Genomic DNA, 47313 nt, shown 5'->3' on the forward strand with positions numbered 1-47313 from the left:
TGTATTTTCTAGTTTATACAAGTTTATCTTATTTCTATTTTCTCATATTATATAACGAGACCAATTTTCTCATCATAAAAAAGGTAATTACCTTTATTAAAATACTTGTCTTAATTCAAATACCAGCAATACTTATAAAATATGTATTAATTGGACAAACGGAACATGGTGGAATAGGTACTTTATCAATTAACGCAGGCAGTGTTTCAACTATATTTCCTTTGTTTGTTATCACGATATTATTCTGCCTGTATTTATTTAAAAATAAGAGCAAATACCTGATTTACATCTTCCTTTTTAGTCTTATGGGAATTGTAGGAAACAAAAGAGCTATTCTCTTTTTTGTTCCTATAATCTTGTTACTAATCACTATTTTGTTTGTGAAGCTTGAAAAAGCCAGACAGATTTCGAATTTTTGGAGTAAGATTAGTTTAGCTTGTACAATTGGAATAGCAGTTTTTTATATTACTGCCAGAACCAATAAAACTCTAAATCCAGAGCATAGTAACTGGGGAAGTTTCGATCTAAATTATATTATCACTTACGTGGATAATTATACCAGCTCCAAATCAAATGACAAATACCAAATGAGAAGAAAAGATGGATTGGTTTATTTTATCAATTACACTTTAGAATCTCAACCACAACAAATGTTATTGGGTGATGGTGCAGGTAAATTAATTGAATCAAAATATAATATGCGTATTGGATCCATAAAGAATGAGTATGGTGTTAGATATGGAGGAAGAATGGGCTTTGTGTGGTTGCTGCTGCAAATAGGATTGTTGGGTACCATCGTTTATCTGCTTTTTTATATACGATTGTTCACTATGGTTTTAAACAAATACAGAAGTAATCCAATTTACCTGGCTTTTCTAGCACTTACAATTGTCTTTTTTATGGATACCATTATTTATTCAAACGTATTTTTAAGATATGAGTACCTAAAAGGCTTGTACTTTATTATTCTTGCTTTGATACTGCTCGATCAGAAATACAAAACAAACTACTTTTCGAAAATGATAAATTTTTGATGAGTGAAAAACCAATGGTAAAATAATCATCCCAATGAAAGTGTTAATAATAAGTTCTTTACCTCTTGATTTGAATTCGGTTAAAGGAGGTGTTGATGCTGTGATTATTAATTTAATAAGAGGATTTAAACAATTTCCTGAGGTCAATTTTTTAATTCTATCAGTGGGAAAAACAGAAAGTAGAAAAAGTGTAAAACTAGAAGATCATATTACCATTGAATACATACCCAAAAAGCAGTTTATTGGAGGAGATTTGTACTATTATTTGTTTCATGTGCAAAAAAGTGTTCGTGAAGTAATCGAAAATTATAATCCCGACATTATACATCTACATGGAAGTTCGCCAATACTATTTTGTTTGAGAGGATTAAACAAAAAGAATGTGATTATTACTCAGCATGGTATTATGGCTGAGGAATTGAATTATCAGAATACAATTGCAAGAAAGATTAAGTTTTGGATCAAAAAAGTGATCGAACACTATTATTTTCCAAAATTTATGAATTATATATTCATTTCAAATTATAACCAGAAGTTTTTGCTTGGTTTAAAAAAGAATAATTATACTGGTAAATTAATTTACAATCCTGTTAATCCAATTTTTTTTGACTTGGAACCTCGTAAAGATTTTGGAAAAAGAATCATGTACGTTGGAGTTATCAATTATCGTAAAAATCTCATCTGTTTGTTGAAAGCACTTGCTAAAGTGAAAAATGAAATTGCTGGAGTTCATCTCGATGTAGTTGGTGATTTTGTAAACGAGGATTATAAAAATATTATAATGCAGTTTGTTGAGGAGAACAATCTATTAATGAATGTTGATTTCTTAGGTTGGAAAAGTCAGAATGAAATACTTGAATTGTACAAAACAGCTGACCTTATGGTTTTGCCTTCCCTTCAGGAATCTTTACCAGTAAGTATTGCGGAAGCCATGGCGGCAGGTAGGCCCGTTATTGCAACAAATGTTGGTGGAATTGCAGAAATGATAAGTGATAAATCTGGGTTTATATTTCAACCAAATGATGTGGAGCAACTCGAAAAGTATTTAATATGCTTTTGTAATGGAGATGTATCGTATTCTGATTTTTCTCAAAAAGCCAAAGAAGAGGCAATTAAAAAGTTTCATCCTACAGTTGTTGCTGCACAAACAATAGATTTTTATAAAAAAACAGCTAAGCTGGTTACATGATTTGATTATTGCCTATGAAAGAAGTGACCAAACCTAAAATCGGGGTGATTGGCTTAAAAGGTCTTCCGGCATACGGAGGAGCTGCTGCCGTTGGAGAAAATATAATCAATCATCTTTCGGATGAGTTTGATTTTACAATTTACTCCGTTAGTTCACATACCAATTTAAAATCCGGATACTGGAAAAGTTGTTTTCAAATTGTATTTAAGAAATTACCCTTTAAGAAAATAAATGCAGTTATATATTATCTCCGATCAGCATTGAATGCATTACTATTTAAGAAATTTGATTTGATTCATTTGCATCATCGGGATGCCACTTTTGTAATTCCATTACTAAAATTACGATATCCAATCGTTGTTACAACTCACGGAATGGTTCTTACCTCTAAATGGATACGTTATAAGTTCTTTTTTGAATTTGAGGACCGATATTTTTTGAAACACGCCAATTTTATTACTACAGTTTCTTTAAAAGATAAACGTTTGGTGAAAGAACTCATATCCGAGGAAAAAATAATGTATATCCCAAATGGAGTTGATGCTGATATAAAAATAGAATCGAAAAAAGAAAATTATATATCCTTTGCTGCTGGACGAATGCTACCTGATAAAGGCTGCCACACATTTCTTGAAGCACTTTTTTTACTTAAAGTAAAAGAAAAGGCCATTATAATGGGAGATTTAAAGCAGAATCTGGATTATAAGAAAGAGTTGTTGCAATGGCAGGAAAAAATTGGAGGGATAAAATTTACTGGATTAATTAAAGATAAAAAAAGGCTCTTTGAATTAATTGCAGGTAGTAAATTTTTTGTCTTTCCTTCCGAAAATGAATCTATGTCGATGATGTTATTGGAAGTTGCAGTTTTAAAGGTCCCCATTATTTGTTCTGATATTCCTGAAAACAGAGATGTTTTCAATGATAAAGAGGTTCTTTTCTTTAAGGTAAAAGATGCAAAAGATCTTTCTGAAAAAATTGAATTTGCTTCAAAAAATCCTGATAAAATGAAGGAATATGCGATGAATGCATATGACTGCTTAAATAAAAAATACTTGTGGTCGCAAATAGCTCGAGAGTATAAAAATGTATTTAATAGGTTTATATAAATGGCAATTAATACCACGATACATAAAAGCCTTACAAGTAGTCCCAAGCTTAAAGTAATTAATGATGCAAGCTTGGTAAACCATAAATTCTGGAGTGAATTTGTTCGTAATCATCCTCAGGGAAATGTTTTTCAAACGCCGCAAATGTACGCTGTGTTTGAAGAAACTGAAGGTTTTGTGCCAATTCTAATAGTGGTAATGGATGATGAGTTAATAAAGGGAATACAACTGGCGGTTATTCAGCAAGAAACCAAAAGAAATTTGGGCATATTTTCGAGACGTGCTGTTATAAGAGGAGGTCCACTTATAGACGAAAATGATAAGGAGGTCTTGAAATTAATTTTGGATGAATATAATGACATAATTAAAGATAAGGTACTCTATACTCAAATTCGGAATTGGTTGATACTTCACCCAATAAATCAGTTTTTCTTAAATGTAATTACAAGTATTTGGACCATCTTAATATTTTGCTGGATTTGAATCAGGACGAGGAAGAAATTTGGTCAAATATAAAGAATAGTAAAAGACATAGCATTCGAAAAGCAATACGCGAAGGGGTGGCTGTTAAAATGGAAACATCGGAAAGTAATCTGGGAAACACTTATGAGATATTATTGCAAGTATATAATCGGATAAAATTACCTTGTCCGAATATGGATTTCTTTAAAAATTGTAAAGCTCATTTTCAGAATGATCCCCGCTTTCTTGTTTTTACGGCCAATTGGGAAGACAAAACCATTGCTTTTCGCTATGTCTTAGCTTATAAGAAAGTGTTATATATTACTTATGCAGGAGGTCTAGAGGAATATTATTCTAAAAATGCAAATGATCTCTTAAACTGGGAATTGTTTTTATGGGGAAAAGAAAATGGTTATACAGTTTATGATTTGCAGGGGCAGGAAGTCCAAATGCAGATTATGGAGTTAGGACCAATAAATTACGATTTGGAGGAAAGTTGTACAATCCAGGTAGATATCAAAAAATACATCAACCTCTGCTTTTTTACTTTGTTAAAGTAGCATTTTTTTTAAGGCGAAAGCTTCTACTTAAAAAAACATGATTGTATTTAGGATTAATAACTATCATTTTGTTCTTAAAATTAGAGCTTTTTAATTGTAAATGATTATTTGCTTTGCAATTCGACTTTACTATAGATACATATCTGAAACTACTTGCGAAATTTGAGGAAAAAGGTTATCAGTTTCAATCATTCTCTGATTATTTAAAAAGTCCTCAACAAAAAGTAGTAATTCTGCGGAATGATGTAGATAAATTGCCTGAAAATTCATTGAGATTTGCTCGAATTCAATCTAACCTGGGAATAAAAGGGAGCTATTATTTTAGATCGGTTAGGGAGAGTTGGGATGAAGGAATAATAAAGGAAATTTCGAATCTAGGACACGAAATAGGTTATCATTATGAGAACCTGGCCATTGCTGCTAAACTTGCTCTATCGCATAATCATAAAAATAATTCGAGCGATATTCTGGATCTTGCATTATTAGATTTTAAAAATCAGTTGAACAGGTTAAGAGGTATTGTTCCTGTAGAAACAATATGTATGCATGGAAGTCCAACCTCAATATACGACAGTAAAGACTTGTGGAAAAAATTTAATTATTCTGCTTTTGGAATTATAGGAGAACCATATTTTGATATTGACTTTAGTAGAGTATTTTATCTAACGGATACCGGTAGGTGTTGGAATGGATTCAATGTAAGTGTTAGAGATAAAATAAAAAAATATCAGAAAATATGGAATGCGAATGGAATGGTTTATAAATCCTCTTTTAGTATCATTAAAGCACTCGATAATAACGAATTGCCAAATCAAATCATGATGACTTTCCACCCCCCAAAGATGGAATGACTTAAACTATGCTTGGTGCAAGGAACTCATTTTTCAAACTCTTAAAAATCCTTTAAAGAAAGGGTTGCTTCGTTTTCGAAAAATCTAAGATGTCCTTTTACAATAACAAACATATTACACTGATTAAATACTGTTTGTTTAATACTGAAATGGTGACTTTACCGTAAGTTTCAATTTCTAATTGACTCTAAATCCCGATTGTTATGAATGAAGAGTATAAAGTAGTTGACAAGTTTATAAAGGTTGAAAGATATATACAATCGAATAGAACTTCTCACAAGTTCACAATCTATCGTAATAACTATAGTGATCTTGCTAAGGAAATTGGAGACAATGGATTCAATTTTATTAGTAAATATTTTAATCGCTATAACTCAAGGCACATTATAATAAGTTCGAGGAATTTTGAAGATATAAGTAAGTTAACCGGGAAAAATTATAAATTATTGGCCAGCATAGAGCCAATTAATAACATGATAAGTATCAATGAGTTTTTTGGATCTATAAATTCTAAGCTAGAAGATGGAGGTATCTTTATTTGCCGTTTTAAGGATCAAGAGAAAGTAGAAGAAAAGATATTAAACTCATCTCCATTTCCTGTTAATCTGATTAGATATACTATCTATTTTATTTATAGAAGGGTTTTTCCAAAATTATCCATTACTCGCAAACTATTTTTCTTTCTAACAAAAGGGAAAAACAGGTCGCTGCGTAGGTTAGAGGTGATTGGACGCTTATATGCCTGTGGATATGAGCTGGAATCGGAATATAAATGTGATGATTACACCTACTTACTTGTAAAAAAGCGTAAGATACCTGTTTTCGATAAATATTCTTCCTATGGTCTGTTGTTTAAAATGAGGCGTATAGGAAAAGGGGGAAAGGAAATATTTGTATACAAACTAAGAACAATGGTACCTTTTTCAGAGTATTTACAGGATTATTTTATCAAAAAAAACAGCCTGGCCAAGGGAGGGAAGATTTGTAATGATATCCGAGTTACTCCTCTTGGTAAAATTCTTCGAAAATTCTGGATTGATGAAATTCCTAACTTCATAAACCTTTTAAAAGGTGAAATGAAATTAGTAGGAGTTCGGCCTATTAGCAAGCAGTATTTATCTTTATACGATGAGGAACTTAGGAACCTTAGAAAATTAGTCCGCCCAGGAATTATTCCTCCTTTTTATGCAGATATGCCGGAAACACTTGATGAGATCCAACAATCCGAAAAGAAGTACATTAAAGAATATCTAAAGAAACCTTTATCTACCGACTTAAGATATCTGTATATGGCAATAAAGAATATTACAACCAAAAGAGTACTCAGTAAATAAAATAGGGATATTTTAAATAAAACTCCGTAAATTAAATAGTTAGATTGATATACCTCCTGTTATAAATAGAATATTACTAATAATAAAAATCATGTCGGACTCAGATAATTTTATAGAAAAAATGGTATTTGAGGAAAAGAATCGAATAATGGCATTTCGAAATGAACTTTTGTCAAAGTGGTATTGGTTTGCAATCTTTGTTATTCTAGGTGTGGTTATAGCTTATACTTATAGTTATTATTCGCCATCTAAGTTTGAAGCCCAGAGCACCATATTGGTACAAAATGAATCAAATAACCTGCATGGAAAAGATTTTTTTAATAGTGAAAGAAACTTCACTCTCAATAATATTCAGGATCATATTGGAGTCTTGAAATCAAAATTGTTAACTAATAGGGTAATACAAAATTTAAATTGGAGAAGTTCCTGGTCTCAAAAAATGTTGTTTTATGAAGTTGACCTTTATGGTAACGAGCCATTTACAGTAACTGAAAGATTAAACTCACTTAATCCCAAAGGTATTCCTATTTGTATTACAATGCTTTCCGAAGAAGAATTTCTCATTAGGATAGATGAGAGTGAAACAAAAGATGCTATTCTGCAAAAGGGTAGGTTCGGAGAACCATTCGAAAATGAATATTTTGCGTTTACTCTTGACCTAAAGCCAAATTTGATTGTACCCGAAGGTGGAGTATTGTCTTGTTTTTAATGACTTAGAAAGCCTTAGCTTGAAGCTGTTATCTTCTCTGGATGTATCACTACAAGATTTATCAGGTAATCTTATTGCAATAAAAATGAGGGGAGTCCATCCTGCAAGAGTCGTTGATTTTGTAAATGAATTAAGTAAAGTATATATCGAATATGAATTGACTGAAAAAAATAGAATCTCAAGCAACACAATGAGGTTTATTGATACACAATTACAAGATGTAACTGATTCATTAAACCAAACCGGACATCAGTTTAGTGATTTTCAATCGCAAAATAAGAGCCTGAATTTGGAACAGGAGTCTAAATTAATTAGTTCCGACTTGAAGAAGCTTGAGAATGAATATTCAATTGCAGAGAGGAAATTAAATTATTATAAAAGCTTAAATAAATATTTAAATAATAGTTCTCATTTTGAGAAAGTGGAACGCAACTTGCAAAATGAATTTGAAGGTGACAATGGAATTAAAACAATGATAGTGCCCTCGGTAGTTGATATAACCGATCCGATTTTAAATAATCTTGTCTTGAAATTAGCGGATTTAACTAGCAAAAGAGAAGTGCTATCTTATAGTGCAAAAGAAAATGAACCAAATATGCTGGTTTTGGAAAAGGAAATTAGGCATACGAAGCAAAGTTTGAAAGAAAACCTGACAAATCTATTGATTAACTCTGAAAGAGATTTAAAAAGTATTGAAAAGCGCTTAAGTGATCAAAAAAAGCTAATTGCTGGTTTACCCAAGATCGAAAAAAAGTTTATAAATATTAAAAGAAGGTATGATTTAAATAACGATTTATATAATTTTTTACTTAAAGCAAGAGCAGAAGCGGAGTTAACTATTGCATCTAACGTTTCTAATTCTCAAATTATAGATCAGGCTTCTTTACTATCAGTAAAAAAGTAGGGCCAAACACACTTTTAAATATGTTGATTGGCTTGGTTCTTGGTGTATCATTACCATTCTTATTTTTCAAAACATCCTATTTTTTTAATAATACTATAAGTAGTATTTATGAACTTGAAAAAGTAACAAAACTACCGGTTTTAGGCTTTATAACCCACAACAAACACAAAAAAGAGGTTTTGGTTGCAAAACGCCCTCTTGCCGAGATAACCGAATCATTTAGAAGCCTAAGAACAGATATGGAAAATTTATTAGCTGATCATACACAAAAGATAATCTCAGTTCAATCTGTAATCTCAGGAGAAGGTAAGTCGTTTGTTAGTGTAAATCTTGCAGCAATCCTGGCTATGAATCACCGCAATGTAATACTTGTTGAAACGGATATGCGTAAACCTAAATTGAGCAAAATTTTTGGTGTTTGTGGTTCATCTGGAATGAGTAGTTATCTAGAAGATATGGAGAACTTTAAAGATATTATATACCCAACTCAAATTGATAATCTAAGTTTTATTCCTGCTGGTCCATTGCCAATTAATCCAGCCGAACTTATGACTAATGGTAGGTTTAGTAAATTTATAGAAACACTTAAAAGTCGTTACAATTACATTGTCCTTGATAATGCGCCGGTATCGGCCGTAACCGATGGATTACTTTCTGGTAAATATGCGGATATTAACCTATTTGTTTTAAGACATAGATACAGTAGAAAAGATCAGGTAGAATTTATAGATAAGCTGGTAGAAAAAGGCACTGTTAATAATGCAAAACTGCTGTTAAATGATTTTAAGTATACCAAATTTTCATTTGGTAGAAAACCATATGGCAAAGGTTATTATAGTGATGATATTCATATGCTTAAAAGGGTGATGTGATTGTGAGAAAATGAAAAATTAGGGGAATATTATTGAATGCAGGTTTATAAAATCATATTTGGTTGATCGAAGTTATTGTAGTGGATACTTCAGTTTCGTCACCTTTCTTTATTGGGAAAGGTGTTTTTTTTTGTATTCCTTAGTGGTATTGATTTAATTTTCTGTTCAAATAATTAATTTTACTCAACGAATAACTACTAACCAATTTTTAATGTCAGAAAATAAAATAATACCTCCCAAATATTTTATTTGGGAAACTCATGGGATTCATGCAGGTACGGGAAACGATCATGTGAAACATGGTGTGGACGAGTTGGAGAAAATTACCGAAATGGCAATTGAGAAGGCTCACCCCAACATTTCATTTATTATTCATACCCCAAGGTTAACACGCTTTCGATATGCAGCAGAGGAGCGTTTGGGCGTAAAATTTATACGAGGAGATAATGCTTATTTTCATTATCCTGAGAAAATAGACGCGCTTAAAGAAAAATATGGCAATCAAATTTCAATTCGGTATGGGATCGAATTGGAATGGTTGGGACCAAATTTAGGGATGCAGTGGAATCGATCCAAAATTTTTCAAGCACAGAATGCTGATTTTGTAATTGGCTCATTACATTTTTCCAAAGAAGGGATACCTTATGACGGATCACAGGAAGAGACAGATAAGCTCATAGAGATAAGAGGAGGAGTTGAGAATTATTGGTTAGGATATATTGAGGAGTTGATTGAGATGATTGATACAAGTTGGGAGATGATTCAAATCGTAGGTCATCTTGATTTGCCTAAGCTGTATGCGCCTATTCCAGAACCATTATTGGAGTTGGAAACTTCCGATCATATTCTCGCAAGAAGAATGCGTTTCCTTTTGGAGATGATTAGTGAATACAATTTGACTCTTGATGTGAATCTGGCTGGTATCAATAAAGGTTGTGGAATTTATCCTGATATGTCCATTCTAAAAAGGGCTAAACAATTGGATATTCCAATTGCATTGGGTACCGATACCCATACTACCCAAAATTTGGGTAATCACTATAAAACTGGAATAGAATATGCATACGAGGCAGGGTACAAACATTACGTAAGTTTTTCCAAATCGATACCAGAGAAAAGACCATTGAGAAATTCAGGTTTTAAAGAGGAAAAATACAAGGTAATGAACTTGGGAATTGAGATGCTAAATTTAAGATTTGAAGATCGCAAACAAAGACGAATTCCTAAATTCTCTTTCGGTGGAGAATACCGAACTTTTCTCGAACATCATAAGAATGCCACCTCTTTGGGAGAGTTTGATGCCATTCGCATAAGAAAAGGTGAAAAATCGATTACAATTAGCAATTCCAGACCCGAAAATGGAAAGCAGAAAATAAAAGGATTGTTTTCTCATCATAAGGATAAGCCTGGAGTTCTCTCGATGATTTTTAATGCTTTGGCTTCTGAAGAAATCAATGTTGAAACTGCTTATCTAAATTCGAATAATGATGGAACTGCTACAGCGTTTTTAACTTTATCGGGAAAAGAGAAATCCATTACTGAAGCAGTAGAATTTGTAAAAGGAACAGGAGGAGATAACTTTTTCGAAATTCATGTATGCGATAAATTTGATATTCCAGAGCTTCAAAAAGGAAAGAACTACCTGCTCGAAGTGGATGGAGTTAATTTGCCAATTGCTATCAGTAAACATATGATCTTATCGATTCATAACAATTCTTCCGGTATTTTATTGATTCTATTATCTGCATTAGCATCTCGAAGTATAAATGTAAAAGATTTAAAATTAGGACAAAGAGGCAATAAGGGATATGCAATTTTGGGGATTGATGGAAATTCTCAATTGGTCTCTGATGTGCTGAAGAAATTAGGCCCTCAGTTTTTTGAAACTACACATTTGCAATTAACAAGCGAAGGAATTTAATTATTATGTTTTGGAAACGATAAGCGAGAAAAGAAATCAAATCTTACAAGAAATTATAGAATTCTATAAAATTCAACCAGGAATAACTAATGAACTTCTTGAGAAACTTGAAGAGTATTTACTTTTAATGAACTCAATAACTATTGAGGCCTTAAATGATTTGAAAGAATTGTCCTGTTACCAGGTAAATCTCACAGATGCAATTGATGTTTTAAATACCTTCATAAATTCTGTTGTAGAGGAAAGCGATAAAATATTTCCCAATGAAGATTTAGAAATATTACCATTGGATTATGCTGATGAGATTTCGCTTAATGAATTACAGATTCTGGAGTATCTTAACAATTTGAATCAATCAGATTTGAATCGGTTCAAATTACAGAATGCTTTGCAAGAGGTGGATGATAAGTTGTATGAAGATGAGTTCCCAGAAATGATTATGAATATTATCGAAAAACTTATTCTGGCAATTAACTCAGATAGGATTGTTAAGGTAGAAGATTTAATGTAATTGTTTGATGTATTTAGATAAAGCTTGTTTGTTAAGTAGCTTAATGGTAAGTGGTTCATTTACTTCAAGCTCTTTGATCATTTCAAAGGATTGAGATTCGAGAAATTCAGTCACGTCATTCATGCTTCTCCACTCCGATAGAACTATTAATTCATTTTTCTTTCGTGACGTTTGATAAATCTTGCAAGACAATTCTCCACCGATTTTCCGATACTCCAAAAAACGATCGAAGGATTCTCTCCAGGAGTTAATATCTTTTGTTGGTTGTTTTAGTAGCAGATATACCATTACTTTTGTGACTAATTGCCTTAAAATTAGTTAAAATAATAAAGTACCTAATAATAAATTGATTATAGTCATAAAAAATAGGATAATCTTATCTTTTTTTAGTTTGAAAGTAAAATTCAATTAAACTTTTAAGCTATTGATTGACTCTTGGTATTTAAATGAATACTCTAACTGTTTAAGTTTATCTCAATTAATAATTCTAGAATTTTATTAATCTGTCAGGTATGCAATCTACAGTGTTACTCCGAGTTTGGAGGAATGGACACAATAAATCAACATTAAAAAATACGTTACCAAAATTAGAATTGATTTAGGGGGGTAACTCAAAATAGGATTCATAAATATCTCTTTTCTATAATAATTTTAATTTTTCAAATGGTAGGAGTGGACTCTTTAATATGTTTTCCATTTTTCATGAAATTTTCAGTCAGAAGCAAAGTCAATCATTCGTATCCTAATTGCTTTATCTGTATTTTGGAACGTTTTATTCATGTAAAATGATCTAAAAATATCGTTGCTTTTAATTAAATTTATTTTGAATGATTAAATATATTGGCAATGGTAAGATTATGAAAGAAACTTGAATTATTTTAGTATTAAAGATATTAAAATCCTTTTAGAGGTTTTATTATTTTCATAATAATTAAAGTGGTCAATATCTATTCTATGTACTTACTGAAATTAGGAGGTTTTTTGAATAATTACCTTTATATTTGAATCGGCTTGTTACTTCTGCTTTGAAGGGGTTGTAACAAATTAGCAAACAAATTCCGTTTTTATGTCATTACAAATTCGAGAAAATCTACAAAAATTATTTGTTCTAGGAATTAGCTATAGAAAAACGGCTCTGGATGTTAGGGGGATGTTTTCTTTATCTTCAGAAGATCAGGAAAACTTGTTGAAAGAGGCGAAAGAGCAACAAATTGAAGGTATGGTAATCATATCTACTTGTAATCGTACCGAAATTTATGCGCACTCTTCAGAGGTCCAAATCATCACAGATCTGTTTTTAAAATACTGCAAAGGGAATAGAAATGATTTAAATTACAACGGATACACTCTATATGGAAATGAATGTATTCGTCATTTATATAAGGTAACAGCGGGTTTAGATTCGCAAATTATAGGCGATTTTCAGATTGTTGGACAGGTTAAAAATGCCTATCAGCAGTCAGAGCAAATGGGAATGGTGAATTCATTTATGAATCGATTGTTTTCATTTGTATTTCAGGCAAGCAAGAAAATTAAGAACGAAACAGATATTAGCAAAGGTGCAGCTTCTGTTTCTCATGCAGCAGTTCAGTATATTAAAGATAAAGTTTCGACACTTGAAACTTGTAATTTCCTTCTTTACGGAACTGGTGATATTGGAAAAGATACTTGTGGGAACCTGTTGAAGCATATGAACAATCGTTCACTAACTTTGGTAAACAGAACCATTGAAAAAGCAGAGGCATTAGCTAATAGATATGATATTCAACATCAACCAATCGATAAATTAACTCAGGAAGTTGAAAAAGCAGAAGTCATAATTGTTGCAACTGGTGCTACAAAGCCAACTTTAACACTTGATCATTTTAAAGGGATAGAATCATGTAAGTTGGTTCTGGATCTTTCAGTGCCACGTAATGTTGATACAGCAATTGATAATTTGGAAAATGTTTTGGTTATAACTGTTGATGAGTTATCAAAACATATTTCAGAAGCCATTGATCAGCGTAAAGCATGCATTCCTGATGCAGAGAAAATCATTCAAGCTTCAATAGGCGAATTTTATGGTTGGTTAGAGGTAAAGTACCTTTCTCCGGTAATTGTGGCTTTAAAAGAAAATCTGCAAAATGTACAAAGAAAGGAGCTCGATTACCACAAAAATAAACTATCTGAAGATGAGTTGAAAAAGGTAGAACACATTACCAATAACATTGTGAATAAGATTGCCAGAGCATGTATCAATCACTTGAAAGATCATCACAAAAAGCAATCGAGTCCAATGGAAACACTAAATATGATTTTTAAAGATATGGATTCGTAAAGCTTTTATGAGCTTTCGATAAAAAGCTGTATAAACAAGTTTTATATGGCTTTTTTATTTCCAAATAACCTAGAAATACAATCCTAAATGTCAGCTAAGAAGAAAATAAGAGTTGCAACTCGCCCAAGTTTGCTTGCTTATACTCAAACAATGCAAACTGTTGAATTGTTGCAGAAAGCCAATCCTGATGTTGAATTTGAAGTGATTAAATTTAGCACACAAGGCGATAGAGTTTTGAATCGATCATTAACAGAATTTGGAAGTACAGGTCTGTTTGTAAAAGAATTAGAACATGCACTTCTTGAAGGTGAGGCTGATATTGCCGTGCATAGTTTAAAGGATGTGCCAAGCTTCCATCCTGAGGGATTAAAATTGGTTGCTTTTCCTGAACGTGAAGATGTTCGAGATGTATTCATAAGTCGCGATGGAAGTACAATTGACCAGATGCCTGAAGGATTTGTTTTGGGAACGGGAAGTCCTCGCAGAAGAGTTCAATTGGCAGATTTAAGACCTGATACCAACTTTAAAGAAATCAGAGGGAATATTGATACCAGAGTGCAAAAGTTAATGGATGGTGAGTATGACGCCATTATTCTTGCTGCTGCAGGTATGAATCGATTGGGTAAGGAATTCCAGGAGAAATTACTTTTAGATGTTGATCAGTGCATTCCAGCAATTGGCCAAGGTGCAATTGCCATTGAATGTAGAGACAATGATGAGGAAACCATTGCTTTAGTGAAGAAGGTAAATCATGAACCTACCATGCATGCAGTTCTGGCTGAACGTGCTTTTATGGCAGAAATTGAAGGAGGTTGTAAATTCCCATTGGCAGCGCATGCAGTGGTGAGCGATGAAAACTTGACCATGATTGCGATTGTAGGTGATTTAAAGACCAATCAATTCATTGTTGAGCAAATAGAAGTTACAATAGAAAATTCTGTTGAGGAGTCGACAAAATTGGCACAACAAATGAAAGATACCTGTAAGACAAAAGGAATAAATTTTTATCTTTAGGAATCCTACGGTTAAATAAAAAATAATTTCAATAAATAAAAAATTACAAAATACACACACTATGAGTTTACGTCCACTTTTTCCTGATACACGAATGAGAAGATTGCGTTACAGCAAAGTTGTTCGTGATATGGTTGCAGAAACTTCACTTTCTGTTGATGATTTAGTCATGCCTCTTTTTGTTTGTCCGGGAGAGAAGGTTAAGAATCCAATAAAAAGTATGCCAGGTAATGACCAGTTGTCAGTTGATTTATTGGTTGAAAAATGTGGAGAATTATTGGAATCAGGTGTTAAATCAGTATTGTTGTTTGGTATTCCTGAAACGAAAGATGAGGATGGAACAGTAGCAACTCACGATCATGGTATTGTACAGCAAGCCACTCGAGCAATTAAAGCAAAATACCCTGAAATGTACATCATTGCGGATATCTGTAATTGTGAATACACAACACATGGTCACTGTGGAACCATTATAGATGGTGATGTAGATAATGATCAGACTCTGGTTACTCTGGCAGCTCAAGCTGTATCATTGGCCGAAGCTGGTGTTGATATGGTAGCGCCTAGTGATATGATGGATGGTCGCATAGGATACATGAGAAAAGCTTTGGATGAGAATTGCTTCGAGAAAATTCCAATTATGGCTTACTCTGCAAAATATGCTTCAGGATTTTATGGCCCATTTAGAGATGCTGCAGAAAGTGCTCCTCAATTTGGTGATCGTTCAACTTACCAAATGGATCCTAGAAACAGTGATGAAGCAATCCGCGAAGTTGAAATGGACATTGCAGAGGGAGCCGATATTGTAATGGTAAAACCAGCCTTAAGTTATTTGGACGTGATTTATCGTACAAAGCATGAATTTAATGTGCCAGTTGCAGCTTACAATGTAAGTGGAGAGTTTTCGATGGTAAAAGCAGCAGAAGCTAACGATTGGATTGATGGAAAACGTGTAATGATGGAAATCATGATGTCAATCAAAAGAGCTGGTGCAGATATTATTATTACTTATCACGCTCAGGATGTAGCGGAAATCCTTAAATCAATGAATAATTAACAATGAACAATTAATAATAATTAGATGGCCTAGTGGTTATTTGATTTCAGTTGTGTTTGTTGCTAATTATTAATTACTAATTACTAATTGTTAATTATACATGAGCCAATCTATATTTTTAGATACTATTAACGGAGTTAAAAGAGAAAGACCACCAATGTGGTTTATGCGTCAGGCGGGAAGAGTATTGCCATCGTACATGAAACTAAGAGAAACCTATGGTTTTAAAGAGATGATGGAAACTCCGAATTTGGCTGCTGATGTTACCATGTTGCCAATTCATGATTTAGGAGTTGATGCTGCAATTTTGTTTTCAGATATTCTTGTAATTCCTGAGGCTTTAGGGATGGAGTTAAGTTTTGAAGGGAAAGGTCCAAGTTTTGCAAAGGCCTTAAAAGATGTTGCTGATCCTTTGAATTTCTTAACTGAAAAACCAGAAAAGCTTGATCATATTTATGCCGCAATTGACAGAATTCTTGAAATTAAACCTAAGGATATTCCATTGATTGGTTTTTGTGGTGGTCCTTTAACTACACTTTGTTACATGTATCAGGGGTTTAGTAGAAATCAAAATTTCCCTGATTTTGTTCCAGCAATATATCGCGATAAGGAATTAATGAAGAAAGTGGTGGCAAAAATCACTGAAATGAGTATTCATTATGCATTAAAACAGGTTGAGCATGGTGTTCAGGCATTTCAATTGTTCGAAACTCACGCAGGTTTAATTCCTGTTGAGTTATACAAAGAAGTATTCTTGCCATCGGTTAAAGCGATTCTGGGAGCAGTTCGTGAAAAAGGAGTGAAGACCATTTACTTGCCAAAAGGCTTGGGAACTGGTATTAATATGGTGAATTACGACTTGTGTGATTGTGTTAGCGTTGATTGGCAAATGCCATTGCACGAAGTAAGAAGCATTGTGGGAGAGGAGATGATTCTACAAGGAAATTTCGATCCTAGAATTCTGGAATCAACACCAGAAGCTATCGATCGTGAATTTGAGTATTACTTGAACTATGGAAGAAAAGATCACAAGTGGATTTTCAACCTTGGCCATGGTTTACTTCCATCAATTCCTGTTGAAAATGTGGAGTACTTGGTTAAGAAAGTAAAAGAATCTGATTGGGGGAGATAAGCCAATTGAATTGAGGTGGTATTTATACTGCCCTACAAAGATAAGCAAAGGAGAAAGTTAGTAAGCTTTCTCCTTTTTGTATATCTTACTGGTTAGGCAAGGTAAAATAAAAGTTTGGAACCTTTACCTACTTTCGATTTTAGCCATATTTTCCCACCAAGCAGTTCAACAAATGCCTTTGATATAGAAAGGCCTAAGCCTATACCACCATACAATTCGCTAATGGTTTCGTTGGTTTGTGTAAATCGATTAAAGATCTCATCTTGCATGTCTTCCGATATTCCAATTCCACTATCTTTTACGTAGAATTCATACACATCATTTTTAAGATTAACTCCAAATTCTATCGATCCTTTTTCGGTGAATTTGTATGCATTATTTAGCAGGTTTGTAATAATTTGATTCAGCTTGGTTTTATCTGTATAAATTTTGTGTTCACGAAGATTTTCTGGGATATGCTTGATTAAATTAATAGCATTGTCTTGGTACCTCTGTTTGTAGATATCCTCAAGACTTGTAGGATAGTATCAAGGCAGGTGTATTCAATTTTAATTTGATGTTGTTCTGTTTCTATCTCTGAAACAGTTAAGATATCTGACACTATTGATAGCAATTGATCTGAATTTTTTAGAATAACCGAAGAAAAATAATCTCTTTTCTCTTTCGTTAAATCAGGCATTGATAATAGTTCTGAAAAGCCAACAACTGCATTCAAGGGAGTTCTAATTTCATGAGAAATATTTTGCAGGAAAGCCGATTTTAAACGATTGCCTTCCTCAGCCTTTTCTTTGGCTTTTTGCAAAGCGATATTTTGCTTTTTTAGTTGATCTTGTTGTTCTTTTATGGTTTGAATCATTTCTGAGGATTTTATCTCAAATGAAGTTACCATAGCCAAGTCTAGTTCAATTACATCTTTAAATTGCTTTAGAGTTTTTTCATGAGCAGAAGAAAAATAGTTTTCCTTGTTATCCAGAATACAAATTGTGCCAAAAGGTGATTTATCGGGATATAAAATCGGGTAACCAAGGTATGCAATCATTCCCAATTCAATATCTGGATTCTGATCCCAGTCTTTATCTTTTAATGCATTTGCAACCAATAATTTTTCATTCGACTTGATTACTGTTTCACAATACAAGCCATGCCAGTCTTCTTTATCACCAGCTTTGTATGGATTGTTCTTGGAACAACTGGTAATAAACACTTCCATTTGCTGATTTTCAGCTTTCATGATTAAAGCAGCAGGTATAGAGAGAATTTCTGCCAACAAGTCGGCGATTCCTTGCCATTTGTCAAGCATCCATTTAGGCATTTCTTCTAACGCTTTCATCTTACTTTACTTTTATTTTATGCTCAATAAATTTAAGGAAATAATCTGTATGGTAAAAAGATTGTAAGAATCAATGTAAAACTTTTTCACATTGCATGTGTTTCTCAAATATCTATTGGTAGATTCCTATAAACAGTGTGTATAAGTTTTGTGATCATTCCATTGTTATTGATTTCTCCCACAACAGCATGTAAGTTGTTTTGATCTGAACCAACATTAATAGAAATCGTGTTGCCTATTTTTTCATACCACTTTCCTGTTATACTTGGAGATTCGTGAACATGGCCGTGCAGACTTAAGTCAGGCTTTAGTTCTTGTATTTTGTTTCGTATGGCCTTGCTCCCAATATGTTTGTTTGCATAGCACAAATCCAGGTATTCACTAAAAGGAGGTGAATGTGTAATCAAAATCTTACATTGGGGATTTATGTTTTGCAATTCTTCTTCGATACTCTGGTTTTTATCGAAATGGTCTTTTTGAATATATGTTTTGTCACCTTTTCGATTGGTTATATAAGAATCAGGAATTGGCTTGTAAGTGTCGTTTTTCAAATCTCTTAACTCATAATCTTTTCTGTGTAAAGGACCAGGGATAACAAAGGAATATCCAGCAATGGTAATATTTTCATCAATTGTAATTCCATGAGAATCAAGCTTATTGATATCATACTCATCAGGCAGTTTATTGATGGTATGAATGGCGCCTGGCCAATCGATATTACCGGGAATAAAAAGGGTTTTAATGGATATCTCTTTCAGAAAATCTTTTAGGTAAGAGTCAATAAAATTGATCTGATCCTTGAGCTGTCCCGTATGCGCAAACAGATCCCCACCAAGAATCAGGTAGTCGATATCTCCACTCTTATCAATTAACATTTTAAGTTCTTGATAAAGTGATATATTTCCATGCAGGTCAGATGTAAAAATAAACTTCATGATTTCTTGCTTTACGATTTAAAGGTATTGTATTTTGATCTTGAAGTCAATAATCACATGAAGGGAGCTTTTCCACTATGCGGGTGATGTTCTCCCATACAGTATGCAGAGCAAGCACACAGCTTGGGGTGTCTTCCAAACTATCAGGGAGGTCTTCCCAACCAATCTTTGCTGTCATCTCATCATAGAGATTTTCTTGAAAATCACTAAAAAGCTAGTTCAAATTAGTGTAGAGGATATACATATTAGTAAAAAGACTATACAATTCATGATTGAATATACAAAGATCAGTATAGAGATAGTAAAGATCAAAAATGAAATTATAAAGATCGGATCTTGATTTATATTTTAGCGATCTTCATATAATATTTAGTGATTCGCATCATCACATTACTGATCTCCATAATCTTATTACTGATTTGCAAGGATATATTTATGATCTTTACTACCATTATACTGATTCGTACGGTAAAGTTCATGTCTGGGAAACAGTTCACTACAATTTGGAAGTTGTGAATCCTGTCTTGGAAACAATCCCTCGAAGTTGGGAGAGAGTTACGCTCGTCTGGGAGATGCTACTCATGGGTTTGAACAGTCTTCCTTCTGGCATGTAGATTCTTTTTGCTTAAATAATCGCTTTTATAGCCTTTTAGGCGTTCAGGATCATTTCGAAAAGTATATTTGCCACCTTCCTTTAACTGGTTCATCAAGAGTTTAAGATAGGTATAGGCCTGGTCGCGAAAGTGCTTGGTTTCCTTTCCATCTATCTTAAAGTTATTCAATTGAGCTAATATGTCCGCTGACTCCTCACTGAGCTGTTGTGCTTGTTTCAGCTTGTTCATATCAAAACCAATTGCCTGCAGTAGATTTGAATTGAATTCTCCCAACATGGCCAATTTTCCAGTATCCATAACCAAATCGACTTGCTTTTTCTGCCTAGCCATTTTTTTTACTTTACTCAGCAGTTCAGGATGATTTCGAAAAGCAAATCGATAGGATGCGATCAGATCTTGTTTTAGACCTTCCGCTGCCTTTGCAATTTTGTTCCACTGATCCTGAATGGCAGGCATCGATTTTTTGTCTTCAATCCAAGAGGTTTGAGCCTCGCGCAAAGCCGATGTTCTTTGCTGTAGGTCATCCAAATGAGCTTGTGTAATCCCAATCTTAACCAGTTTTTCCAAATCTTTCACCATCCAGCGCGCCAAATCTTCAGCTTCCTGCAAATACACATCTACGGGAATGGAAATGTGCAGAATCTCTTCTTTCTTGATATTGGAGATTTGTTCAGATATATTCGGCTGGGAGGTAATTGTATTCATGACATCTGGTATTTTTAAATTAATAGGCTAGTATGTAATTGTCTTGTAAATTGATTGCTCCCAGAAACTGTTTACCCTTTGAATATCCATAGAAAGGACCTATTCTGTATTTGTGATATTCATCCTGATGCTGATAGCTCATCCATATAAAATGATCTTTAAAATCCTGCAGAAAATCTTGATTGTAGGCTCCTAACTGAACGGTGTATTTGTAAGGGTAGATTTGAGATTGAAGTTTGTTTTTTGTTCTTTTAGTTGTTTCGCGAACAATTGTGGTAGTAGGCAAGTCCATTTTGCCTATTATTTCACAAAACTTCAAAGCTTTTTCCTTTGATTTAAATTGTGCCAAGGGATGATTGTTTTCGTTTAGAAAAAACACTGTGAAATATAGACTTGATGTTGCTACTTTTGGCTCCTTCTTTTTTACTGTGATTTTTGTAGCAGCCTGAACAGTTTGCTGTTTATTCAGCGAAAACTGTTTCTGTTCTTCATCCTGAAATCGAATATTGTAGTAAAATATTGAAAAGCCAATAAGTCCGGTAGCAAGAGCAATTCGATAAAAGTTAATAATTCTACTCTTAACTTTAAGATGTTTTGTTAATCGTGTAAACTCTTTATCTATTGCATCTTTCCTGAGGATTTCTTTCTCTTCTTCTGTAATGAAATCATTGTTGCTTAACTTCATTTGCTTATAGCGTATTGGTTGTAAAGATAGAATTGCAAGTTAAATGTTTTTATTGATAGACAAAATATAGGAGATGTTTTTTAAGTTAATCTTGTACAACTGACAGAATAAACAAGTCCTTATCTTAATGTCGTTAATAATTTTTTGGCCCTCGAGCAAAATCCTGCTGTTCCTTGTTCCATTTGTTCTTCCAAAATAAGGGCAAGTTCGTTTTTAATATCAGGTTCCCTGCTAGAGAAGTTGTAAAGAATCTGCATGGCATGAACTTTAACCGCAACTGCAGTTGTAGCATTAATTAGTAGATCGAAACATCGGTTGATGAATTCACCTGAAATATCCCGAGGAAGCGGTTCGCAACTAATTAATTTTAGGTATTGTCTCTGTTTACTTTCATCTTCCAGTTTAGGAATCAAAGAAATCATTTTGGGAATGTATGGACGAACCAAGTTGGGATCAATACCATAAACCTTATCCATTAACCAGGTGGCACGCCAGGAATGCTTTTCATTACTGATGCACCATTCCCATAATTGCCGAACATGTTTTGGATCTTCCGCAATACTTTGTGCCGCCAACTCAGCCTCCTTTTTTATGGGAAAAGGATCTAGCAATTTCTTTAGGTCCATGAACAATGATTCTAGAATGGTAATTTATCGAGCTGAACATTTCCACCCGAAATGATGATGCCGATTTTCTGATTTTGGTACTTTTCTTTCTCTTTGATGAGCGCAGCAAGAGCGACGGCGCTTGATGGTTCTACAACAATCTTCATTCGCTCCCAAATCAATCGCATGGCGGAAACAATTTCCTTTTCTTCCACTCTGATAATGTCTTCAACATGCTCTTTGATGATAGGAAAAGTTTTGTCGCCAAGAGAAGTCAACAAACCATCTGCAACAGTATTGGGATTGGTTTGAGGAACAATTTCTCCTTTTTGAAAAGATTGCCAGGCATCATCGGCACCCATAGGCTCACCAGCAATTACTTTTGTACTTGGCGAGAAATGATGCGCAGCCAAAGCCGTTCCTGCCAATAAACCACCACCTCCAACAGGAGCAAAAATACTATCCAAATCAGGGTAATCTTCAATTAGCTCCATTGCTGCAGTTCCTTGCCCTTGAATTACATGATAATCATTGTAAGGATGAAGAAAAATGGCTCCAGTTTTGTTTACCACATCGTTTAAAGTACTTTCTCTGGCTTGTAAATTGGCTTCACATTCTATGATTTCACCACCATAACCTTTTACAGCTGCTTTTTTAATTTCCGGCGCGTTTGATGGCATTACAATATATGCTTTAATGCCTTGTAATTTGGCTGCCAGTGCCAAGGCTTGCGCGAAATTACCTGATGAGTGGGTAGCTACACCAAATTCTTTCTCGGTTTTTGATAGTTGGAGAATGGCATTGCTGGCACCGCGCATTTTAAAAGCACCCATCTTCTGAAAGTTTTCACACTTAAAGAAAAGTTCAGCTCCTACCATTTCGTTTATTAGTTGTGAGCTTAGAATAGGGGTTCGGTGTATGTAATCTTTTATTCTCTGGTGCGTGTCGAGGAGGTTCTGTTTGGTGATCATCATTTTGCCGGGGTGTTTGGTTAGTGAGTTTCTTCTTTGGATACTTTGTCTAGATTGAGATATCCATAAAGAATATGATTTATTGAGAGTCTCACTCCTTGTGAGGCTCTCAAATTGTTTTTATTTCATGGCTTCTAAAGACTCTTTAGCCGCCTGAATTGTTTTGTCTAACATTTCGTAAGTAAGAGAGTTAGATAAGAAATAACTCTCGAATGATGAAGGAGGAAGGTAAATGCCTCTTTTCAACATTTCGTGGAAGAACTTAGGGAATTTCTCATTGTTAGCGGTTGCTGCCGTATCGAAATCAACTACCTCAACATCCGTAAAGAATACGCTAATCATCGATCCGCAACGGTTAATCTTGTAATCGAATCCCGATTCTGCAAATACTTTTTCCAAGCCTTTGTGCAGGTATTCAGTTTTTTCTTCCAGCTCAGTAAAATATTGTGGATTCTCATTCAATTCTTTAAGAAGAGTGTAACCAGCAATCATGGCAATTGGATTACCTGATAGAGTTCCGGCTTGGTATACAGGTCCAAGAGGAGAAACAACTTTCATGATTTCATCAGGACCAGCATAAGCACCAACAGGCATACCACCACCAATTACTTTACCGAAAGTAACCAAGTCAGCTTTAATACCTAGATACTCTTGAGCACCACCTTTTGCCAAACGGAAACCATTCATTACCTCGTCGAAGATCAATAGAATTCCTTCCTGATCACAAAGCTCACGCAAATCTTCCAAGAATCCTTTTTTAGGAAGAACACAACCCATGTTACCTGCAATTGGTTCAATAATAATAGCTGCAATTTCATCTTTATTTTCAGCAACCAACTGTTTTACATTATCGATATCGTTGTACTTTGCCGTTAGGGTATCATTAGCAGTTCCCGGAGTAACCCCTGGAGAGTTTGGTACACCAAATGTACTTGCACCACTACCTGCTTTAATCAGAAAAGAATCGGCATGACCGTGATAACATCCTTCGAACTTGATGAATTTGTTACGACCAGTATATCCTCTGGCAACACGAATGGCACTCATACATGCCTCAGTTCCCGAGTTTACCATTCTAACTTTATCGATGTTTGGAACCATTTCCACAATTAGTTTGGCAATATCAATTTCCAATTCAGTTGGAGCACCAAATGAGGTTGAATCCTCAACTTTCGCTTTAATTGCTTCAATCACCTTTGGGTAGGCATGACCTAAGATCATTGGTCCCCATGATGAGATATAATCGATATACTCATTTCCATCAGCATCAGTTAAAATGCTGCCTTTTGCCTTTTCGATAAAAACAGGAGTTCCTCCAACCGATTTAAAAGCCCTCACCGGAGAATTTACACCTCCAGGAATGTATTTGTTCGCTTCATCGAATAGTTCGGAACTTCTTTTGTATTGATACATAGTGTATGGTTTTAAGAATTTAAATATTCATTACAAATTTCAAGCATTGAATAGATGTTAGTTTTTTCCGACATGGCTACATTTTCGGTGTAATCTAACAGTTTAACAGCAGTTGTATTTCCAATGGCAATACATGGGATGTCTTCACTGAGTTGATATTTTGAGAAGAAACTCACAGCTGCACTTGGACTGCAAAAACAAACCGCATCAAACTGATCAAGTTTTAATTCCGGTTGAATCAAATGCGTAATATAACATTCAATTTCCTGATACTTGATTTCATTTTCATTAAAAAAGTTGGTGATGGTTTTTCTGCGCATATTTCCAGAGAAATAGAAATATGAGATCCCCGAAGGTTCTTGCGCTAGTCTGTCTACCAAAGAAAGCGCATTGTGATGTTCCGGAACAATTACTTCAAAATTGTGTTCTAGGAGTTCTTCGGCAGTTTTTTCACCGACAGCGAAACATTTTCGATTTGAATAATTCGAAATATCAGGAATAGATTTTAGCAAACTCTTTACGGAATTCTTACTGGTAAATATCCAGGATGCATTCTCGTGTGTTTTTAGGTTTTCGATTGTTTCACTAGTTAAATTGCTTAACTCAATGTCAATGAAAGGATGATCTTCTAATGATAATCCCAGTTTTTTTCCGAACTCATAATGATTATCGGTAAGTTTTCGAGTGAAGAGTATGTGCTTTAATTTACCAGTGTCCATTAGCTGTTTATTCATATGCTGAGCTAACAAATTTAAGAAATCCGAGCAGTTTTTTATACTCAATGGGCAAGAAATTAACAACGAATTGATAATGAGTTGAGACCTGCCATTTCATTATTTTTTCGTAAATTCTTTAAGCATTTAAATACGTTAAAAAGTATTAATCTTCTTGTCTGTTTTTAATAGCTTTTATACTTTTATTGAGCTTTAAAAAAGCGATAGAAATAAAAATTTCATAAAATTATAGAAGCAGGACTTAAAAACATTTTTCGTTACGTGCCGATATGTGAAAATCTCTTGATTAAGTGAGACAATTATGACAGAATTAAATAGGGAAGAAGAAGAAAGAAGGCAAATATTATTAAGATACAAACGCTTACTTAAGACCTGTAAAAACATCGTTACCAGAGCGGATATCAAGCTGGTAAGAAAAGCATTTGATTTAAGTTTACAAGATCACGAAGGTGAGAGAAGAAGTAATGGCGATCCGGCTATATACCGATCATTGTCAGTAGCCCAAATAGTAGTTGAAGAGCTTGGGCTTGGACGTACATCTGTTATCTGTGCATTGCTATATGATCTTGTTCAAAAAGAACAAGTTGATATTGATGAGATAAAAGAGCTATTTGGAGAAAAGGTAACTCATATTATTACAGGACTGGTTAAGGTGACAAATATCTACAGTCAAAACCTGACTCAACATACCGAGAATTTTAGAAAACTGTTGCTTAGCTTTGCTGATGATGTTCGAGTAGTTCTAATCATTTTGGCGGATCGATTGTTCCATTTGCGAAATATGGAGCACAAATCAAAGGAAGAACAAACTTCCCTGGCAAAAGAGATTGAATTCTTATACATTCCATTGGCTCACCGTTTAGGCATGTACAATGTGAAATCGGATATGGAAGATTTGGCTTTGCGTTATCTTCAGCCTGATATTTATTTCGAAATTGTTCAAAAACTAAAGGATTCGGAAGAGGAACGAGAAAAGTTTATTAACGATTTTGTGGATCCGATAAAAAAAGAACTTGATCAGTTAGGTGTAAAATATAAGGTAAAAGCCAGAACCAAGACCATTGCTTCCATTCTGCATAAGATGAAAAAGAAGCAGGTGGAGTTCGAAGAAGTATATGATATTTTTGCCATTCGTATTATTCTAAAAGCTTCTCCTAAGAAAGAAAAATCGGAATGTTGGAAAGTGTACTCGGCGGTTAGTGATTTGTACAGACCAAATCCTGAGCGTTTGCGAGATTGGATTACCATTCCAAAATCGAATGGTTATGAATCTTTACATACCACTGTATTAGGTCCTGATAAACGTTGGGTTGAAGTTCAGATTCGTACCAAACGAATGAATAAAATTGCTGAGCAAGGTTTCGCTGCTCACTGGAAATACAAAGGAGATAAAGGCGATGGTGGATTAGACAATTGGTTGCAGGATATTCGTGAGGTTTTGGAGAGTCAAGAAAGTGATTCAATTGACTTAATTGACAAATTTAAAGCCGACTTATACAACAAGGAGATATATGTATTTACGCCGAAAGGGGATTTAAAGCAATTGCCACTTGGAGCCACATTATTGGATTTTGCTTATTCCATTCACTCTGATTTAGGTGGAAAATGTATTGGGGGAACCGTAAACCAAAAAAATGTTTCCATTCGTCATGAGTTGAAAAATGGAGATCAGGTTGCCATTACAACTTCTAATACACAGAAACCAAAGTCTGATTGGTTGAATTTTGTTATTACCACAAAGGCAAAGAACAAGATTCGCCAGTCGATGAAAGAGGAAATGCTCAAGGAGTCGGATCTGGGCAAGGAAACCTTGAAGCGTAGGATGAAGAATTGGAAGATTGAGTTCTGTGATGAAAATATCCGCAAATTGATGACAAAATATAAATATAAGCTTGCTGTAGATTTGTATTATGGTATTGCTACCGAGCTACATGATTTGTCAGAAATCAAAGATATCCTAACCAGAGAGGAAATTGTGCAGGAAAAGACCCCGGAAGAATTACCGGATTACAAATCCAGAACCACTCAAACTTCAGGAGAGGATATTCTAATTGTAGATCAGAATATTGCCAATGTAGATTATACGCTTTCAAAATGTTGTAATCCAATTTTTGGGGATGATATTTTTGGCTTCATTACTATTGGAAAAGGCATTCGCATTCATAGGGTTGGCTGCTCTAATGCCAAAGAGATGATGAGCAGGTATCCTTATCGTGTGGTTAAAGCCAATTGGACAGAAAAAGGTGCGGCTTCATATCAGGCAGTTCTTCATATTACTGGTGATGATGAATTGGGTATGGTAACCAATATTTCAGAGGTGATTACGAAAGATTTGCGAGTTCAGATGCGATCCATTTCGGTTGAAACCAATGCAGGAAGCTTCGAAGGCAACCTTACTGTTGTTGTATCGAATATTGAACATTTGAATACTCTAATGGTAAAACTTCGTAGAATTAAAGGCGTACATCGAGTTTCGCGTTATGATACGGTGGCATAAGTAGAGAATATGCTTAAGATTAAAGAAAAAAAATCTATAAAGACTTCTAGTTTTAGAAGTCTTTTTTATTGAAGATAGAATCTAATTTATTGTGTTATCGAGGATAACAAAAAGTTCCCCCAAAAAGCTTTAAAAATCTTCTTCAATAAGTGATGTTTTATTGATATTGATTCTGTATATTTGAAATTCGAAAAAGAAAATCGACCATTTATTGGTCTTATTATATATATGGAAAATTTTATTGTTTCAGCTCGAAAATATCGTCCTTCAACCTTCTCAACTGTTGTAGGTCAGGAGTCTATTACCGTTACCTTAAAAAATGCGATCAAAAACAATCATTTGGCACATGCCTATTTGTTTTGCGGTCCAAGAGGTGTAGGTAAAACTTCTTGCGCACGTATTTTTGCTAAAACCATAAACTGTTCCAATATTTCTTCTGATTTTGAAGCTTGTAACGAGTGTGAATCTTGTAAGGCATTTAATGAGAACCGTTCATACAATATTCATGAATTGGATGCAGCTTCGAATAACTCAGTGGATGATATTCGTACCTTAATAGACCAGGTGAGAATACCTCCGCAAATCGGAAGTTATAGCATATATATAATTGATGAGGTCCACATGTTGTCGGCATCTGCATTTAATGCTTTCTTGAAAACATTGGAAGAACCACCGGCTCATGCAATTTTTGTATTGGCAACCACCGAAAAGCATAAGATTTTACCAACCATTTTATCGCGTTGTCAGATTTTCGATTTTAATCGCATTAAAGTGGAAGATGCAGTGAAGCATCTTAAGAATATTGCAGAAAAAGAATCTGTTAGTATTGACGAAGAAGCTTTAAATGTAATTGGTCAGAAAGCTGATGGAGCAATGCGTGACGCTCTTTCTATTTTCGATCAGATTGTAAGTTTTTCTGGCAAAGAAATCACTTTCGAAAATGTGATTCAGAATTTAAATGTACTGGATTACGATTATTACTTCCGTATTGTTGATGCAGCATTGGAAGGAAAGGTTACCGATGTTTTGGTAATGCTTAATGAGATTTTTGAGAAAGGTTTCGATGGACATCATTTCATTGGAGGATTAAGCGCTCACATTCGTGATGTGTTGGTTGGAAAAGATGAAGCTACCATACAATTATTAGAAGTGAGTGAGAGTGTGAAGCAGAAGTATGTCGATCAGTCAAAGAAATGCCCAGTCGATTTCTTGTATGAGGCTCTCATGATACTTAACCAATGCGATGTTGGATATAAATCCAGTCAGAATCCACGCTTATTAATCGAGCTTAGCTTAATTCAATTGTCCCAGATAATTGAATCAAAAAAAAAGGAGCTAGTTTAAAAAAGAATTCCAAGAAATTATTGAGGATTGCCATTGATGGAAGAACTCTTACTGCTACACAAACTGTACAGAAAAGTGGGAGTAAGGTGTCAACCACTATACAGAACCATGGTAATCCTGTTAAAGCAGATTATAAAACAAGTGTTGATACCGGTGTAGCTAAAAATACCTATACTTCTACGGTATCAATTAAGCAAGCACTAAGATCTGGTATTCAAAGACCTCAAACTTTAAGCAAACCTAAAGAGATCGGAGCGGAAGTCTCTGATGCAAATGGTGCTTATATGAATGCTGAGTATAGTAACACTGGAGTTTTTGCGCAACTTAAGGAGTTTGCCAGAATCAAAAATAAGAGTGAAAGGGTAAGATTGGCATTAACCGTAAACCAGCCTGAGCTTGCCGATAATAAGATTGTTTTGAAGGTAAGTAATCCACTTCAGGAAGACGATATTAAAAGTGTATTGTTGGAATTACAAAATTATTTCAGACGAATATATAATAATGATTCAATATCGGTTGAGACAGTAAAGTCAGCAACTACAAAAACCAAAAGGGTGTTTACAGATACCGACAGATATAATTATTTGTGCAAGAAAAATCCCGCTTTGGCAGTGTTAAAACAAAAATTCTCCCTCGATTTTGAATAGAAAAGTATAAATAGGTTATATAGCATATGACATTTAGACTAAATAAGGCTCGTGAACTCATTCATGGGCCTTATTTATAGTTACTTATAATTAAAGAAATAAATCGTTAAAAATTAAGCACTTTTAAATTGGGAATTAAAAAAAATATCTATGTTTACCACAAGATTGAATTGTGCTTAATTCTTACGTAAAAGAGTTAAACAGACTATTTTTAATTTAAAACACACAAAACAACAACCAACATGGCACAGACAGCAAAGATAATCTATACCAAGATTGATGAAGCTCCAGCCTTGGCAACATATTCATTGTTGCCTATTATCAAAGCCTTTACTAAAACTTCAGGCATTGAAATTGAAACTAAAGACATTTCTTTAGCAGGTAGAATTATTGCTAATTTTCCTGAAAATTTAACTGAAGATCAGAGAATTCCTGATTATTTGGCTGAATTGGGAGAGTTGACATTAACTCCAGAGGCTAACATTATTAAGTTGCCAAACATTAGTGCTTCAATTCCTCAGTTGCAAGCTGCAATTGCTGAATTACAGGAAAAAGGATATAACATTCCTAACTATCCTGAGGAAGCAAAAACTGCTGAAGAGAAAGAACTTCAAGCACGATTCGCAAAAGTATTGGGTAGTGCAGTAAACCCTGTGTTACGTGAAGGTAACTCAGATCGTCGTTCTGCTGCTTCTGTTAAGAAGTTTGCTCAGAAGAATCCACACAGAATGGGAGCATGGTCTGCAGATTCTAAATCTCATGTAGCTCACATGACTGAAAAGGATTTTTATGGTTCTGAAAAGTCAGTAACTATTGAGAAAGACACCAATGCACGTATCGAGTTTGTTGACAATGCAGGTAATGTAACAGTATTAAAAGAAAAGCAAGAATTGTTAGCTGGTGAAGTTATCGATACAGCTACAATGAATGTGAAAGCATTGCGTGCATTCTACAAAAAGGAAATTGAAGCTGCTAAAGAAGAAGGACTACTTTGGTCTTTACACCTTAAAGCAACTATGATGAAGATTTCTGATCCTGAAATGTTTAAGCACGCTGTAGAGGTATTCTACGAAGAAGCTATTGCTAAGCACGCTGATACAATTAAGGAGTTAGGAGTGAACTTCAACAATGGTTTGGGTGATCTTTATGCTAAGATTGAAAAATTACCAGCAGACAAGAAAGCAGAAATCGAAGCTGATATAATGGAAGTGTACAAGTCACGTCCAGATATGGCTATGGTTGATTCAGATAAAGGAATTACCAACTTACACGTTCCAAACAACGTAATTATCGATGCATCGATGCCAGTTGTTGTTCGTGATGGTGGAAAAATGTGGAACCCTGCAGGTGAACTTCAGGATACCAAAGCATTAATTCCAGACAGATGTTATGCTACTATGTATCAGGTTTGCTTCGACGATTGCAAGAAAAACGGAGCTTACGATGTAGCTACTATGGGATCGGTATCAAACGTTGGTTTGATGGCTAAAAAAGCTGAAGAATACGGATCACATGATAAAACTTTCTATGCACAAGGCGAAGGTACAATTCGCGTTATAGATTTTGACGGAACAGTTTATATGGAACAAGCTGTTGAAACTGGCGATATCTTCAGAATGTGTCAGGTGAAAGATGCTCCAATTAAGGATTGGGTTAAATTGGCTGTAAATAGAGCTAAAGCAACTGGTTCTCCAGCAATTTTCTGGTTAGATGAAAACCGCGCTCACGATGCTCAGTTAATCGCTAAAGTAAACAAGTACTTAAAAGATCATGATACTGAAGGCTTAGATATTCGTATCCTTACTCCAGTTGATGCAATTACTGTATCATTGGAAAGAATCCGTAAAGGTGAAGATACAATTTCGGTAACAGGTAACGTATTGCGTGACTACTTAACTGATTTGTTCCCAATTCTTGAGCTTGGTACTTCTTCTAAGATGTTATCTATCGTTCCATTGATGAATGGTGGTGGTTTATTCGAAACTGGTGCAGGTGGATCAGCTCCTAAGCACGTACAGCAGTTCGAAAAAGAAGGTCACTTGCGTTGGGATTCTCTTGGTGAGTTCTTGGCATTAGGTGTATCTTTTGAGCACATCGCTAGCAACTTCAACAACGAGCAAGCTCAGTTATTTGCAGATACTTTGGATGCTGGTGTAACCAAATTCTTGGATGAAAGAAAATCACCATCACGTAAAGTAAATGAATTGGATACTCGTGGTTCTCACTTCTACTTAGCTATGTATTGGGCTGAAGCATTAGCTGCTCAAGACAAAGATGTTGAGTTGAAAGAGAAATTCGGGAAGGTTGCTGCTGAAATGCAAGCTAACGAAGAGAAAATCGTTAATGAATTAAATGATGCTCAAGGTTCTGCAATGAACATTGGTGGTTATTTTATGCCAAACGAAGAAATGGCTTTCAAAGCAATGCGTCCATCAGCTACATTGAATGCAATTATAGACGCTATCTAATCATTTTAGATAAATTATATAGAAAGGCCTTCCATTTGGAAGGCCTTTTTTTATTTCCTTGATTAAATCTATCCAATAAAAAAATCGAGTGCTTTGGATTTGTTGTCCTTTCTCCATACCAAAACGATCTCACGCACAAAATCTGCATCGCAAATTGGAATAAACTTAACACCTTCAATCTCCTTTTCAGGTCGAGCCAATAATGTTATTCCTAAATCGGAATTAACCAATGATGCAGCAGTTTCATTTGTTTTTGCTGAGAAAACTTTTTCCAATTTAATTTGACGCTCATCCAAGGTGGTTTGTACCTCTTTAAACAGTTTACAATTACACCTTTCGATAAATGGCAATTGATGAATTGCCTTTAGTTCCAATTGTTCTTTATTGGAAAGAAAATGATTTGTAGGAACTGCGATCTCCAACTTTTCTTCGTAAACGAGTTTTTTTTCAAAATCATTTTTATCGATGTGTTCATCATCAATGAAAATGGCATCCAACTCTTGCTTTACCAGTTTTCCAACCAAAATATCTTTGGCTGCATCCAGAATCTCCACTTTAATGTGCCCATGTAATTCCTTAAAAGATTTTAGCATGGGAACAAAAGCATCACTAATGAGATCATCCAATACTCCAATTTTAATTGACTTGACTTCTGAATTTTCAAAATCATTTTCTATGGAATTCCATAGAGATAGAAGTTGTTTGGCTTTTGGCAGAAGTGCTTCACCATCTTTTGTAAGGCTCACATTTCGTTTGTCCCTGTGAAATAGTTTGCAATCGAAGTGCTCTTCCAACTTTTTAATACCTGCTGAAAAGGTCGATTGCACTACAAACATTTTTTCAGCAGCTTTTGTAAAGCTTTGAGTTTCTGATAAAACAACAAAGTATTTAATGAATTGAATATTCATGATCGTTTATATCGATTAGTCTATCGTTTTTTTCTGTTTTGTAAATATATATAAATGATTTTACTTTGTATCGAAGAATTAGATAAAATGAACTAATAATTCTAATATAACGATATAATAAAAGATTACAATGAAAAAAGTACTATTAATTAACGGACATGAGCCTTACGCATTTGCAGAAGGTCGCTTCAATCAAACCATGTTTGACGAGATTGAGAATCAGTTGAAGGACAATTTTGAGATTACCAAAACCATTATTAAAGATGGATACAATCCGGAAGAGGAACAAGAAAAGTTCAAGCAAGCAGATGTTATTATTTTCCAGTTTCCGATTTACTGGTTTTCAGTCCCTGCTTTAATGAAAAAGTACATTGATGAAGTCTATGCCCATGGTGTCTTCTTTGGAATGGGTGAAGAAGGGAAAAAGTATGGGTACGGAAATGGAATGATGAATGGCAAGAAATACATGTTCTCTGTTACTGCGAATTCACCAGAATATTCTTACAACGATGCTGCCGAATTTTTCGAAGGAAAAAGTCTTGATGATTCATTATTCCACATGCACAAAACACATGAATTCTGTGGAATGGAAGCCCTGGAGAGTTTCGGAGCTTACAATGTAATTAAAGAACCTCAGCCAGAGCAGGATTTACTTCAATTGAAAGATCACATGGCAAAAATAATTGCACAATTAAACTAATTGATTTAGGTGGCTTGCCATATCTATGGTGTGGCACGCAAATAAAGCTTGAAACTTATGAAACAATTAAAGTTTGATGTATCTAAGGAAGATACATGTATGAAAACTTGGGTGTTTGATATTGAAGAAAATGGTGATGAACAAATCATTTGTAATTTAGATATCACATTCACACGCCAGGGATGCATGGGACACCCGAAATCGATATCTGCATTGGTTAAAAACAGATCAATCGAGTCTATTGATACCGATTTGTTAGTAGAAACAACATGTTCAAGGGGAAAATCTTGTGGTATGATTTTAGGTCAATGTATTTCTCAAATCAGAAATAACTAATAGCATTTCAAAAATATTTTAAATAATATACTAGCGCTAGCTCTTCTGCAGATAAGAATGATATTAAGTGCTTAGTTGTTGATGTTTAAATGATATGTTAATTGAGGGGGGCTTCCGTTTCGGGAGGCCTTTCTTGATTCAAGAAACGCAGAAAGTAAAAGGCAGAAAATTCAATTTCTGCCTTTAGTGTTAAATTAAATATGATGATGAGAGTAGTTTACTCAGCACTTTAAAAATGATTCACCCAGATATTGTTGGTGTGTTTTATTTTGAACCCTTTCAAGTTTCTTAATTATAAGATTTATCAAAACTTATTTCCAATTCATTCTAAATATTACTTTTGTACTCTATTTCTGAAATGGTATCATTTCATATTTGTAAATATTTGCTTATTAGTAAGTTTAGTGCTTATAAAAATCTGTAATTAATGAATTTTCGTAACAAATCCATCATCTTTATAGGAGCGGTTATCATTTTGGCATTTGGTGCGGTAGCTTATTTGATTGGGGATAAAATGACCATTACCGCCCGTAAAATGAGTGTGGATCTGGCTTTATCGAAAGCACAAAATAGTTTTTTGATTGTAAAAAGAGAATTGGATGAAAGCATTTTGCGTACAAAAATGCTAGCCGAATCGATAGAAGAAACTATCGATATGAATACGAAGGAATCCGCGCTAATTAATAATGCGCTGATCACCAAACTGAAGTTGAGAAACGAAATTAATGCAGTTTGGTACATTCCTATTGATTCATTAAATAGAAGAAATGATGGGATAGATTCTTCTTTCTACCAATCTGATTTGAATCTAATACACAATCAATTGGCGATTCAATTTCTGCAAAGTAAAATTGAGAACATATCTGTCCCTTATCAGGGATCCGATGATCGTTTAATAAGTTCTATTCTGGTTGCGGTTGAACGTAGCAATCGTATTATTGGGGTGTTGGGTGCTGATCTGGATCTGTATCGATTTCAGCAACATTTTTATGATAATGAAGATTTGGGAAGAGCCTATGTAAGTATTATTTCCGAACAAGGATTCTGTATATCACATCCCGAGGAAAGTTTTATTGGTAAAAGTATTGATCATTTGAATGATGCAGATGGGATACGAGAGGTGTTGGCAAGTGGTAAAAAAATGCACAACGAAGTTCATTCCCAATTTCTTCAAGTGCCTGTGATTAGGGTATATCAACCTGTTACTATTGGAGAAACCAATACCAATTGGCTAATTACAGTAAGTGTACCACTTTTCAACGTAAAAGAAACGGTGCAAGCCACACGAAATTCAACCATATTAATTGGATTGGTCCTGGCTCTTTTATTGATGGTTTTTCTTTATTTTTCTCAGCGTCGTTGGCTTTATGAATCAACTAAAAGGAGAAGAGCGGAAAGAAGACACATGAACGAGGTAAGTAAATTATCTTCCATTATGGAGAGTACCGATCAAATTATGATTTTTTCGGTGGGAAGAGATTACCAGTATACTAGTTTTAATTCGGTGCATAAAGAGGAGGTTCTTAAATCTGAAAACGAACTTATAAAAGAGGGGAAGAATATTTTGGATGCTTATTATGGTGATTTTCGCATCAAAATGAAAAAGTATCTGGATAGAGCATTGGGAGGAGAGCATTTCTTGGTAGAATATCAACGTCATGGAATAGATTACCAGCAGATATTCAATGCCATATCCGATTCAGAAGGTAGGGTTGTCGGTGTAGCAAGTTTTAAACTGGATATCAGTGAAACTTTACAATTGAGAAAAAAAGCACAGGAGGAAGAAGAGGAGAAGGTAAAAGCACAGTTAAAGAATATCAAAAATCAAATTAACCCACATTTCTTATTCAATTCCTTAAATTCACTGTATGCCTTGGTTGATGGAGAGCCTAAATTGGCTCGTAAATTTATTGTGAGTTTATCAAAGGTATACCGATATCTGTTAGACAGTAATAACAGTAATTTGATTCAATTGAAACAGGAAATGGATTTTATAAAGCAATACGTTTTTTTACAAAGAATACGTTTTGGTGAAAATTTAATTCTGGAATATGATATCCCTGAGGAAGCAATGCAATATAAACTGCCATCTGTAAGTATTCAATCATTGGTTGAAAATGCCATTAAACACAATGTTATTACCAGCGATAAGCCACTAACCATTCGTATAAAGATTACTGATGACAATTGTGTTTTGGTTGAAAACCCTTATCAACCGCGTACCGATTTAAATCATTCGCCAGGTACAGGATTAAAGAACCTTGATGCTTTGTATACTTTTTTGGGCGATAGAAAACCATATTATGGCATAGAGCAGAATCATTTTATTGCAAAGTTGCCTCTGTTTTAGCAAAACACTTTATTGCCTGCAATCCATTCACACCATTTTTTTTGTCTTTCACTCCCTAATATTTCTGATTCACTCCTTTCTTTTTCCTTGTGAGTTTGAAATAATTCATTTTTGTTCCGAATTCTTGCTTTGAGCTGCCATAGCAGTAGCAATAATGAATGCGAAACAACAAATATGAGGAGATTGTTTGGATCTCTTTGAAACAAATCATTATAAATGAATTTAAATACAATTACACCTACTAAGTCGATTGGGAAACTGATGATAATAGCGTGCATTCTGGGGGGTATGCATGCGAATTCCATAGCATCAGAAACTCATTCGATTTCTCCTGAAGAAGGAATCTTTAATTTTTGGAAAAAGAAGAAAAAAGAAACAGAAGTAGATTCTACCACAAACAAAGAATCGAAATCTGATTTAAAAGCTTTTGAAGAAGTAATCACTTCTGATGCTCAAACAAAATTGGGTGTTATTAACATTCATCGAGTAAAGAAAGATTACTATTTTGAAATTGCTGATTCTTTAATGGGACGCGATTTTCTTTTGGTGAATAAAATTTCAAAGGTTCCTTCTCAGGTGAACGAATTGGGCTTGAACAAAGGGATCAATTATCAAAACCTATTAATTCGTTTTGAAGCAGATACCATTCAAGAGAAAATTTGGGTTAAAACTTACCATCCTTATTACGAGGGAAAAGAAGGTGATGCGATTACTCAATCGGTAAAAGACAATTACATTCCTTCAATCAGAGAAGCTTTCGATTTGGCTTGTATTGGAAAAGATTCTACATCCTATGTTTTTAAAGTAAACAAGGTGTTTGATGGATCGGAAAAGAGTTTGAATGATTTGTTTGGTGTTTTAGGAATGCCAGGTAGTGCCATAAAGTCATTGTCCAAAATTAGTGCAGCTAAAAGTTTTCCTGAAAATGTGATTATGAAATCACTTTTGACCACTAAGGCGGAAGGTATTACCGTTTCGATAGAGGTGACTTCTAATATTGTAATGCTGGCTGAAGAACCAATGAAACCTCGTTTTGCAGATCGAAGAATCGGTTACTTTACTACAAAGCATTTCTATTATAAGGATTCTCAGCAAGCAGTTGAAAATCGCGAATTTGTAAATCGTTGGAGACTGGAACCTAAAAAAGAGGATGTAGAAAAGTATTTGGCTGGTGAATTGGTAGAACCTAAAAAGCCAATTGTATACTATATTGATCCGTCAACTCCGCCACAATGGAGACAAGCCATTAAAGATGGAATTACGGATTGGCAAGCAGCTTTCGAACAAGCAGGCTTCAGGAATGCAATTATAGCCAAAGATGCTCCAGTGGATGATCCTGATTTTGATGGTGATGATGTTCGTTTCTCAATGATTACCTATGCAGCATCGAGCCAGGCGAATGCCATGGGACCATCTGTTGTAGACCCACGTTCGGGTGAAATTATTGAAGCAGATGTAATCTGGTGGCACAATGTGATGACCGCTCTTCATTCATGGATTAGAATTCAAACAGGAAGCATTGATCCAAAAGCAAGAGACAACAAATTTACAAATGAACATATGGCTCATGCCATTCGTTTTGTTTCTTCTCACGAAATAGGTCACACTCTTGGATTGATGCACAATATGGGAGCTTCCTATGCTTTCCCGGTGGATTCGTTAAGATCAAAAACGTTTACCCAAAGAATGGGAGGTACTGCACCATCTATCATGGACTATGCACGTTTCAATTATGTGGCTCAACCTAAAGATGGCGTAAAAAACATCACTCCTCAAATTGGGGTATACGACAAATATGCCATTGCATGGGCATATCGTTGGATCGATAAGAATACACCATGGGATGAGTTGCAAGTATTGGGCAATATGATCCGCAAACATGAAGATGATCCTCTGTACCATTATGGACCTCAACAAAGCGGCAAAAATACTGTTGACCCATCAGCACAAAGTGAAGACTTGGGTGACAATTCGATGAAAGCAAGTCGTTATGGATTGAAAAATTTGAAACGCATTGTTCCTGAAGTAGAAAAATGGACCTATGAAGAAGGTGTAAGCTACGAAAAGGCAGGTAAGATGATGATGGGGGTTATCGGTCAATGGTTTACTTATGCCAATCATGTAATTGCAAATATTGGTGGTATCTATTTGGATCAGCCTGTTTATGGTGAAAACAAAGCAGCTTATGCTCATGTAGAAAAAGCCAAGCAAAAGGATGCCGTTCAATATATCATTGAAGAGGTAGTGAAGAATCCTGAATGGATTACCAATGCAGAGATCTACAAAAAAACATATCCAATTCGAGAATCCGTTATTGGAGATATAGAATATGCACCAACAACACTTTTCAGAGATTTAAATTCTCAGCTTTTCTTTTCAATTCTTAAAGATGAGCGATTGCAAAGAATGCTGCAAAACGAAGCGATGAATGGCAACAGAGCCTACACCGTAACCGAAATGCTAAGGGATTTTCACAATGGTGTTTTTGCCAAAACCATTAAGCGACAAAAGCTAGATGTCTTTACTCGTCAAATGCAGAAGAATTTTGTGGATAACCTGATCATTACCCACAATAAAACCATGGAAAAGACTACCAAGAAATCACTTCATGACCATCATAATCATTGTGGCTGCAGACTTCACAATCGCATGCCAATGCTTTGTGATTATGCAGTGAAAAATAAGGAGATGTTTGATACGGGCAGTGAAATAGAGGATGTGGAAAGCAAATATGCAGATAGAAATATTTTCTATGCCACGAGCAATAGGGTATCCGATGTGGTATCGGTGAAGCGTGGAGAACTGTTCAGAATACGAGATCTGCTTTCGAAAAGATTAACAATTAATGATGAAGCTACAAAGTTTCATTATCAGGATTTACTTCTTCGAATTGAAGAAGCACTTAATATACATCTATAAATTAGTTAGTGCAGGTTGGGAGAATTTACCTTCTCCTTACCTGTTTTTTTATATCCAATAACCATTATATTAATAACCAATAAAAAACAAAAGTTTATGAAAAGAATGCTAACCTTGCTTTTGATCTTGTTGCCTGCATTTGTTTGGGCCCAAGAGACGAAGCTGATTAAAGGAAAGGTACTTTCAGGGAAGGATGGAGACGTTCTGATTGGTGCTTCGGTTTTCATCGACAAAGCAACAATTGGAGCTGAAACCGGGATGAAAGGTATTATTGAAAACATTAGCTTAGGAACCATTACTGATTTCGATGGAAATTTCACCCTTGAAGTTCCTAAAAATTTAAATACCATCTCATGTAGCTTTTTGGGTTTTCAAACTCAAGTGGTAGACATTAAAGGAAAGTCTTTCGTAACCATTAAATTGAGTGAATCAACCAGTGAGTTGGGAGAGGTTATTGTTACAGGTTACCAAAAAATTGAAAAACGAAAAGTGACCTCAGCAGTTGTTAAGGTAAATGCTGATAACATTCGTCAGGCGGGTGTTGCCAATGTAGATCAAATGTTGTCCGGTCAGCTGGCTGGTGTTACCAGTGTTGTTCAAAGTGGTGCTCCAGGTGCTCCTGCTAAAATTCGTATTCGCGGTACAGCTTCATTAAATGGTACTCAAGATCCTCTTTGGGTATTGGATGGGATTCCATTGGAAGGAAATGATGTGCCTGATTTTAACGACAAAGATAATATCGATCAATTGTACAATTCTTCGATTGCCGGTTTAAATCCACAAGATATTAAAGACATTACCGTATTGAAAGATGCTGCTGCAACTGCCATTTATGGTGCTCGTGCTGCAAATGGTGTAATTGTAATTACATCTAAAAAAGGGAAAGCGGGAAAAATGAGAGTACAGCTTACCAGCAATACTTCATTCATTTCTAAACCTGATTTTGACAAATTGAACCTGATGAATTCCAGTGAAAAAGTGGATTTGGAATTGTTGATGGCAGGAAGAACAGATTTAACTTTCAACGCTAGCAAGGGTGGTGTAGCTCAAATTTTAAATGCAAATAACGATTGGGACAATTTCCAGACCGGTGGTATCGATGCAATTAGTGCAGAATCTCTAGCTGCAATTAATCAATTGAGAATGATTGATCCTAATTTGGAAGATGAATTGTATCAGAACGCAGTGAACCAGGATCACTCTTTAAGCATCTCGGGAGGTAGCGAAAATGCTACTTATTATTTTTCTGCTGGTGCGCACACCGAGAAAGGTACAACCAAAGGGACATCACTTAGCCGTTATAATGTTACCTTAAAAACGGATTTTAAATTAACAGAGAATTTAACTTTTGGGGTAAGCATGTTTGCCAACCAAAGAAGAAACCAAAGCTTCTTAACAGAGGGTAGTATGTTGACCAACCCATCTCAGTACATTCGTTCTTCAAATCCTTATTTGAGATTAAGAGATGAAAATGGGAACTATGTGTACAACCAGAATGAAAATGGGGTTTATAATATTATCAATTTAGATTATAACATTCTTGAAGAAAGAGAAGGTACAAGCCATATTTTAAAAGGGAACAACCTAAACTCTATCTTCAATGTGAATTGGAAAATCCATCCGAATTTAACTTACCGATCTCAATTTGGATACCAGGTTGACAAATCAAATACCACCAAGGAGGCAGAGCAAGAGACATATTTCGTACGTAGAACTCGTTACAAGAGTGGTTATGGTAGCATAGTTGATAATAAGTATGAAAATTACTTTTTGCCTGAAGGAGGAATTATTAAAAACTGGGATGCAGAGAGTACTTATTACAACTGGAAAAACATCCTTCAATATTCGAAAACATTTAACGATTTACATGAGGTTGATGTAATGGCTGGTAGTGAGATCAGAGAATCTAAATATACTCAGGTTGCTACTTCTGCTTACGGATGGAATAACAAAAACAATACCTCTAAGCCAGTAATTTATAGAGATGAAGAAGATGCGAAATCATTTCCATTGTTTACGAAAACCTATAGAAAGAACAGATATGCTTCTTTCTTTGGAACAGCATCATATACCTTCAACAGAAAATATACTTTCTTTGGTAGTGTTCGTTTTGATGGATCAGACTTGTTTGGCGTAGATTCGAAATACAGATACTTGCCATTGTATGCATTAAGTGCGTCTTGGAATGCAAAGGAAGAGTCTTTCTTTAGAGATGTGAACTGGTTAAGTGCATTAAAATTCAGATCTTCATATGGTTTACAAGGAAATATCGATAAACAAAGCTCACCTTATATTGTTGGAACACCAACTGTTGTAACCAATTTGCCAGGAAACAGTGAGAATGGAATTACCGTAATGGGGCTTCCTAACGACAAATTAAGATGGGAGAAAACTTCAACTTATAATGTTGGGTTCGATTTGTCTGTATTGCGTCATGCTGTTCGCATGTCCTTTGATTATTATAATCGTAAAGGAACTGATTTGATTGGATCACAAGCTGTTCCATTGGAAAATGGATTCAATTCAATGTCGGTAAACTGGGCTGAGATGACCAATAAAGGTTGGGAATTAAGTATCTCAACTCGAAATATTAAAACCGACAATTTTGAGTGGAATACAAACTTTAACATTGCACACAACGAAAATGAAGTGTTAAAAGAGCAGCAACAAATCAATTCATTAACTCCATCTCGTGAAGGTTACTCAGCCAATTCTGTTTGGGTAATTAAAACTGCTGGATTGGATGAAAATGGTTATCCGCAATTCGAAAAAGATGGTCAAATTGTATCGGCGGATGAATATTTCTCTTTGTATGATCAATGGGCTGATTTCTATCCAAACTATATGGCAGGCACAAAATTGTCTAATGAAGAGTTGAATGACCTGTTTGTGAATGTAGGTAGCAGCGATCCTAAATACTCCGGTGGTATCATCAATACTTTCAAATACAAGAACATTGATCTTACGGTTTCTGCCAATTTCAATTTGGGAATGAATGTAATGGAAAGACCACCTTACAGCATGACTCAATATGACAAATCAACCAATACTTCAAGAGTTCTTTTGGATGTATTGAGAGGTGACAACAAATCATTGCCAAACCTAATGGAAAAAGGATCGGCTGATGGACAGTATTGGATGCAAGAGCAATTTTACAATGTAATGCGTCCTGATTTCTACAACCGTTTGGACATTTGGCACAAAGAGGTGAATTACCTAAGAATTAGTAGCATTCGTTTGGGTTATACATTAACTAAGGAAATGCTTCAAGATCTTGGTTTGTCTAGTGTTCGTTTGAGTTTTGAAGCCAGAAATCCTTTCGTGATTTCAAATGGGTATGATGGATATTTCGATCCTGAATCATTTGGAAATATTTATGCTCAGCCACAGCAAAAATCTTATACCATTGGTGTTAACCTTACATTTTAATTGAGAGAAATGAGAAAAATTAGTAAATATTTATTTTTATTGCTGGCAGTAGTATCATTCTCTGCTTGCGAGGATTATTTGGATGTAAAGCCAAAAGATAGAATTATTCCAACTACAGGAGATGATTTTAGAGACCTGCTAAGCAGTGCTTACAATGCAATTCCTGCTGATAAAGCGAAGTTGGCTTTTCGTACCGATGAAGTGAAGTTAAATGAAAGCAGATGGGATTTATCGAATGTAAAGGATATTTACATGTGGAACGATGCCAATCCTGCTGATAATACAATTACCTATACTTATGATATTTTTTACAAAGTAATCATGTATGCCAACCATGTGATTGCAGAAGGTGGTGATGCAACCGAAGCAACACAGGAAGAAGTTGATCAGATTGTAGGAGAAGCTTATTTATTAAGAGCCTATATCCATTTTTACCTAACAAATATGTTTGGAAAGCCTTATCAGAAAGAAAGCACTGCTACAGATCAGGGAATTCCTCTTTCTCTAAAAATTGATAGCGAGGCAGAATACATTCCAAATACCGTTGCTGAAGTATATGAGCAAATTCAATCGGATATTGCACAAGGTCTTTCTAAATTGACTGTGGATACTTATGCAACAGGCTTGAACTACCGATTTAGCAAGGTGGCTGCATTGGCATTTCAGTCTAGGGTGTATTTGTACATGGCTGAATACGCAAAAGCTCAGGAAAGTGCTCTGGAAGCATTAAAGTTGAAGTCAGACTTACAGGATTTGGTAGCTGACAACTCGAAAGCACCACACATGTACGATGCTGTAGAAAGCATTCTTGCCATGGATGATAATGTGGATAAGAACTTACGCGATGAAGCTTATATTTCAGAGGAAATGAAGGCTGCATTCGATCAAACCAATGATTTGCGTTTTGCTTTGTATTTTGAAGCAGATGGTGAAGAGTTTGCCATTAATAAAGGGCTTGAACTGGCTTCGAAATGTACTTTCCGTACTGCTGAATTGTATTTGATTGTTGCAGAATGTAAGGCTCGTTTGGATGAATTGGAAGATTCAAAAGATTATTTGAATCAGCTAAAAGCAAAACGATTGACAGCGGATTTCTATGCTACTGAAGAAACAAGAATCAATGCATTGAATAAAGCAGATTTAATTGCTGAGATTGCCGCTGAACGTTTCCGTGAATTGGCTTTCGAAGGTCACCGCTGGTTCGATTTGAGAAGAACCACTCAACAGAGTTTGACTCATAAATTTAAGGATGAAACTGCAGTTTTAGTAGAGGGAGATCCTCGTTATACATTGCGTTTCCCTCAGGAAGCAATAGACAATAACCCTAACTTGAGAGATTAATCAAGTAGCATATCATTTGAATCAAAAATTGGGGTATTCCGTTACGGAATGCCCCTTTTCTTTTGTAAATTGGCACCTTTAAAAATCGAATACACTATAAGCAAATTTATTTTTAGAATATAGGGAATAGATATGCATTAGTTTTATTTTGGAATTCTCCCTTTTTAGGGGAGATGGCGACAGCCAGAGGGGTGCATTTATTTATATTTTTACCAATTCACCCTTTTCCCTATCGGGATTTTGTTCACATACAATTTTTACATTAATGTGTTCACGAGCTCGGCTTCGCTACGGTTCCCTTACAAGGGAAAAACTAAATTTGAAAAAGCTATGTGAGATTCATCTGTAACTAATCAATATAGTTTTCATATTTGTGTATAAAGAGAGTCGTAAAAAGCAAGAGGAGATGATGGAAGTAGTAATCATAGAGGATGAACAATTGGCAGCACGTGAGTTGGAGAAGATGCTTTTGAGCTTGCGCCCAAATCAAGTTCAAATTACAGCACGTTTAGAGAATGTTATGGATGCTGTGAAGTATTTATCTTCACACAGACCTGATTTGATCTTTATGGATATTCATTTGGGCGATGGCAATAGTTTTGGCATTTTCGATAAAGTAAGTGTTGATAGCCCTTTGATATTTACGACTGCTTACGATCAGTATGCCATACAGGCCTTTAAGCAAAATAGTGTAGATTACTTGCTAAAGCCGATTGATCCGGATGATTTGGAAATGGCATTGCAAAAATTCGAAAAGAGATATCAAAACAAGGAAACTGTAGATTTGTCTTCACTGCAGCAATCTTTAAACCATTTGGTGGCAGGAAATGCATACCAGGAACGATTCATGGTAAGTCGTGGCGATCGATTGTGTTCTCTTGAGGTGGATAAAATCGCCTATTTTATGGCCGATGGCAAATCGCTCTATCTTTTTGGTTTCGATGGGCACCGTTATTTGTGCGATGGTACCTTGTCTTCTTTGGAGGGCAAGTTGGATCCCAAAAGATTCTTTCGCATCAATCGAAAGTTTATGGTGAGTTATGCTTCCATTATCGACATGCATTATTATTCGAAAACAAGAATCAAACTCAATTTGAAACCCGATCAGGCCGAATGTATGGATGCCATTGTAAGCCAGGATCGATGCAATGATTTCAAGAAGTGGTTGAATGACTGATATGTGTAGCTGTTACTTCATCCTGCAAAGCAAGAGAGTAGTTTGTAATTGATTGTTGATATATATAATTCCAGGGAATTACATATTTCAAACTCAAAAGACAACTACTCTGCATAAACTTGTTAGGTTCTATAAAAGCATTACAGGGTTTCTTACTAGAATAAGTATATTTTATTGGATTTCAATCAATCGACTTCATATATAGTTTATCTCGCCAATTCATTGAATTGACCCATTTACTCATCATCACCACGCATTAAATCAATCATATTAGAAAGTGCTTTCATCGATTTTAAAACAGATTCTTCAGTTTTTTGATGATACTCTTCGTTTGCAATATTTTTTAACTCCTCTAATTTGACTTTATCGATCTTTCTTTTTTTGCTAATGCCTTTTTTTAGCTGCTTGATTCTATTTATTTCCTTTTCCTCATTCGCTTGTTTTCCTTCTGCAGTTTGAATTTTTTCTAATTTTCTTTTAGCAGCCATTTCACTAGTAATCTCTTTTAATCTGGCTTTTTTTCGTCTTGCTTCCAGTCTAGTTTTCATCTCCATCAGCTGAAGCGCATTGTAGTCTGAAACACACTTGTTTGCAAATTCCTCAGGAGATAAACCTAATTCAATATTAGCCTTAATCTGTTCATAATATCTAAAAAGAATCTTAGCATTTCTATCCATTATATCTATTTATATGATTATTTAACATTAATAAAATGCTCTTGGGCATATGAGCATTGTAAAATTATAAAAATCGGCGATATATATGAAGATGATGTTAGTTAATTTACAGGGCAATTGTATTTAGAAATATTTTCGCTCATATCAGCAGGTGAGTTTTATGCTAAAAGCTATGCAAGAAAGCTAAATATGCTTTACAGATAATAAATACAAGCTTCCATTAGGTTCAGTCCAATAAGTTGTTGTAAAAATGAAATGCGATTGTGCTGAGCCATTCACTGATAAACAACTATATTTGCAGCCTCAATTCGAAAGACAGATGATAGATACACTAGAACAAGGATTTTTTGGCATAGGAATACAGAATGGAAAAACACCTGAGAATTTAGGAGTGTTGTGGCGATCGGCACAGAATATGGGGGCTAGTTTTATTTTTACCGTTGGCAAACGCTATGCAAAACAGGCCTGCGATACACACAAGGCCACAGGAGCCATGCCGTATTTCCATTACGACAATTTCGATGATTTTTATGCGCACCTGCCCAAGGGAGCTGTTCTGGTAGGAGTGGAGTTGGATGAAAAAGCCGTGAACCTGGAAGAGTTCAAACATCCACGCCGTTGTGTTTATCTATTGGGAGCCGAAGACAATGGCTTAACCAAAACTGCCATTGAAAAATCGCATCACCTGGTAAAATTCGATACACGCCTAAGCGTAAATGTTTCGGTTGCCGGTAGCATCATCATGTACGACAGAAACCTGAAAGCCAAGTTTGGGCAGACGATGTATTAGCTCGGTAGTGATCTTTTGACAAAATGCTGAGCATATTGGAGATGCTTAGGATATTTACAGGAAATCTCAACCCATTGCTTATTAATTAGAAGATCTCTTGCAGTAATTTCTCATCCAGAAGGCTAGAAGATTGTATGTGGAAATCTTTCTCATCAATATTGATCATTTCCATAGCCAATTCTTTATGAATAAGCTTGCCATCTCGAATACCTGTGTAATCGAGATAGGAGCTAAATTCCCAATCATCCAATGAATTGCATAGTCCAGCCAGAACTGGATTCTGATGAATGTAGTGAAAGCAGTTATCTAATAGATAATCATTATCGGGAGCGTCATTTAAGCATTTTGCTTTGGTTTTATGTGCAAATAGGTTGCCTCTTCTTCCAATCGCTTTATTTATAGCTCTAGAATAAGAACTTAGTAAGGTGCCAATGTTTTTCGAAAGCATTTGAGTACTTACTCTATGAGACTCATCTATATTATTGCAAGAATTCTGATTGGCTACTAGAAGAATATGAAAATGATTGGGCATTAAGCACCAAGCTAGGATTTCAGCATTCGGAAGGATCAACTTCTTTATTTTATTGAGAAAGTAGAGGTAATTATCTCTCGAATGAAATAGTTTTTCATTGCTTCTGTTGTAGATGTGATACGTTTTACCCTCTTCAAAATGCATGATTAAATATTATGATGTGGTTTACATGTCTAGCATCTTGGAGATGCTTGACATGTTCTGTTGCTTATTATTATTCAGTCCTTGAA

At 34.9% G+C, this 47313-nt stretch carries 41 protein-coding genes; 28 read left to right on the forward strand and 13 right to left on the reverse strand.

Features of this window, described 5'->3' with window-relative positions; translation table 11 throughout:
• The 12 genes from JCM15579_RS20955 to JCM15579_RS17140 all read left to right on the forward strand — a co-directional run.
• Nucleotides 1-1034: hypothetical protein (locus tag JCM15579_RS20955; RefSeq protein WP_218186215.1), on the forward strand; the 1034-nt coding region annotated here is incomplete at its 5' end.
• Nucleotides 1035-1068: 34 nt separating this feature from the next.
• Nucleotides 1069-2223, forward strand: a complete 1155-nt coding sequence (locus tag JCM15579_RS17090) for a glycosyltransferase family 4 protein (RefSeq protein WP_054722026.1) — start codon at nucleotides 1069-1071, stop codon at nucleotides 2221-2223.
• Nucleotides 2224-2237: 14 nt separating this feature from the next.
• A complete protein-coding gene (locus JCM15579_RS17095; RefSeq protein WP_054722028.1) occupies nucleotides 2238-3329 on the forward strand; it encodes a glycosyltransferase family 4 protein in 1092 nt (363 codons plus the stop codon).
• Complete coding sequence (locus JCM15579_RS17100) at nucleotides 3330-3812, forward strand: peptidoglycan bridge formation glycyltransferase FemA/FemB family protein (protein WP_054722033.1); 483 nt, start codon at nucleotides 3330-3332, stop codon at nucleotides 3810-3812.
• Nucleotides 3782-4351 (forward strand): GNAT family N-acetyltransferase, encoded by a 570-nt coding sequence (locus JCM15579_RS17105; RefSeq protein WP_172677463.1) that lies wholly within the window; start codon nucleotides 3782-3784, stop codon nucleotides 4349-4351. Before JCM15579_RS17100 ends, JCM15579_RS17105 begins: the two co-directional genes overlap by 31 nt.
• Nucleotides 4352-4464: 113 nt before the next feature.
• Nucleotides 4465-5202, forward strand: a complete 738-nt coding sequence (locus JCM15579_RS17110) for a hypothetical protein (RefSeq protein WP_054722037.1) — start codon at nucleotides 4465-4467, stop codon at nucleotides 5200-5202.
• 203 nt (nucleotides 5203-5405) lie between these two features.
• Nucleotides 5406-6536: a sugar transferase gene (locus JCM15579_RS17115; protein WP_054722039.1), complete on the forward strand. Its 1131-nt coding sequence runs from the start codon at nucleotides 5406-5408 to the stop codon at nucleotides 6534-6536.
• Nucleotides 6537-6627: 91 nt separating this feature from the next.
• Nucleotides 6628-7245 (forward strand): Wzz/FepE/Etk N-terminal domain-containing protein, encoded by a 618-nt coding sequence (locus tag JCM15579_RS17120; RefSeq protein ID WP_054722041.1) that lies wholly within the window; start codon nucleotides 6628-6630, stop codon nucleotides 7243-7245.
• Between the two features lie 19 nt (nucleotides 7246-7264).
• The gene (locus JCM15579_RS17125) at nucleotides 7265-8149 is read left to right on the forward strand and encodes a GumC family protein (protein WP_157471536.1); all 885 of its coding nucleotides are present in this window, start codon (nucleotides 7265-7267) and stop codon (nucleotides 8147-8149) included.
• 20 nt (nucleotides 8150-8169) lie between these two features.
• Nucleotides 8170-9021 (forward strand): tyrosine-protein kinase family protein, encoded by an 852-nt coding sequence (locus tag JCM15579_RS17130; RefSeq protein ID WP_054722045.1) that lies wholly within the window; start codon nucleotides 8170-8172, stop codon nucleotides 9019-9021.
• A 211-nt stretch (nucleotides 9022-9232) separates the two neighbouring features.
• A complete protein-coding gene (locus tag JCM15579_RS17135; protein ID WP_054722047.1) occupies nucleotides 9233-10942 on the forward strand; it encodes a histidinol-phosphatase HisJ family protein in 1710 nt (569 codons plus the stop codon).
• Between the two features lie 10 nt (nucleotides 10943-10952).
• Nucleotides 10953-11453, forward strand: coding sequence for a hypothetical protein (locus tag JCM15579_RS17140; RefSeq protein ID WP_054722049.1), 501 nt, complete (start codon nucleotides 10953-10955; stop codon nucleotides 11451-11453).
• On the opposite strand, the gene JCM15579_RS17145 is transcribed toward JCM15579_RS17140, so the two are convergent.
• Entirely contained in the window at nucleotides 11445-11741 is a 297-nt protein-coding gene (locus tag JCM15579_RS17145; protein WP_054722051.1) for a hypothetical protein, read from the reverse strand. The two genes, JCM15579_RS17140 and JCM15579_RS17145, sit on opposite strands and share 9 nt — an antisense overlap.
• Before the next feature lie 778 nt (nucleotides 11742-12519).
• On the opposite strand from JCM15579_RS17145, the gene hemA reads away from it, so the two are divergent.
• The 4 genes from hemA (at nucleotide 12520) to hemE (ending at nucleotide 16976) form a co-directional block, all read left to right on the forward strand.
• The gene (gene hemA, locus JCM15579_RS17150) at nucleotides 12520-13773 is read left to right on the forward strand and encodes a glutamyl-tRNA reductase (RefSeq protein ID WP_054722054.1); all 1254 of its coding nucleotides are present in this window, start codon (nucleotides 12520-12522) and stop codon (nucleotides 13771-13773) included.
• An 87-nt stretch (nucleotides 13774-13860) separates the two neighbouring features.
• On the forward strand, nucleotides 13861-14787 hold the full coding sequence (gene hemC, locus JCM15579_RS17155) for a hydroxymethylbilane synthase (RefSeq protein ID WP_054722056.1): 927 nt from the start codon (nucleotides 13861-13863) through the stop codon (nucleotides 14785-14787).
• Nucleotides 14788-14848: 61 nt separating this feature from the next.
• A complete protein-coding gene (gene hemB, locus JCM15579_RS17160; protein ID WP_083464742.1) occupies nucleotides 14849-15844 on the forward strand; it encodes a porphobilinogen synthase in 996 nt (331 codons plus the stop codon).
• Between the two features lie 100 nt (nucleotides 15845-15944).
• Nucleotides 15945-16976 (forward strand): uroporphyrinogen decarboxylase, encoded by a 1032-nt coding sequence (hemE, locus tag JCM15579_RS17165; RefSeq protein WP_054722058.1) that lies wholly within the window; start codon nucleotides 15945-15947, stop codon nucleotides 16974-16976.
• 92 nt (nucleotides 16977-17068) lie between these two features.
• Here the strand turns inward: hemE and JCM15579_RS20100 are convergent, their stop codons facing one another.
• From JCM15579_RS20100 to JCM15579_RS17215, 9 genes are all read right to left on the reverse strand, one after another.
• Nucleotides 17069-17479, reverse strand: a complete 411-nt coding sequence (locus JCM15579_RS20100; protein WP_083464743.1) for a sensor histidine kinase — start codon at nucleotides 17477-17479, stop codon at nucleotides 17069-17071.
• Nucleotides 17440-18306 carry a GAF domain-containing sensor histidine kinase gene (locus tag JCM15579_RS17175; protein WP_054722062.1) on the reverse strand — a complete coding sequence of 289 codons (867 nt, stop codon included), beginning with the start codon at nucleotides 18304-18306 and terminating at the stop codon, nucleotides 17440-17442. The genes JCM15579_RS20100 and JCM15579_RS17175 overlap by 40 nt, the downstream gene beginning before the upstream one ends.
• Before the next feature lie 104 nt (nucleotides 18307-18410).
• Entirely contained in the window at nucleotides 18411-19241 is an 831-nt protein-coding gene (locus JCM15579_RS17180) for a metallophosphoesterase family protein (protein WP_054722063.1), read from the reverse strand.
• 575 nt (nucleotides 19242-19816) lie between these two features.
• Nucleotides 19817-20560 carry a hypothetical protein gene (locus JCM15579_RS17190; protein ID WP_054722067.1) on the reverse strand — a complete coding sequence of 248 codons (744 nt, stop codon included), beginning with the start codon at nucleotides 20558-20560 and terminating at the stop codon, nucleotides 19817-19819.
• 19 nt (nucleotides 20561-20579) lie between these two features.
• On the reverse strand, nucleotides 20580-21245 hold the full coding sequence (locus JCM15579_RS17195; RefSeq protein WP_054722069.1) for a hypothetical protein: 666 nt from the start codon (nucleotides 21243-21245) through the stop codon (nucleotides 20580-20582).
• A 119-nt stretch (nucleotides 21246-21364) separates the two neighbouring features.
• Complete coding sequence (locus JCM15579_RS17200; protein ID WP_054722071.1) at nucleotides 21365-21871, reverse strand: HEAT-like fold family protein; 507 nt, start codon at nucleotides 21869-21871, stop codon at nucleotides 21365-21367.
• Between the two features lie 11 nt (nucleotides 21872-21882).
• Complete coding sequence (locus tag JCM15579_RS17205) at nucleotides 21883-22824, reverse strand: pyridoxal-phosphate dependent enzyme (RefSeq protein WP_218186216.1); 942 nt, start codon at nucleotides 22822-22824, stop codon at nucleotides 21883-21885.
• A 117-nt stretch (nucleotides 22825-22941) separates the two neighbouring features.
• Nucleotides 22942-24234 (reverse strand): glutamate-1-semialdehyde 2,1-aminomutase, encoded by a 1293-nt coding sequence (hemL, locus tag JCM15579_RS17210; protein ID WP_054722073.1) that lies wholly within the window; start codon nucleotides 24232-24234, stop codon nucleotides 22942-22944.
• Nucleotides 24235-24245: 11 nt separating this feature from the next.
• Nucleotides 24246-24968, reverse strand: coding sequence for a uroporphyrinogen-III synthase (locus JCM15579_RS17215; RefSeq protein ID WP_054722076.1), 723 nt, complete (start codon nucleotides 24966-24968; stop codon nucleotides 24246-24248).
• A gap of 301 nt (nucleotides 24969-25269) precedes the next feature.
• Between JCM15579_RS17215 and JCM15579_RS17220 the strand changes: the two genes are divergently transcribed.
• From JCM15579_RS17220 to JCM15579_RS17235, 4 genes are all read left to right on the forward strand, one after another.
• A complete protein-coding gene (locus JCM15579_RS17220) occupies nucleotides 25270-27465 on the forward strand; it encodes a RelA/SpoT family protein (protein ID WP_054722078.1) in 2196 nt (731 codons plus the stop codon).
• A gap of 180 nt (nucleotides 27466-27645) precedes the next feature.
• A complete protein-coding gene (locus tag JCM15579_RS17225; protein WP_245625961.1) occupies nucleotides 27646-28809 on the forward strand; it encodes a DNA polymerase III subunit gamma/tau in 1164 nt (387 codons plus the stop codon).
• A gap of 20 nt (nucleotides 28810-28829) precedes the next feature.
• On the forward strand, nucleotides 28830-29456 hold the full coding sequence (locus JCM15579_RS17230) for a DUF8439 domain-containing protein (RefSeq protein WP_054722080.1): 627 nt from the start codon (nucleotides 28830-28832) through the stop codon (nucleotides 29454-29456).
• Nucleotides 29457-29698: 242 nt separating this feature from the next.
• Nucleotides 29699-31924 carry an NADP-dependent isocitrate dehydrogenase gene (locus JCM15579_RS17235; protein WP_054722082.1) on the forward strand — a complete coding sequence of 742 codons (2226 nt, stop codon included), beginning with the start codon at nucleotides 29699-29701 and terminating at the stop codon, nucleotides 31922-31924.
• A gap of 68 nt (nucleotides 31925-31992) precedes the next feature.
• Here the strand turns inward: JCM15579_RS17235 and JCM15579_RS17240 are convergent, their stop codons facing one another.
• On the reverse strand, nucleotides 31993-32832 hold the full coding sequence (locus tag JCM15579_RS17240) for a LysR family transcriptional regulator (RefSeq protein WP_054722086.1): 840 nt from the start codon (nucleotides 32830-32832) through the stop codon (nucleotides 31993-31995).
• Between the two features lie 130 nt (nucleotides 32833-32962).
• On the opposite strand from JCM15579_RS17240, the gene JCM15579_RS17245 reads away from it, so the two are divergent.
• The 7 genes from JCM15579_RS17245 (at nucleotide 32963) to JCM15579_RS17280 (ending at nucleotide 45084) form a co-directional block, all read left to right on the forward strand.
• Complete coding sequence (locus JCM15579_RS17245) at nucleotides 32963-33532, forward strand: NAD(P)H-dependent oxidoreductase (RefSeq protein ID WP_054722088.1); 570 nt, start codon at nucleotides 32963-32965, stop codon at nucleotides 33530-33532.
• Between the two features lie 57 nt (nucleotides 33533-33589).
• Nucleotides 33590-33868: a TSCPD domain-containing protein gene (locus tag JCM15579_RS17250; RefSeq protein ID WP_054722090.1), complete on the forward strand. Its 279-nt coding sequence runs from the start codon at nucleotides 33590-33592 to the stop codon at nucleotides 33866-33868.
• Nucleotides 33869-34295: 427 nt separating this feature from the next.
• Complete coding sequence (locus JCM15579_RS17255; RefSeq protein ID WP_054722092.1) at nucleotides 34296-36218, forward strand: histidine kinase; 1923 nt, start codon at nucleotides 34296-34298, stop codon at nucleotides 36216-36218.
• A 216-nt stretch (nucleotides 36219-36434) separates the two neighbouring features.
• The gene (locus JCM15579_RS17265) at nucleotides 36435-39137 is read left to right on the forward strand and encodes a zinc-dependent metalloprotease (protein ID WP_083464745.1); all 2703 of its coding nucleotides are present in this window, start codon (nucleotides 36435-36437) and stop codon (nucleotides 39135-39137) included.
• 96 nt (nucleotides 39138-39233) lie between these two features.
• Nucleotides 39234-42566: a SusC/RagA family TonB-linked outer membrane protein gene (locus JCM15579_RS17270; protein WP_054722098.1), complete on the forward strand. Its 3333-nt coding sequence runs from the start codon at nucleotides 39234-39236 to the stop codon at nucleotides 42564-42566.
• Nucleotides 42567-42575: 9 nt separating this feature from the next.
• Entirely contained in the window at nucleotides 42576-43907 is a 1332-nt protein-coding gene (locus JCM15579_RS17275; RefSeq protein ID WP_157471537.1) for a RagB/SusD family nutrient uptake outer membrane protein, read from the forward strand.
• A gap of 406 nt (nucleotides 43908-44313) precedes the next feature.
• Nucleotides 44314-45084: a LytR/AlgR family response regulator transcription factor gene (locus JCM15579_RS17280; protein ID WP_218186217.1), complete on the forward strand. Its 771-nt coding sequence runs from the start codon at nucleotides 44314-44316 to the stop codon at nucleotides 45082-45084.
• Between the two features lie 236 nt (nucleotides 45085-45320).
• Here JCM15579_RS17280 and JCM15579_RS17285 read toward each other — a convergent pair whose 3' ends face one another.
• Complete coding sequence (locus JCM15579_RS17285) at nucleotides 45321-45761, reverse strand: hypothetical protein (protein WP_054722102.1); 441 nt, start codon at nucleotides 45759-45761, stop codon at nucleotides 45321-45323.
• A gap of 319 nt (nucleotides 45762-46080) precedes the next feature.
• On the opposite strand from JCM15579_RS17285, the gene JCM15579_RS17290 reads away from it, so the two are divergent.
• A complete protein-coding gene (locus JCM15579_RS17290; RefSeq protein WP_054722115.1) occupies nucleotides 46081-46551 on the forward strand; it encodes an RNA methyltransferase in 471 nt (156 codons plus the stop codon).
• An 85-nt stretch (nucleotides 46552-46636) separates the two neighbouring features.
• Here JCM15579_RS17290 and JCM15579_RS17295 read toward each other — a convergent pair whose 3' ends face one another.
• Entirely contained in the window at nucleotides 46637-47227 is a 591-nt protein-coding gene (locus JCM15579_RS17295) for a hypothetical protein (RefSeq protein WP_054722104.1), read from the reverse strand.
• Between the last annotated feature and the right edge of the window lie 86 nt (nucleotides 47228-47313).

Origin of the sequence: Marinifilum fragile JCM 15579 (genome assembly GCF_001310955.1) — a bacterium.
Lineage (GTDB): Bacteria > Bacteroidota > Bacteroidia > Bacteroidales > Marinifilaceae > Marinifilum > Marinifilum fragile.

Bases quoted from the DNA above. Each gene is read 5' to 3' on its own strand.
- JCM15579_RS17090 (WP_054722026.1), top strand. From the start codon at position 1,069: ATGAAAGTGTTAATAATAAGTTCTTTACCTCTTGATTTGAATTCGGTT.
- JCM15579_RS17095 (WP_054722028.1), top strand. From the start codon at position 2,238: ATGAAAGAAGTGACCAAACCTAAAATCGGGGTGATTGGCTTAAAAGGT.
- JCM15579_RS17100 (WP_054722033.1), top strand. From the start codon at position 3,330: ATGGCAATTAATACCACGATACATAAAAGCCTTACAAGTAGTCCCAAG.
- JCM15579_RS17115 (WP_054722039.1), top strand. From the start codon at position 5,406: ATGAATGAAGAGTATAAAGTAGTTGACAAGTTTATAAAGGTTGAAAGA.
- JCM15579_RS17120 (WP_054722041.1), top strand. From the start codon at position 6,628: ATGTCGGACTCAGATAATTTTATAGAAAAAATGGTATTTGAGGAAAAG.
- JCM15579_RS17130 (WP_054722045.1), top strand. From the start codon at position 8,170: ATGTTGATTGGCTTGGTTCTTGGTGTATCATTACCATTCTTATTTTTC.
- JCM15579_RS17135 (WP_054722047.1), top strand. From the start codon at position 9,233: ATGTCAGAAAATAAAATAATACCTCCCAAATATTTTATTTGGGAAACT.
- JCM15579_RS17145 (WP_054722051.1), bottom strand. From the start codon at position 11,741: ATGGTATATCTGCTACTAAAACAACCAACAAAAGATATTAACTCCTGG.
- hemA (WP_054722054.1), top strand. From the start codon at position 12,520: ATGTCATTACAAATTCGAGAAAATCTACAAAAATTATTTGTTCTAGGA.
- hemC (WP_054722056.1), top strand. From the start codon at position 13,861: ATGTCAGCTAAGAAGAAAATAAGAGTTGCAACTCGCCCAAGTTTGCTT.
- hemB (WP_083464742.1), top strand. From the start codon at position 14,849: ATGAGTTTACGTCCACTTTTTCCTGATACACGAATGAGAAGATTGCGT.
- hemE (WP_054722058.1), top strand. From the start codon at position 15,945: ATGAGCCAATCTATATTTTTAGATACTATTAACGGAGTTAAAAGAGAA.
- JCM15579_RS17175 (WP_054722062.1), bottom strand. From the start codon at position 18,306: ATGAAAGCGTTAGAAGAAATGCCTAAATGGATGCTTGACAAATGGCAA.
- JCM15579_RS17180 (WP_054722063.1), bottom strand. From the start codon at position 19,241: ATGAAGTTTATTTTTACATCTGACCTGCATGGAAATATATCACTTTAT.
- JCM15579_RS17190 (WP_054722067.1), bottom strand. From the start codon at position 20,560: ATGAATACAATTACCTCCCAGCCGAATATATCTGAACAAATCTCCAAT.
- JCM15579_RS17195 (WP_054722069.1), bottom strand. From the start codon at position 21,245: ATGAAGTTAAGCAACAATGATTTCATTACAGAAGAAGAGAAAGAAATC.
- JCM15579_RS17200 (WP_054722071.1), bottom strand. From the start codon at position 21,871: ATGGACCTAAAGAAATTGCTAGATCCTTTTCCCATAAAAAAGGAGGCT.
- JCM15579_RS17205 (WP_218186216.1), bottom strand. From the start codon at position 22,824: ATGATGATCACCAAACAGAACCTCCTCGACACGCACCAGAGAATAAAA.
- hemL (WP_054722073.1), bottom strand. From the start codon at position 24,234: ATGTATCAATACAAAAGAAGTTCCGAACTATTCGATGAAGCGAACAAA.
- JCM15579_RS17215 (WP_054722076.1), bottom strand. From the start codon at position 24,968: ATGAATAAACAGCTAATGGACACTGGTAAATTAAAGCACATACTCTTC.
- JCM15579_RS17220 (WP_054722078.1), top strand. From the start codon at position 25,270: ATGACAGAATTAAATAGGGAAGAAGAAGAAAGAAGGCAAATATTATTA.
- JCM15579_RS17235 (WP_054722082.1), top strand. From the start codon at position 29,699: ATGGCACAGACAGCAAAGATAATCTATACCAAGATTGATGAAGCTCCA.
- JCM15579_RS17240 (WP_054722086.1), bottom strand. From the start codon at position 32,832: ATGAATATTCAATTCATTAAATACTTTGTTGTTTTATCAGAAACTCAA.
- JCM15579_RS17245 (WP_054722088.1), top strand. From the start codon at position 32,963: ATGAAAAAAGTACTATTAATTAACGGACATGAGCCTTACGCATTTGCA.
- JCM15579_RS17250 (WP_054722090.1), top strand. From the start codon at position 33,590: ATGAAACAATTAAAGTTTGATGTATCTAAGGAAGATACATGTATGAAA.
- JCM15579_RS17255 (WP_054722092.1), top strand. From the start codon at position 34,296: ATGAATTTTCGTAACAAATCCATCATCTTTATAGGAGCGGTTATCATT.
- JCM15579_RS17265 (WP_083464745.1), top strand. From the start codon at position 36,435: ATGAATTTAAATACAATTACACCTACTAAGTCGATTGGGAAACTGATG.
- JCM15579_RS17270 (WP_054722098.1), top strand. From the start codon at position 39,234: ATGAAAAGAATGCTAACCTTGCTTTTGATCTTGTTGCCTGCATTTGTT.
- JCM15579_RS17275 (WP_157471537.1), top strand. From the start codon at position 42,576: ATGAGAAAAATTAGTAAATATTTATTTTTATTGCTGGCAGTAGTATCA.
- JCM15579_RS17280 (WP_218186217.1), top strand. From the start codon at position 44,314: ATGATGGAAGTAGTAATCATAGAGGATGAACAATTGGCAGCACGTGAG.
- JCM15579_RS17285 (WP_054722102.1), bottom strand. From the start codon at position 45,761: ATGGATAGAAATGCTAAGATTCTTTTTAGATATTATGAACAGATTAAG.
- JCM15579_RS17290 (WP_054722115.1), top strand. From the start codon at position 46,081: ATGATAGATACACTAGAACAAGGATTTTTTGGCATAGGAATACAGAAT.
- JCM15579_RS17295 (WP_054722104.1), bottom strand. From the start codon at position 47,227: ATGCATTTTGAAGAGGGTAAAACGTATCACATCTACAACAGAAGCAAT.